Annotated in this window: 63 protein-coding genes (1 of these 63 running past the window's edge); 29 read left to right on the plus strand and 34 right to left on the minus strand. The window is 63.8% G+C overall.

The features are described 5' to 3' along the window. Positions 1-5: 5 nt before the first annotated feature. Positions 6-389: a GFA family protein gene (locus L0V05_RS04180; protein ID WP_234868827.1), complete on the minus strand. Its 384-nt coding sequence runs from the start codon at positions 387-389 to the stop codon at positions 6-8. A gap of 104 nt (positions 390-493) precedes the next feature. Next, a complete protein-coding gene (locus L0V05_RS20615; protein ID WP_319937729.1) occupies positions 494-1030 on the minus strand; it encodes a TetR/AcrR family transcriptional regulator in 537 nt (178 codons plus the stop codon). 70 nt (positions 1031-1100) lie between these two features. Between L0V05_RS20615 and L0V05_RS04190 the strand changes: the two genes are divergently transcribed. Next, positions 1101-2117: an NAD-dependent epimerase/dehydratase family protein gene (locus L0V05_RS04190; protein WP_234868828.1), complete on the plus strand. Its 1017-nt coding sequence runs from the start codon at positions 1101-1103 to the stop codon at positions 2115-2117. Positions 2118-2125: 8 nt separating this feature from the next. On the opposite strand, the gene L0V05_RS04195 is transcribed toward L0V05_RS04190, so the two are convergent. From L0V05_RS04195 to L0V05_RS04205, 3 genes are all read right to left on the minus strand, one after another. Further along, positions 2126-2770, minus strand: a complete 645-nt coding sequence (locus tag L0V05_RS04195) for a CatB-related O-acetyltransferase (RefSeq protein ID WP_234868829.1) — start codon at positions 2768-2770, stop codon at positions 2126-2128. Positions 2771-2931: 161 nt separating this feature from the next. Next, on the minus strand, positions 2932-4107 hold the full coding sequence (gene tuf, locus L0V05_RS04200; RefSeq protein ID WP_234868811.1) for an elongation factor Tu: 1176 nt from the start codon (positions 4105-4107) through the stop codon (positions 2932-2934). Between the two features lie 135 nt (positions 4108-4242). Next, entirely contained in the window at positions 4243-5028 is a 786-nt protein-coding gene (locus L0V05_RS04205; RefSeq protein ID WP_234868830.1) for a hypothetical protein, read from the minus strand. A gap of 230 nt (positions 5029-5258) precedes the next feature. Here L0V05_RS04205 and L0V05_RS04210 point away from each other — a divergent pair, with 230 nt between their 5' ends. After that, on the plus strand, positions 5259-6152 hold the full coding sequence (locus L0V05_RS04210; RefSeq protein ID WP_234868831.1) for a tellurite resistance TerB family protein: 894 nt from the start codon (positions 5259-5261) through the stop codon (positions 6150-6152). A gap of 6 nt (positions 6153-6158) precedes the next feature. On the opposite strand, the gene L0V05_RS04215 is transcribed toward L0V05_RS04210, so the two are convergent. Next, positions 6159-8480: a DNA topoisomerase IV subunit A gene (locus tag L0V05_RS04215; protein WP_234868832.1), complete on the minus strand. Its 2322-nt coding sequence runs from the start codon at positions 8478-8480 to the stop codon at positions 6159-6161. 127 nt (positions 8481-8607) lie between these two features. On the opposite strand from L0V05_RS04215, the gene L0V05_RS04220 reads away from it, so the two are divergent. From L0V05_RS04220 to L0V05_RS04245, 6 genes are all read left to right on the plus strand, one after another. Next, a complete protein-coding gene (locus L0V05_RS04220) occupies positions 8608-9237 on the plus strand; it encodes an SH3 domain-containing protein (RefSeq protein WP_234868833.1) in 630 nt (209 codons plus the stop codon). Between the two features lie 68 nt (positions 9238-9305). Then, positions 9306-10136 (plus strand): SDR family NAD(P)-dependent oxidoreductase, encoded by an 831-nt coding sequence (locus L0V05_RS04225; protein WP_234868834.1) that lies wholly within the window; start codon positions 9306-9308, stop codon positions 10134-10136. 87 nt (positions 10137-10223) lie between these two features. Further along, positions 10224-10433: a twin transmembrane helix small protein gene (locus L0V05_RS04230; RefSeq protein WP_234868835.1), complete on the plus strand. Its 210-nt coding sequence runs from the start codon at positions 10224-10226 to the stop codon at positions 10431-10433. A 4-nt stretch (positions 10434-10437) separates the two neighbouring features. Beyond that, entirely contained in the window at positions 10438-11016 is a 579-nt protein-coding gene (locus L0V05_RS04235; protein ID WP_234868836.1) for a cob(I)yrinic acid a,c-diamide adenosyltransferase, read from the plus strand. Between the two features lie 124 nt (positions 11017-11140). Continuing rightward, positions 11141-11902 carry an electron transfer flavoprotein subunit beta/FixA family protein gene (locus L0V05_RS04240; RefSeq protein WP_234868837.1) on the plus strand — a complete coding sequence of 254 codons (762 nt, stop codon included), beginning with the start codon at positions 11141-11143 and terminating at the stop codon, positions 11900-11902. Between the two features lies 1 nt (position 11903). Further along, positions 11904-12830, plus strand: a complete 927-nt coding sequence (locus L0V05_RS04245; RefSeq protein ID WP_234868838.1) for an electron transfer flavoprotein subunit alpha/FixB family protein — start codon at positions 11904-11906, stop codon at positions 12828-12830. Between the two features lie 21 nt (positions 12831-12851). On the opposite strand, the gene L0V05_RS04250 is transcribed toward L0V05_RS04245, so the two are convergent. After that, positions 12852-13670, minus strand: a complete 819-nt coding sequence (locus L0V05_RS04250) for a DUF6473 family protein (RefSeq protein WP_234868839.1) — start codon at positions 13668-13670, stop codon at positions 12852-12854. 160 nt (positions 13671-13830) lie between these two features. Here L0V05_RS04250 and L0V05_RS04255 point away from each other — a divergent pair, with 160 nt between their 5' ends. Next, positions 13831-14706 carry a 3-hydroxybutyryl-CoA dehydrogenase gene (locus tag L0V05_RS04255; RefSeq protein WP_234868840.1) on the plus strand — a complete coding sequence of 292 codons (876 nt, stop codon included), beginning with the start codon at positions 13831-13833 and terminating at the stop codon, positions 14704-14706. 6 nt (positions 14707-14712) lie between these two features. Here the strand turns inward: L0V05_RS04255 and L0V05_RS04260 are convergent, their stop codons facing one another. The 7 genes from L0V05_RS04260 to L0V05_RS04290 are packed head-to-tail and all read right to left on the minus strand — an operon-like array spanning position 14713 to position 20113. Then, positions 14713-15594 carry a lysophospholipid acyltransferase family protein gene (locus L0V05_RS04260; protein ID WP_234868841.1) on the minus strand — a complete coding sequence of 294 codons (882 nt, stop codon included), beginning with the start codon at positions 15592-15594 and terminating at the stop codon, positions 14713-14715. 37 nt (positions 15595-15631) lie between these two features. Further along, the gene (locus L0V05_RS04265) at positions 15632-15901 is read right to left on the minus strand and encodes an HPr family phosphocarrier protein (RefSeq protein ID WP_234868842.1); all 270 of its coding nucleotides are present in this window, start codon (positions 15899-15901) and stop codon (positions 15632-15634) included. Then, positions 15898-16302 carry a PTS sugar transporter subunit IIA gene (locus tag L0V05_RS04270; protein ID WP_234868843.1) on the minus strand — a complete coding sequence of 135 codons (405 nt, stop codon included), beginning with the start codon at positions 16300-16302 and terminating at the stop codon, positions 15898-15900. Before L0V05_RS04270 ends, L0V05_RS04265 begins: the two co-directional genes overlap by 4 nt. Before the next feature lie 18 nt (positions 16303-16320). Continuing rightward, positions 16321-17229: an RNase adapter RapZ gene (rapZ, locus tag L0V05_RS04275; RefSeq protein ID WP_234868844.1), complete on the minus strand. Its 909-nt coding sequence runs from the start codon at positions 17227-17229 to the stop codon at positions 16321-16323. A 24-nt stretch (positions 17230-17253) separates the two neighbouring features. Next, the gene (locus L0V05_RS04280) at positions 17254-17682 is read right to left on the minus strand and encodes an HPr kinase/phosphorylase (protein WP_406565950.1); all 429 of its coding nucleotides are present in this window, start codon (positions 17680-17682) and stop codon (positions 17254-17256) included. Further along, a complete protein-coding gene (locus L0V05_RS04285) occupies positions 17679-19415 on the minus strand; it encodes a sensor histidine kinase (protein WP_234868846.1) in 1737 nt (578 codons plus the stop codon). The genes L0V05_RS04280 and L0V05_RS04285 overlap by 4 nt, the downstream gene beginning before the upstream one ends. After that, positions 19412-20113: a response regulator transcription factor gene (locus L0V05_RS04290; protein WP_234868847.1), complete on the minus strand. Its 702-nt coding sequence runs from the start codon at positions 20111-20113 to the stop codon at positions 19412-19414. Before L0V05_RS04290 ends, L0V05_RS04285 begins: the two co-directional genes overlap by 4 nt. A gap of 347 nt (positions 20114-20460) precedes the next feature. Here L0V05_RS04290 and L0V05_RS04295 point away from each other — a divergent pair, with 347 nt between their 5' ends. Together L0V05_RS04295 and L0V05_RS04300 are read left to right on the plus strand one after the other, a co-directional pair. Continuing rightward, the gene (locus tag L0V05_RS04295) at positions 20461-22059 is read left to right on the plus strand and encodes a phosphoenolpyruvate carboxykinase (RefSeq protein ID WP_234868848.1); all 1599 of its coding nucleotides are present in this window, start codon (positions 20461-20463) and stop codon (positions 22057-22059) included. A 297-nt stretch (positions 22060-22356) separates the two neighbouring features. Continuing rightward, on the plus strand, positions 22357-24021 hold the full coding sequence (locus L0V05_RS04300; RefSeq protein ID WP_234868849.1) for an acyl-CoA dehydrogenase family protein: 1665 nt from the start codon (positions 22357-22359) through the stop codon (positions 24019-24021). 1 nt (position 24022) lies between these two features. Here the strand turns inward: L0V05_RS04300 and L0V05_RS04305 are convergent, their stop codons facing one another. The 12 genes from L0V05_RS04305 to folK form a co-directional block, all read right to left on the minus strand. After that, positions 24023-25273 (minus strand): MFS transporter, encoded by a 1251-nt coding sequence (locus L0V05_RS04305; protein WP_234868850.1) that lies wholly within the window; start codon positions 25271-25273, stop codon positions 24023-24025. A gap of 87 nt (positions 25274-25360) precedes the next feature. Beyond that, positions 25361-26071 carry a DNA repair protein RecO gene (recO, locus tag L0V05_RS04310; protein WP_234868851.1) on the minus strand — a complete coding sequence of 237 codons (711 nt, stop codon included), beginning with the start codon at positions 26069-26071 and terminating at the stop codon, positions 25361-25363. A gap of 39 nt (positions 26072-26110) precedes the next feature. Further along, positions 26111-26443: a DUF1491 family protein gene (locus L0V05_RS04315; RefSeq protein ID WP_234868852.1), complete on the minus strand. Its 333-nt coding sequence runs from the start codon at positions 26441-26443 to the stop codon at positions 26111-26113. Further along, entirely contained in the window at positions 26440-27360 is a 921-nt protein-coding gene (era, locus tag L0V05_RS04320) for a GTPase Era (protein ID WP_234868853.1), read from the minus strand. The genes L0V05_RS04315 and era overlap by 4 nt, the downstream gene beginning before the upstream one ends. Further along, positions 27357-28043, minus strand: a complete 687-nt coding sequence (rnc, locus tag L0V05_RS04325) for a ribonuclease III (RefSeq protein WP_234868854.1) — start codon at positions 28041-28043, stop codon at positions 27357-27359. The genes era and rnc overlap by 4 nt, the downstream gene beginning before the upstream one ends. Beyond that, positions 28040-28846, minus strand: a complete 807-nt coding sequence (lepB, locus tag L0V05_RS04330) for a signal peptidase I (protein WP_234868855.1) — start codon at positions 28844-28846, stop codon at positions 28040-28042. The genes rnc and lepB overlap by 4 nt, the downstream gene beginning before the upstream one ends. 71 nt (positions 28847-28917) lie before the next feature. Next, a complete protein-coding gene (acpS, locus tag L0V05_RS04335; protein WP_234868856.1) occupies positions 28918-29328 on the minus strand; it encodes a holo-ACP synthase in 411 nt (136 codons plus the stop codon). 115 nt (positions 29329-29443) lie between these two features. Next, positions 29444-30196 (minus strand): pyridoxine 5'-phosphate synthase, encoded by a 753-nt coding sequence (locus L0V05_RS04340; protein WP_234868857.1) that lies wholly within the window; start codon positions 30194-30196, stop codon positions 29444-29446. A gap of 81 nt (positions 30197-30277) precedes the next feature. Continuing rightward, positions 30278-30883 carry a DUF2062 domain-containing protein gene (locus L0V05_RS04345; protein WP_234868858.1) on the minus strand — a complete coding sequence of 202 codons (606 nt, stop codon included), beginning with the start codon at positions 30881-30883 and terminating at the stop codon, positions 30278-30280. Positions 30884-30949: 66 nt separating this feature from the next. After that, positions 30950-33067 carry a RelA/SpoT family protein gene (locus L0V05_RS04350; RefSeq protein WP_234868859.1) on the minus strand — a complete coding sequence of 706 codons (2118 nt, stop codon included), beginning with the start codon at positions 33065-33067 and terminating at the stop codon, positions 30950-30952. 32 nt (positions 33068-33099) lie between these two features. After that, positions 33100-33453, minus strand: a complete 354-nt coding sequence (gene rpoZ, locus L0V05_RS04355) for a DNA-directed RNA polymerase subunit omega (RefSeq protein WP_234868860.1) — start codon at positions 33451-33453, stop codon at positions 33100-33102. A gap of 83 nt (positions 33454-33536) precedes the next feature. Then, a complete protein-coding gene (gene folK, locus L0V05_RS04360; protein ID WP_234868861.1) occupies positions 33537-34121 on the minus strand; it encodes a 2-amino-4-hydroxy-6-hydroxymethyldihydropteridine diphosphokinase in 585 nt (194 codons plus the stop codon). A gap of 140 nt (positions 34122-34261) precedes the next feature. On the opposite strand from folK, the gene L0V05_RS04365 reads away from it, so the two are divergent. The 8 genes from L0V05_RS04365 (at position 34262) to L0V05_RS04400 (ending at position 39049) form a co-directional block, all read left to right on the plus strand. Further along, positions 34262-34840, plus strand: coding sequence for a LabA-like NYN domain-containing protein (locus L0V05_RS04365; RefSeq protein WP_234868862.1), 579 nt, complete (start codon positions 34262-34264; stop codon positions 34838-34840). A gap of 81 nt (positions 34841-34921) precedes the next feature. Continuing rightward, positions 34922-35455: a hypothetical protein gene (locus tag L0V05_RS04370; RefSeq protein WP_234868863.1), complete on the plus strand. Its 534-nt coding sequence runs from the start codon at positions 34922-34924 to the stop codon at positions 35453-35455. A 62-nt stretch (positions 35456-35517) separates the two neighbouring features. After that, the gene (gene ispH / locus L0V05_RS04375) at positions 35518-36468 is read left to right on the plus strand and encodes a 4-hydroxy-3-methylbut-2-enyl diphosphate reductase (protein ID WP_234868864.1); all 951 of its coding nucleotides are present in this window, start codon (positions 35518-35520) and stop codon (positions 36466-36468) included. A gap of 104 nt (positions 36469-36572) precedes the next feature. After that, the gene (locus tag L0V05_RS04380) at positions 36573-36716 is read left to right on the plus strand and encodes a hypothetical protein (RefSeq protein ID WP_234868865.1); all 144 of its coding nucleotides are present in this window, start codon (positions 36573-36575) and stop codon (positions 36714-36716) included. 16 nt (positions 36717-36732) lie between these two features. Further along, complete coding sequence (locus tag L0V05_RS04385) at positions 36733-37185, plus strand: DUF3429 domain-containing protein (RefSeq protein ID WP_234868866.1); 453 nt, start codon at positions 36733-36735, stop codon at positions 37183-37185. 99 nt (positions 37186-37284) lie between these two features. After that, a complete protein-coding gene (rnhA, locus tag L0V05_RS04390; protein ID WP_234868867.1) occupies positions 37285-37752 on the plus strand; it encodes a ribonuclease HI in 468 nt (155 codons plus the stop codon). A gap of 47 nt (positions 37753-37799) precedes the next feature. Then, positions 37800-38429, plus strand: a complete 630-nt coding sequence (locus L0V05_RS04395; RefSeq protein ID WP_234869196.1) for a trimeric intracellular cation channel family protein — start codon at positions 37800-37802, stop codon at positions 38427-38429. Between the two features lie 50 nt (positions 38430-38479). Then, the gene (locus L0V05_RS04400; RefSeq protein ID WP_234868868.1) at positions 38480-39049 is read left to right on the plus strand and encodes a TetR/AcrR family transcriptional regulator; all 570 of its coding nucleotides are present in this window, start codon (positions 38480-38482) and stop codon (positions 39047-39049) included. On the opposite strand, the gene L0V05_RS04405 is transcribed toward L0V05_RS04400, so the two are convergent. The 4 genes from L0V05_RS04405 to def (L0V05_RS04420) all read right to left on the minus strand — a co-directional run bounded on the left by L0V05_RS04405 (position 39046) and on the right by def (L0V05_RS04420) (position 41261). Then, positions 39046-39282 (minus strand): GlsB/YeaQ/YmgE family stress response membrane protein, encoded by a 237-nt coding sequence (locus L0V05_RS04405; RefSeq protein ID WP_234868869.1) that lies wholly within the window; start codon positions 39280-39282, stop codon positions 39046-39048. The genes L0V05_RS04400 and L0V05_RS04405 overlap by 4 nt on opposite strands. Before the next feature lie 64 nt (positions 39283-39346). Continuing rightward, a complete protein-coding gene (gene fmt / locus L0V05_RS04410) occupies positions 39347-40243 on the minus strand; it encodes a methionyl-tRNA formyltransferase (protein ID WP_234868870.1) in 897 nt (298 codons plus the stop codon). Then, entirely contained in the window at positions 40240-40743 is a 504-nt protein-coding gene (def, locus tag L0V05_RS04415) for a peptide deformylase (protein WP_234868871.1), read from the minus strand. The genes fmt and def (L0V05_RS04415) overlap by 4 nt, the downstream gene beginning before the upstream one ends. Continuing rightward, positions 40743-41261, minus strand: a complete 519-nt coding sequence (gene def / locus L0V05_RS04420; RefSeq protein ID WP_234868872.1) for a peptide deformylase — start codon at positions 41259-41261, stop codon at positions 40743-40745. Before def (L0V05_RS04420) ends, def (L0V05_RS04415) begins: the two co-directional genes overlap by 1 nt. A 269-nt stretch (positions 41262-41530) precedes the next feature. On the opposite strand from def (L0V05_RS04420), the gene L0V05_RS04425 reads away from it, so the two are divergent. Continuing rightward, complete coding sequence (locus L0V05_RS04425) at positions 41531-42703, plus strand: MalY/PatB family protein (RefSeq protein WP_234868873.1); 1173 nt, start codon at positions 41531-41533, stop codon at positions 42701-42703. A gap of 3 nt (positions 42704-42706) precedes the next feature. On the opposite strand, the gene L0V05_RS04430 is transcribed toward L0V05_RS04425, so the two are convergent. After that, positions 42707-43240: a hypothetical protein gene (locus L0V05_RS04430; RefSeq protein WP_234868874.1), complete on the minus strand. Its 534-nt coding sequence runs from the start codon at positions 43238-43240 to the stop codon at positions 42707-42709. A gap of 26 nt (positions 43241-43266) precedes the next feature. On the opposite strand from L0V05_RS04430, the gene L0V05_RS04435 reads away from it, so the two are divergent. The 5 genes from L0V05_RS04435 to L0V05_RS04455 are packed head-to-tail and all read left to right on the plus strand — an operon-like array spanning position 43267 to position 47633. Then, positions 43267-44238, plus strand: a complete 972-nt coding sequence (locus tag L0V05_RS04435) for a glutathione S-transferase family protein (protein ID WP_234868875.1) — start codon at positions 43267-43269, stop codon at positions 44236-44238. Positions 44239-44293: 55 nt separating this feature from the next. Next, positions 44294-45256 (plus strand): threonine-phosphate decarboxylase CobD, encoded by a 963-nt coding sequence (gene cobD / locus L0V05_RS04440; protein WP_234868876.1) that lies wholly within the window; start codon positions 44294-44296, stop codon positions 45254-45256. A gap of 5 nt (positions 45257-45261) precedes the next feature. Continuing rightward, a complete protein-coding gene (gene cbiB, locus L0V05_RS04445; RefSeq protein ID WP_234869197.1) occupies positions 45262-46161 on the plus strand; it encodes an adenosylcobinamide-phosphate synthase CbiB in 900 nt (299 codons plus the stop codon). 21 nt (positions 46162-46182) lie between these two features. Continuing rightward, positions 46183-47088, plus strand: a complete 906-nt coding sequence (locus L0V05_RS04450; protein ID WP_234868877.1) for a glycosyltransferase family protein — start codon at positions 46183-46185, stop codon at positions 47086-47088. Further along, complete coding sequence (locus L0V05_RS04455; protein WP_234868878.1) at positions 47085-47633, plus strand: MOSC domain-containing protein; 549 nt, start codon at positions 47085-47087, stop codon at positions 47631-47633. The genes L0V05_RS04450 and L0V05_RS04455 overlap by 4 nt, the downstream gene beginning before the upstream one ends. Positions 47634-47681: 48 nt before the next feature. On the opposite strand, the gene smc is transcribed toward L0V05_RS04455, so the two are convergent. Further along, a complete protein-coding gene (smc, locus tag L0V05_RS04460) occupies positions 47682-51137 on the minus strand; it encodes a chromosome segregation protein SMC (RefSeq protein ID WP_234868879.1) in 3456 nt (1151 codons plus the stop codon). 182 nt (positions 51138-51319) lie between these two features. Here smc and L0V05_RS04465 point away from each other — a divergent pair, with 182 nt between their 5' ends. From L0V05_RS04465 to L0V05_RS04475, 3 genes are all read left to right on the plus strand, one after another. Continuing rightward, the gene (locus L0V05_RS04465) at positions 51320-51706 is read left to right on the plus strand and encodes a GFA family protein (protein WP_234868880.1); all 387 of its coding nucleotides are present in this window, start codon (positions 51320-51322) and stop codon (positions 51704-51706) included. Then, a complete protein-coding gene (locus L0V05_RS04470) occupies positions 51703-52161 on the plus strand; it encodes a GNAT family N-acetyltransferase (protein WP_234868881.1) in 459 nt (152 codons plus the stop codon). The genes L0V05_RS04465 and L0V05_RS04470 overlap by 4 nt, the downstream gene beginning before the upstream one ends. A 101-nt stretch (positions 52162-52262) precedes the next feature. After that, positions 52263-52814: an NADPH-dependent FMN reductase gene (locus L0V05_RS04475; protein WP_234868882.1), complete on the plus strand. Its 552-nt coding sequence runs from the start codon at positions 52263-52265 to the stop codon at positions 52812-52814. Here L0V05_RS04475 and L0V05_RS04480 read toward each other — a convergent pair whose 3' ends face one another. Further along, a complete protein-coding gene (locus tag L0V05_RS04480) occupies positions 52815-53828 on the minus strand; it encodes a hypothetical protein (RefSeq protein ID WP_234868883.1) in 1014 nt (337 codons plus the stop codon). A gap of 39 nt (positions 53829-53867) precedes the next feature. Beyond that, positions 53868-54338 (minus strand): transcription elongation factor GreA, encoded by a 471-nt coding sequence (gene greA, locus L0V05_RS04485; protein WP_234868884.1) that lies wholly within the window; start codon positions 54336-54338, stop codon positions 53868-53870. A 266-nt stretch (positions 54339-54604) separates the two neighbouring features. Between greA and L0V05_RS04490 the strand changes: the two genes are divergently transcribed. Beyond that, a protein-coding gene (locus L0V05_RS04490; protein ID WP_234868885.1) for an electron transfer flavoprotein-ubiquinone oxidoreductase crosses the window boundary here: on the plus strand, positions 54605-54803 show its start. Its footprint extends 1454 nt past the window's final position; only the first 199 of its 1653 coding nucleotides appear in the window; the start codon lies at positions 54605-54607; its stop codon lies off the right edge, out of view.

The following is a 54803-nucleotide window of genomic DNA, read 5'->3' on the forward strand; positions in this document are numbered from 1 at the left end:
GCCAATCACGCCGTCTGATCGAAGAGGCAGGACCACCAGCGCGGCCGTGACCCGCGATAGCTGTGCGAAACCGGAGCCAGCACCTTGAGGTTCGGGCGGTCGAAGGATCCGGTCACCAGCCCGATTGTGGGTCCGTCGTCAACCGCGCCAAGGGTCGAACCGCATTGCGGGCAGAATGCGCGAGAACTCTTCTCGGACGACCGCCAGAGCGTCGGCTCACCACCTGCCCCGTTCCAGAGAACCGCTTCCTTCGGATAGGTCACCCAGACCATCGCCGGTGCGCCCGAATGGCGCTGGCACATGTGGCAGGAACAGCTATGCGGATGGCCCGGCGGACCGATCGCCGTGAAGCGAATGCTTCCGCACAGACAGCCGCCAGTCAGTTGCATCGACACCTCCGTACCCTGAACGCCCTGATCGTTCGTCAGACATGGGAGCATGGGAGAAAAAGAAAAGACCCGCCCAGAGCCGTGTCCCAGAGCCGTGACTTGGATCAACGCGCCAGCCGGTCCACAACGAAACGAGTCAGCCTCGCAACGTCGGCCGTCGAAGGAAACTCGACCTTAAGCCCATCGACGGCGGCCAGGATCACGCGCGCCCGTTCGGCGGCGTCCGGTACGCCTTCCGCCTGAAGAACTGCGGCGGTCTGCTCGTTGACCCAGGCCCTGAGGTCATCGAACACCGTGCGGTTCAGACGCATGTGCTCAGCCATCAGTTCGGGCCCATGCGGTGATTGCCCGAGCAACCGGTCAATCGAGTCGTACTTTGCGCCGATCGCTGCGATCAGCCGTTCGGCGGCGGAACCCGGACCAGCCAGGGCTTCGGCGAAGGCACGGCGGTAGTCGCCCATGATCGCGGTCCCGAGCGCGACGAACACGGCCTCCTTGTCGGGGAAGCGGGCGTAAAGCGTGGGCTTGGCGACGCCGGCCTTCCGCGCGATGGCCTCCATCGATGTCCCGCGCAGGCCGTTCTGAAGGAACAGGTCCTTCGCGGCCTCCAGAATGCGCAGCGACTTGTCGGTGGCGGTCACGCGCTCCCCCACTTGAATTTACTATTTGAACGATTATTGTTCATTTCGTTCATTACACAAGGGCGGCGCCATGACGGACACGGTACTTCTGACAGGCATCACGGGCTTCCTCGGCGGCCATCTTGCACTGGAATTGCTGAGGTCGGGCTATCATGTGCGCGGCAGCCTGCGCAATCCGGACCGGGCCCGAGCCACAAGAGCTGCACTTGCCGCTGCCGGCGCCGACGTGGATCGGCTGGATTTCGTGACGCTTGACCTGACACGCGACGAGGGCTGGTCGGCGGCGACCGAGGGCGCACGCTTCGTGATGCATTCGGCGTCGCCGTTCGTCACGACCATGCCGAAGGACCCACAGGTGCTGATCCGCCCCGCCGTGGATGGCACCGGCCGTGCCATGCGGGCGGGCCTGTCCGCCGGTGTCGAGCGGATCGTGCTCACCTCCTCAACCGTGGCAATCGCCTATGGACGCGGGCGGAACGGCCCTCCGCGGCTGGGTCCCGATGACTGGGCCGACCCAGCCTCACCGAAACTCAGCGCCTATGGGGTCAGCAAGACCCTCGCAGAACGTCATGCCTGGTCGCTGGTCGAGGGGCAGGAGGATCGCCTGGCCGTGATCAATCCCGGCCTGATCCTCGGGCCGCTGATCGACGATGACACAGGCACGTCGGGCGCGGTGATACAGCGCTTTCTGCGCGGGCAGATCCCCGTAGCCCCGGATCTCTACTTTCATGTCGTGGATGTCCGCGACCTCGCGCGGATCCATGTTGCGGCGCTTACCGCCCCCCGGGCTGCGGGTCACCGGCACATCGCGGCCTTCCACAGCTGCTCGGTCCATGACGTCGGTCAGATCCTTGCCCGGCACCGCCCGGACTATGCCCGGAAGATGCCGAAGCTCCGCGCCCCGGACTGGATCATCCGCCTCTATTCGCTGTTCGACGGTGACATGCGCTCGAACGTTCCGGAACTCGGCTATTGCCCGAAGCTGGACGCCTCGGGGTCGTTGCGCTTGCTCGGCCACCCGCCGCGGAGCCTTGAAGAGACTCTGGGCGCGATGGCCGACAGTCTGATCGAGAGGAAGCTGGTCTGACCGCCTGGTCAGCGCTCCAAGGCGTCGATGTCATCCGAGACCAGTGCAGGCACCTTTGACGCGATCCGTTCGACCGGCCAGTCCCACCAGGCGATGCGGTTGAGCCGCTCGATCACCTCCGGGTCGAACCGGTAACGGATCACGCGCGCCGGGTTGCCCGCCACGATCGCGTAGTCGGGAACGTCCCGCGCCACCACCGCACCAGCCCCGATGATCGCCCCGTTGCCGATCGTGACACCTGGCAGGATCAGCGCGCCGTGGCCGATCCAGACATCGTTGCCGATGACGGTATCTGGCCGGTCCCGAACACGATCCCGGAACGCGGCGAGTTGCGACGGGTCGAACACCGCGAAAGGATAGGTCGAAATGCCCTCCGTATCGTGGTTCGCGCTTGCGGTGACGAAGCGCACACCATGCGCGAACTGGCCGAACTTGCCGATCACAAGCCGCTCGGGCGCGCCCGGATAGAGATAGGGGGCAATCCGCGCGGCCCAGTCGGCTGGCGGATCGAAATCATTGGCATAGGTGAAGTCGCCGATCCGGATGTTCGGATGGTCGATCACCCGGTTCAAGTGAACCATGCAGGGGTGTTCGGTTCCGTCCGGAAAGACGAGCGGGTGACGCTTGCTTGCGTCAAGGAAGCTGACTGGCATGGGAATGTCCTCTGTCTTGCGTTTTGCAGGGTTCAGAGAGCGGACATCACCATTTCGGCCTCCATCGGTTCCGGTGCTTCTATACGCGGTCCCGGTCTGGCTGAAAAGGAAAAGGCGCGCAGGTTGCCCCGCGCGCCTCGATCTTCCAGCTGACCGGAAGATTACTCGATGATTTTGGAGACGACGCCGGCGCCGACGGTGCGGCCGCCTTCACGGATGGCGAAGCGCAGCTTCTCTTCCATGGCGATCGGCGCGATCAGCTCGACGTTGAACTTCAGGTTGTCGCCCGGCATCACCATTTCGGTGCCTTCCGGCAGCTGAACCGTCCCGGTCACGTCCGTCGTCCGGAAGTAGAACTGCGGACGGTAGTTCGCGAAGAACGGGGTGTGACGGCCGCCTTCTTCCTTCGTCAGGATGTAGGCTTCGGCCTCGAACTTCGTGTGCGGCTTCACCGAACCCGGCTTGCAGAGAACCTGGCCACGCTCGATGCCGTCACGGTCGACGCCACGCAGCAGCAGACCGACGTTGTCGCCCGCTTCGCCCTGGTCAAGCAGCTTGCGGAACATCTCGACACCGGTGCAGACCGTCTTCTTCGACGGACGGATGCCGACGATTTCCAGTTCCTCGCCCACCTTCACGACGCCGCGCTCGATCCGGCCGGTGGCAACGGTGCCGCGGCCCGAGATCGAGAACACGTCTTCGACCGGCATCAGGAACGGCTGGTCAACGGCGCGCGCCGGGGTCGGGATATAAGCATCGACCGCCGCGATCAGTTCGCGGATCGCGTCTTCGCCGATCGCCTTCTCCGTGCCGTTCATCGCGTGCAGGGCCGAACCCTTGATGATCGGGATATCGTCGCCGGGATAGTCGTAGGACGACAGGAGCTCACGGATCTCCATCTCGACGAGTTCCAGCAGTTCCGGGTCGTCGACCTGGTCCACCTTGTTCATGAACACGACCATGTAGGGGATGCCCACCTGGCGGCCGAGCAGGATGTGCTCGCGGGTCTGCGGCATCGGGCCGTCGGCGGCCGACACCACCAGGATCGCGCCGTCCATCTGCGCCGCACCGGTGATCATGTTCTTCACGTAGTCGGCGTGGCCGGGGCAGTCGACGTGGGCATAGTGGCGCGAGTCCGACTCGTATTCCACATGCGCGGTCGAGATCGTGATCCCGCGGGCCCGCTCTTCCGGCGCACCGTCGATCTGGTCATAGGCGCGGAACTCGCCGAAATACTTCGTGATCGCCGCCGTCAGCGTCGTCTTGCCGTGGTCAACGTGGCCAATCGTGCCGATGTTGACGTGCGGTTTCGTCCGTTCAAACTTTGCCTTTGCCATTCGGGGCATGCCTCGCGGAATTGGGGGGGCCCGGCGGGCCCCACGGATTTACACGGGGCGCCACTTATCCATTGGAAGGGGGAAAATCAAGCGCCCCCGCGCGCGCGGGCTGTCGACGCTGTGATCGTACGTCCGTCAGTTCCCGGTGGCGAGGTCGGCGGGGCGGGCCGGCGGGCGGACAGCCGTCGTACCAGCCGATGAGCCCGTCGATGTGCCAGCCTCCGGAAGGGGCGCAGTGGTCACAGCACCCACGGAAGCCTGTGCCGCCATGTCCGCAGCCGCGGGGGCTGCGGCCGCACGTTCTGTCCGCTGGCGGGCCAGCGTCTCTGCTGTGTCGGGCATGGCTTTTGATCCGTCGGGTCGCAGATCAGGCACGGGCGGATTGGCAAACCAGTTGGGATTCTCAAGGAACCATTTCTCCAGCGCCTTCGCGACATTGTAGGACAAGGCATCAAGCTGCTGGCGCTTGGTCTTTGTCAGTCCCGAGCCGATGACCATGTTCGGATCGACGTTCTCGAAAATGGTGAACTGCTTCGGTTCGCCATTGAGGCGTGTTTGCGTCGAGTCGTCCCAGATGTTCGCCGTCACGACGACGACCGACTTGGGCGCAGCGACAACCGGTATGCCGGGCGGGGCAAGCGCATATCCGTCAACGGCAATGCCGATATTGTAGAACCGGTTGCCCTGATACCGACCGAAGCGATCCTGAACGGCTTTCTTGATGCCGGTTTCCCATTCATCGACCGTCGCATCACGCGAGATCGGGACCTTCTGCATGTTGTCGGCGACGACGATGTTCAGGCCCAGCTTGAAATCGCCAAGCGCAACCGGCGGCTCATCGAGGTCATTGCGACCACAGGCCACGAGCACGGACAGGCCGGCAAGCAGCAGCATCGAACGGAGAAGTGTGGCCAGTGACATCACGCCGCGCCTTTGGGTTCAGGTTCTCCGAGATAGCGTGGCAGACGTGCCGGCGCAACGGGCGCTCCAACAAAGGGCGAAGCGCCGCCGAGACAGACATTTTGCGCGGGCCTTTCGTCAAACCGCGCTAATCTCGCCATCGGCGCGATTCCCGCCATGTCTCGTTGGACGACCACCACTCTTTTGGCCGGGCGACCAAACCGCCCTGAATTCAGCAACAGGAGATTGCGATGAGCCTCGTTTCCACTTTGGCCAAGGTTGCCGTTGGCGTCGTGATCGCCAAAGGCGTGGGCAGCCTGATCCAGAATGCGCAGGGCGGAACGCCGGGGCAGAGCACCCGGCGCGCGCCTGGAAGCGCTGACCCATTTGGCGGAGCGCATTCGCCTGACAATGGGGCAAGGCTGCCCGGCGGGCTTGAAAACATCATGACGGACGTGCTGGCCGGAACGCCGGCCCAGAAATCCGCGGGCACCTCCGGCACATCCGGAAGGGTGATGCCGGGCAGTGCGTCCTCAGGGGGGCTTGGCGGTTTGCTGGAAGAGCTGTCGAAAGGATCAGCGCCTGCAGGCCGGACCGCCCCTGCAGGAGGCGGTCTTGATGACATCATCGGACAGCTGTCACAGGGTGGGGGCTTGGGGGATCTGCTGGGCGGATTGGCCGGGGCCCTGGGCGGGGCAGCGGCGACACGCGGATCCGGCGGCGGGTTTGGCGACCTGCTCAATCAGGCACTGCGCAACGGCGGCGAGCCCGATCAGCAACCGAGCCGGGACCAGGAGGCTGTCGCAGGCCTGATGCTGCGGGCGATGATCCAGGCGGCAAAATCGGATGGCCGGATCGACGAGACCGAGAAGAAGAAGATCGTCGACAAGCTGGGCGATGCCAGCCCGTCGGACATCGAGTTTCTCAAGCAGGAACTTGCCGCGCCGATCGATGTGGCGGGACTGGCCCGGCAGGTACCCAAGGTACTGGCGCCCCAAGTCTATGCCGTCTCGCTCATGGCCATCACGCTCGACAACCAGAACGAGGCGCAATACCTGCACCAGCTTGCCCAGGGGCTTGGGCTCGACCCGCAATCGGTCAACGCAATTCACGCCAAGCTGAGTGTCCAGCCGCTTTACGGCTGAACCGTCTCAGGTGAAGCGGTTCTCGCGCGGGAAGCCGCGCGGTGCCATCCGCCCGGCGCTGGCGCGGGCACCGATCCATTCGCCCAATTCGGTCTCGGTGCGGGTCCGACCGGCGGGATCCTTCCAGGCAAGCCCTTGCGCAAGTATGAAGGTCGTCACGTCTGACAGACTGCCATCCTTGTATTTCTGCAGTCGGACACCCTTGCCACGTGCCATCTCGGGCAAATCGGCCAAGGGGAAGACCAGAACCTTGCGGTTCTCGCCAACGACGGCCACGTGATCGCCCTGCGCCGGCTTGCACACCAAAAGCCGCGCATCGCCCGAAAGATTCATCACAACCTTGCCGGCGCGGGTCTGGGCCAAGACCTCTTCCGAAGCGACGAGGAAACCATCCCCGGCACTGGAGGCTACAATCAGCTTCTCGCCGCCGCGCCAGACGAAGAGTGCGACAATCTCGGCCTCGTTCGGCAGGTCCACCATCAGGCGCACCGGTTCGCCCATGCCGCGCCCGCCGGGCAGGTTCGCCCCAAGAAGCGTGTAGAACCGGCCGTTCGACCCGGCGATGATGATCCGGTCGGTGGTTTCGGCATGGAGGATATGGCGCCCCTCGTCGCCATCCTTGAACTTCACTTCGGCATCGAGTGGCTGGTGCCCCTTCATCGCACGGATCCACCCCATCTTGGAGCAGATGACGGTGATCGGCTCGCGCTCGATCATCGCCTCGACCGGCACATCCTCGACCACCCCGGCCTCGGCGAAGGTGGATCGACGGGCACCAAGCGCCGTGGCCTTGCCGAATTGGGTCTGAATCGCGGTCAGCTCCTCACCGATCCGCTTCCACTGGCGGTTCGGCCGCTCGAGCAGGTCGGCGAGATCAGCGCGCTCCTTCAAAAGCTCGTCGTATTCGCGCCTCAGCTCGAATTCTTCGAGGCGGCGCAACGACCTCAGTCGCATGTTAAGAATTGCCTCGGCCTGCGGCTCGGTCAACTCCCCCTCGGCCGACAGGTCCGGCGGCACATAGTCCTTGTCCGAGACTGCCCGCTTGTGCGGTTTGCCCCAGGTCTCGGCCATCAGCGCGCGCTTGGGATCAACGTCGTAACGGATGATGTCGATGACGCGGTCGAGGTTCAGATAGGCGATCAGGAAGCCCTCGAGCAATTCGAGGCGAAGATCGATCTTGTCCAGCCTGTGCTGCGACCGGCGCTGCAGGACATCGCGACGATGGTCGAGGAAGGCGCGCAGCACTTCCTTGAGCGAGCAGACCTTCGGCACCTTGCCGTCGATCAGAACGTTCATGTTGAGCGGGAAGCGGATCTCGAGATCGGAGTTGCGAAACAGCATCCCCATCAGCATCTCGGCGTCCACCGTGCGGGCGCGGGGTTCCAGAACGATGCGGACATCCTCGGCGGATTCGTCGCGCACGTCGGCGAGCGCCGGCACTTTCTTCGTCTGGATGAGTTCCGCGAGCCGCTCGATCAGCCTGGACTTCTGCACCTGATAGGGGATCTGGGTGACCACGATCTGCCAAGTGCCGCGCCCCAGATCTTCGACCTCCCACTTCGCGCGCAGCCGGAAGGCTCCGCGGCCGGTGCGATAGGCCTCAAGAATCGTCTCGCGCGGCTCGACGATCACGCCACCCGTCGGGAAATCGGGCCCCGGCACCAGCGCGACGATCTCTTCGTCGCTGGTCTCGGGCGATCTCAGCAGAAGCTGGCAGGCGTCGATCAGCTCATGCAGGTTATGTGGCGGAATATTCGTCGCCATGCCCACGGCGATGCCGCTTGACCCGTTGGCAAGCAGGTTCGGAAAGGCCGCCGGCATAACCACCGGCTCTTCGAGCGTGCCGTCGTAGTTGGGCCGGAAATCGACCGCGTTCTCGGCCAGCCCCTCCATCAGCGCCTCGGCTGCAGCGGTCAGGCGGGCCTCGGTGTAGCGACTGGCGGCAGGGTTGTCGCCGTCGATGTTTCCGAAGTTTCCCTGCCCGTCGACCAACGGGTAGCGGACGTTGAAATCCTGCGCGAGGCGCGCCATCGCGTCATAAATCGCGGCGTCTCCGTGCGGGTGATAGTTCCCCATCACGTCGCCCGAGATCTTGGCCGACTTGCGGAAGCCACCGGTCGAAGACAGCCGCAACTCGCGCATGGCAAACAGGATGCGGCGATGCACGGGCTTCAGCCCATCACGCGCATCCGGGAGCGCCCGATGCATGATCGTGGACAGCGCATAGGTCAGGTAGCGCTCACCGATTGCACGGCTGAGCGGTTCGGACACCATCTCTCCGCCAGGCGTATCGGGCTCTATGTTGGGGTTGTCCGGTGTCTTGGCCATGGATGTTGATTAGACCGCCACGGGCCACGGGTCCAGACCGAAGCGCGCTGCAAATTGCCGCGAAATCGACATTTGCGGGACGCGCCGTCGTGCTAAACAACTGCAGAGGTTTGGAATCAGGTGTTTGATGCTGAAGCTAACCACAATTCTGTGTGGCGGTCTGTTTCTGACGATGCTGATCGGCGGCCGTGACGAAAGTCAGGTCCGCTACGGTCTGCAGGGCAGGATTCCCACTCTGAGCCAGGTGGTCGCCCAGCACATGGACGCCCCCAAGCCAGTGGTGGAAGTCGCCGCCGATCAGCCGTTGCCCGTCCAGCCCAAGGCCGAGCAGCCGGTCACACAGGACGCCGCGGTGGTACCGGCTTCACTTTCGACGCTCGCAGAAAGCCCGGCCGTCGAAACCGATACGACCACCTACACAGGCTACACCCAGGACGCGCTTGGCGGCGGGATGTCGTTGTCAATGCCGATGGTCCAACCTTCCTCCGAGACCGTCACGACTGATGATACCGAGGTCGAGCCTGTCGGTGGATATATCGCCTATGTCTCCGGAAGCTCTGTCAACGTCCGCTCCGGACCCTCGGCCGAAACCGAGCCTGTCGCGCGGCTGGCTCGTGGCGAGTCGGTGCTTGTGCTACCGTCGGATACGCCCGGCTGGTCGATGATCCGGATCGAGGGCGACGGGGTCGAGGGCTATATAGCATCACGGTTTCTCAGCCAGACCAGCAGCGAAGGAAGCGGGCCCGCGGGCGACTGACGGCCCTTGGCCTGCCGCGGGCAAGTCCCTATCAACGCCTCCGAGAACTTACGGGCAGGAGGCAGGTCATGGCGCAGAAGAGCGTCCTCATCACCGGTTGTTCCTCGGGCATCGGGCTTGACGCCGCGCGCGGCATGGCGGCGCGGGGATGGCGGGTCTTTGCGACCTGTCGGCAGGAGACCGATTGCGAAAAACTGCGCACAGAAGGGCTGGAGAGCGTCCGGCTCGACTATGGGGACGAGGACAGCATTGCCTCGGCCATCGATGAGTGCCTGTCCCGGACCGGCGGCACCCTGGATGCCCTGTTCAACAATGGCGCCTTTGCCTGTCCCGGTGCGGTCGAGGACCTGCCGCGTGCAGCCCTGCGGTCGATCTTCGAGGTCAACCTGTTCGGCTATCACGACCTGACACGACGGGTCATTCCGGTCATGCGCAGGCAGGGTCATGGGCGGATCGTGAACTGCTCCTCGGTCCTGGGACTGGTCGGCGCGCCCTGGCGCGGGGCCTACGTCGCCACAAAATTCGCGATGGAAGGGCTGACCGATGTTCTGCGCATCGAGATGCGGGGTACCCCCATCCAGATCATCCTGATCGAGCCGGGCCCCGTCACCTCCGACCTGCGGCGCAAGGCCATCCCCTATTTCGAGCGCTGGATCGACTGGCGCAACTCGCCGCGACGAGCACAGTACGAGGAAAGCCTTCTCAAGCGACTTTACGAGGATCGCGGGCCTGACAGGTTCGAGCTTCCCGCCTCGGCGGTGACGGCGAAACTCGCCCAGGCGCTCGAGGCGCGGCATCCCTCGGCCCGCTACTACGTCACGACGCCGACTTACATCGCCAATCTGCTGCGTCGGCTTTTGCCAACAGCTGCGCTGGACTGGGTTCTGACCCGGGGGTAAGCCACTCGAACCCGGGGGGCACGGCGTTTTTTCCTTCGCCTTTGCTCTGCCGCCCGCTACATCAGGCCGATCGGAGGGCCTGCCGCCATGTTGCATGATCCGCTGTTCTACGTCGTTGCCGCCTCGATGCTGCTGGTTGTGGTCATCCTGATGATCGGCATCGGCAGCTTCGCCAAGGGCGGCGATTTCAATCGCCGCAACGCCAACCGCCTGATGCGCTACCGCATCTACGCGCAAGCCGTCGCGGTGATGCTGATCCTGCTTTTCGTGGCGATGCGCCGCTATTTCGGGTCGTAACAAGATGGTCGTGCTTTCGAAGATCTATACCAAGACCGGCGATGCCGGAGAGACCGCACTTGGAAACGGTGCGCGGGTAGCCAAGCATTCACTGCGAGTGTCTGCTTACGGCACAGTCGATGAAACCAACGCCTTTGTCGGCGTCGCACGCCAGCATTCAGACGGCGAAATGGATGCCGCGCTTCAGCGCATCCAGAACGACCTGTTCGATCTTGGCGCCGATCTTTGCCGCCCGGACATGGAGCGCGATCATGAAGCCGGCTACGTTCCGCTGCGCATCCTGGCCCGCCAAGTCGAGCGGCTGGAATCCGAGATCGACGTGATGAACAGCCGTCTCCAGCCCTTGCGCAGCTTCATCCTGCCGGGTGGCAGCCCCTTGGCGGCCCAGCTTCACGTCTGCCGCACCGTCTGCCGCCGCGCAGAGCGCATGACTGTCGAACTGGCGACGATGGAAGAGGTCAATCCCGAGGCGGTCAAATACCTCAACCGCCTGTCGGACTGGTTCTTCGTTGTAGGCCGGATCGCCAATGACGATGGCCGCGCCGATGTCCTTTGGGTGCCTGGACTGACCCGCGAGTCCTGAAGACGCGACGTCCCGACGACACCGTGCGTCGATTTTGGCCTGTTCCCGATGCTGCGAAGCAGCTAGAACCTCCCGCGAGAGCTTGGGCGCCCGTTAGGGTGCGTTAATCTGGAGACTTCCGCCGATGAAGGTATTGGTGCCTGTCAAACGGGTGATCGACTACAACGTAAAGGTCCGCGTGAAGGCGGACGGGTCGGGTGTCGATCTGGCGAACGTGAAGATGTCGATGAACCCCTTCGACGAAATCGCAGTCGAAGAGGCGATCCGTCTGAAGGAGAAGGGCATCGCGACCGAGGTTGTCGTCGTGTCGATCGGCGTGAAGCAGGCGCAGGAGACGCTCCGCACTGCCCTCGCCATGGGTGCCGACCGCGCCATCCTGATCGAAGCTGCCGCCGACGTGCAAACCGACATCGAGCCGCTCGCCGTAGCCAAGCTGCTGGCCGGCGTCGTCAAGGAAGAGGCGCCGGGCCTCGTTCTGGCGGGCAAACAGGCGATCGACAACGACATGAACGCCACGGGCCAGATGCTGGCGGCGCTTGTGGGCTGGTCGCAGGGCACTTTTGCCAGCGAGCTTGCGGTCGAAGGCGACAGCGCCACAGTCACGCGCGAAGTTGATGGCGGCCTGCAGACGATCAAGGTCAAGATGCCGGCGATCATCACGGTCGACCTGCGCCTGAACGAGCCGCGCTATGCGTCGCTGCCGAACATCATGAAGGCGAAAGCCAAGCCGCTCGCTGTCAAGACGCCCGCCGATTACGGCGTGGACGTCGCGCCGCGCCTATCAGTCCTGAAGACTGTCGAGCCGGCGGGCCGCAAGGCGGGCGTGAAGGTCGCCTCGGTGGACGAACTGATCGCGAAACTCAAAGACGAAGCGGGGGTGATCTGAGATGGCCGTTCTTCTGCTTGCCGATGTGAACGAAGGCGCGCTGTCGACTGACGCCGTCGCCAAGACCGTCGCCGCCGTGAAAGGCCTGGGCGATGTCCATGTGCTGGTCGCGGGCCAGGGCGGCGATGCCGCCGCAGCCGAAGCGGCGAAGCTCGATGGCGTGTCGAAGGTGCTCTTCGCCAATGCCCATGTGTATTGCCACGGCATGGCCGAGCCGACAGCGGCGCTGATCGTGTCGCTGGCCGGTGGCTACAGCCACATCTGCGGAGCCGCGACAGCCTTCAACAAGAACGTGCTGCCCCGCGTTGCGGCCCTTCTGGACGTGATGGTGATCTCGGACGTGACCGCAGTGATCGACGCCGACACCTTCGAGCGGCCGATCTATGCAGGCAACGCTATTCAGACGGTGAAATCGTCAGACGGCAAGAAGGTCTTCACCGTCCGCACGGCGACCTTCAACGCGGTCGGCGCCGGTGGCGCAGCCCCTGTCGAGGCGCTGGCCACGGCTGAGGACGGCTCGCTGTCCTCGTGGGTCGAGGACAAGACCGCAACCTCGGATCGCCCCGAGCTTACTTCGGCGGGCATCGTGGTTTCGGGCGGACGCGGCGTCGGTTCGGAAGCGGACTTCGCGCTGATCGAGAAACTGGCAGACAAGCTCGGCGCCGCCGTTGGCGCGAGCCGCGCCGCGGTGGACAGTGGCTATGCACCGAACGACTGGCAGGTGGGCCAGACCGGCAAGGTCGTGGCGCCGAACCTCTATGTCGCGGTCGGCATCTCGGGCGCGATCCAGCACCTCGCAGGCATGAAGGACTCGAAGGTGATCGTCGCCATCAACAAGGACGAAGAGGCCCCGATCTTCCAGGTGGCCGATTACGGTCTCGTGGCCGACCTCTTTACCGCCGTCCCGGAGATGATCGAAAAGCTCTGATCGGGGCGCAGCACCAAGTCTTTACGGGCGCCTGCGGGCGCCCGTTTTGCTTTGGTCGTCCCCCTCCGCGAAGGGAACCAAGGCCTCGGCAATCTGCCGGTGCATGCCCCCCTGATCTGCCAGAGGTCCCTGATCGCCCGTCCCGCCCGGCAACGGATCGACCACTATCTCCAAGACTGGCCGGCCCTCGGCGACCGCCGCGACCATCGCACGATCGACCAAGGCCGGGGTCAGGCTGGAGCCGAAGATGCCCGTCTCGGCCAGCGGTGCCTCGGCCAGCCAGATCAGGACGGTGCGCCGCGGCAATCGCGCCAGAAGCTCGGACATACGCGCGATCCACATGCGGCGCAGTTCCTCGTGCAGCAGAGCAAAGCGATCCGCTTCGGCAGATCGAAGGCGCGAAACGAGGTGGTTGGTGAAATTGAATTCGATGAAGTCGATTTCCGGATACAGCCCGTGCAGATCTGGCGTGATCCGCAGGACGCGATCGTTGCGGCGGGGGTGAACGCAATAGAACCGGTTCGACAGGTTGACTGCCCCCGGCAATTGCAGGAAAGCCGAGTTGGCCTGGGATGCAACATCCTGGACGGCGGTGTCACGCAGATAGACGTCCGGGCCTGCGTTGGGCAGTCCGAGATTCACGACCATCCGCCCCAGACACCCTTCGAGCAACACCGGCCAAGGATCCTTCTGGGCGCGACCGAATGTCTCGGATCCACCGAGCGCGACGCTGTATCTTCCGACGAGCGGCCTGAAGGGCCCCCGAAACTGAAGGCGCGAGTCGCCATACTTCCATGGCGCATAATCGACCGGCGCTTCGCCGGGAAACGCGTAAGCCATTCCACCCACCTGTTTGATCTTCACCCGCGACTCAGGATGCAGCCTTGGGCTTTCCAAGCCACTAACCTTCAAATTTTCCGCGCATTCTAAGGTCCTTGGCAGCTTGCCTCGGGCCAGCCCCGAGGCATATGGTTTCTGCAATCGCAAAGGAGTGGGCAGAATGGGCATCCGCACAGTGGGCATCGTCGGCGCAGGCCAGATGGGCAATGGCATCGCTCACGTCTTTGCTGTGGCGGGTTATGACGTTCTGCTGAACGACATCAGCGAAGAGGGTCTGCAGAAGGCCGTTGCGACGATCGACCGGAACCTGGAACGGCAGGTGTCCCGCGGCAAGATTTCCGCCGAGGACAAGGCGGCGGCGATGGCCCGGATCAAGACGACGATGACTCTGACCGATCTTGGTCAGTCCGACCTCATCATCGAGGCGGCGACAGAGCGCGAGACGGTCAAGCAGGCGATCTTCGAAGATCTGCTTCCACACTTGAAGCCGACGACGATCCTGACCTCGAACACCTCGTCGATCTCGATCACTCGACTGGCCAGCCGAACGGACAGGCCAGAAAAGTTCATGGGCTTCCACTTCATGAATCCGGTGCCGGTGATGCAGCTGGTCGAACTGATCCGCGGCATCGCCACCGATCAGGAAACCTACCAGACGCTTCTGGCCGTCGTCGAAAAGCTGGGCAAGACCGCCGCAAGTGCCGAGGATTTCCCGGCCTTTATCGTCAACCGGATCCTGATCCCGATGATCAACGAGGCGGTCTATGTCCTCTACGAAGGCGTCGGCACGGTCAGGTCTATCGACGAGGCCCTGAAACTGGGCGCGAACCATCCGATGGGCCCGCTGGAGCTCGCCGATTTCATCGGGCTCGACACCTGCCTAGCGATCATGAACGTGCTTTATGATGGCCTGGCCGACACCAAGTATCGCCCCTGCCCGCTTCTGACGAAATACGTCGAGGCCGGCTGGCTGGGCCGCAAGACACAGCGCGGCTTCTACGACTATCGCGGAGAAGTGCCGGTTCCCACGCGCTGATTCGTATCAGGTTCGACCGAGGGCCAGCGTCGTCTCACGAAGGAACGCACAAAAGCCGCGCGGATTAGAGGCCCATTTGGCGCATTCTTCCGGCGGGATCGGCTGACCGATCACCGGTGCCTGCGGTTTGTTCAGCGCGTGCTTGATCTCGTGCAGCAAAAGACCCTGCCGGAAGGTCGGCGAGATCTTGTCGGCGATATGATAGATGCGCGAGTTCTGGCCTGGAAAGAAGATCGGCAGGACGGTAGCGCGGCTTTTCTGGACCATCTTCGCGGTGAAGACGTTCCACTCCGCCTCAACGGCATCATCCCACCAGCCGGTCGTGGTGGCTACCTTTCCCGCCGGGAACAGGATAACGACGCCGCCATTGGCCAGATGATCCATCGAGATGCGCCGCATCTCGAGCCCCTTTTCCTGGGCATCCGGTTCGTGCGGGAACGGGACCGGAACCATGTGATAGGCGATTTCCTCGATCCCGGTCAGAAGCGAGCGAGTGAGGATCTTGAAATCCCCCCGCACCTGCATGACCAGCCGCGCCATCACAAGACCGTCGACGAGTCCATGCGGATGGTTGGCCACCACCACGACGGGTCCGGTCCTTGGAATCAGCGCTACCTGGTTGGGTGGCGTCGTAACCTCGATTCCCATGATGTCGAGCGCACGCTGCCAGAATTCGAGCCCGGTCGCCGGGCCAAGCGCCTCGAAGCGACGGATCAGCCGCAGCAGGGTCAGCTTGCCGCTGAGCCACTCGATCGTGCGGATGATGCCAGCCTTGGTCGGGTCGTCGAACGTGCCCGCATATGACAGACGGCGCTTGTCATAGGGGCGGTAATCCGGATCACCGATCTGGCGGCCCGCCTGGTCGACATCTTCTGACAAGGGCTTCATGTCCTCCACCGTGGCGCACGCCCATCGGCGCCCAGGTTCAGAAGGATTCTCCGAAACGGTCGGCAACGAGCGCTTCCAGCGCTGCGGCGAGTTGCTCTGCCTCCGCCCCGCTGGTCCGGACCTCAATAGAGGTTCCGCGCGATGCTGCCAACATCAAAAGACCCATGATCGAATCGCCCGACACCGACATGCCGTCTTTGGTGACGGTTGCGCTTGCATCGTGGCTTTCGACCACCTCGACGAACTTTGCGGATGCACGGGCGTGAAGGCCCTTTTCGTTGATGATATGCAGCCGCCGTTCCGTCATTGAGCGTCGTATCCGTTGTTGAGGTCCATGCTGTTGATGTATTTGCGCCCGGCCTCGAGCGCTGCCTCTACTGCCACGGGTACGCTGAGATTGCGGGACTTGGCAAGTTTGATAAGTAGGGGAAGATTGGCGCCGTAGATGATCCGGCGATCTGTAGCGACGCAGGCCCTCAGGCTAAGGTTGGAGGGCGATCCACCGAACATGTCGGTAACCACCACGACACCGTCCCCCGTATCGACGTCGTCGGCCGCGCCGCAGATCTCTCGCTGCTTGGCAGCACGATCATGGTCATCTTCGATCGAGATCGCGCGGACGCCTTCCTGGCGGCCCACGACATGCTCGACGGCGGACAGGTATTCCCGCGCCAGACCACCATGTGCGACGATCACGATCCCGATCACGCGCGGACCATCTTCAGTTCACCCCAGATCCTTGCCAGGTGTTGCAACCGCCCGGCGTTCCAACTCGCGGTGGCGGATTGCCACCGGCCAGCCGGCTTCTGACAGCACTTTGCCGAGTTTTTCTGCAACTGCAACAGAGCGATGCTGTCCACCTGTGCATCCGAAAGCAATTGTCAGATGCGACTTGCCTTCTTCGACATGAGCAGGGAGCAGCAGTTTGATAAGGTCGATCAACTTGTCAAAATAGGGATCGAACTTGGGGTCGGCAGCGATATGCGCGGCCACAAGGCCGTTGCGTCCGTCAAGATCCCGCAGATCCGGCGCCCAGTAGGGATTTCGCAGGAACCGACAGTCGAAAATCATGTCAACGCCGCGCGGCAGCCCCCTCTTGTAGGAGAAGGACTGGACCGAAACCGCCATTCGCCCCTTTGGTGCTCGGCCAAACCACCGACCAATCTCGGCCTTCAGGTCGTGGGGTGACATCTCCGTCGTGTCGACAAGATGATCCGCTCGCACCCTAATCGGGGCCAGCAGATCGACCTCGCGTTCCACCCCCTGCGCTGCAGTTTCCGCCGGCGCCAGCGGGTGGCGGCGCTTGGTTTGGTTGAACCGACGGACCAGCTCATCGGCAGCGCAGTCGAGATAGAGAACCTCTGCCGTAACGCGCGCGTCGCGGCTCAGGCTGTCGATCAGTTCAATCAGAGCGGTCACGTTGAAATCGCGATTGCGGACATCAAGCCCAAGCGCCACGGGCCGGGCCAGCGGCGGGCCGTCGATTAGACGCGGAACCAGTGACAGCGGCAGGTTGTCGATGACCTCGTAGCCCATGTCCTCAAGAGCATGGATTGCGGTCGAGCGACCTGCCCCGGACGGACCCGTGACAAGAACGAGCCGCTGCCCGGTCCCTGTCTCTTGCTGGCCGTCCATCGGTTGTCCTCCGCCTCTCCAGTCCTAAGCCTTGCGCCCATGCCGCAGATAGAGCAGCAGAGACGCAGGAAAATGGGGCGCACGCGATGCTTTAACAAGATCGATGCGCTGACCGTGGAACACGATCGCGTGCCTTTCCGGCAACCGCTTGTCCTCTTCCTGCCCAAGATCGACTGCCAGCACGATACGGACCTCTGGCAGGGTCGGAACGGACAACAGACCGACTTGGCGCGCCTCGATCAGATTGGCGATCGCGGGCGGGCAGCGGGCGACGACAGAGTTCCCGGCAAGAACTATCTCGACGCCATCATCAGCAACAAGCTCTGCGCCAAGCCCCATCATCTGCAAGGCGAGAGAGGACTTGCCAGAACCCGAGGGACCAAGGATCAGCATTCCGCGCCCGCTCACCGCCACGCAGGACGCGTGCAGGAGGAGCAGCGCGGTTTCGGTCACACCGGCAGGCCCACCACGAAGCGGGCACCGAGAGGTTCTGAAGTAATATCGGCATTGGTCGGGCGGATGTTCTCGGCCCAGATCACACCGCCATGTGCCTCGACGATCTGCTTGGAGATCGCAAGGCCGAGGCCTGAGTGATTGCCGAAATCGCCTGAGGGACGTTCCGAGTAGAACCGCTTGAAGATCTTGGTCAGCGCCTGTTCAGGAATGCCGGGGCCGGTATCCTCGACGACGACCAGCACCCGATTCTCGCGTTGACGCGCCCATACCCGCACTGCGTCTCCGTCCTCGCAGAAAGAGATCGCGTTGGTGATGAGGTTGACGAAGACCTGCGCCAGCCGCGCCTCGAGCCCCTGAATCACGATCGGTTCCGGCGGCAGATCGGTAATGAAATCGACGCCCTTCTCGCCTGCCTGCTTAGACAGGTACTCGCTGAGGTTCGTTAGCGTCTTGAGCAGGTCGAAAGAGGTCTCCTCCTCTTTCACCAACTCGCTGTCCAGACGCGAGGCGTTCGAGATGTCGCTGACCAAGCGGTCAAGGCGGCGCACGTCGTGCTCGATGACATCGAGCAGCTTCTCGCGCTGGTCGTCGCGCTTGGCCACGCGCATCGTGCCAACGGCCGAACGCAGGCTGGCAAGCGGGTTCTTGATCTCGTGCGCGACATCGGCGGCGAACTGTTCGTTGGCGTCGATGCGGTCATAAAGCGCCGCCACCATGCCGCGCATCGCCACCGAGAGTCGGCCGATCTCGTCCGGGCGCGCAGCAAGGTCGGGGATACGCACGCGGCCAGGCGCCATCTTTCGCGCGTTGCGGTCGCGCCCGAGTTCAGCGGCCGCCGCAAGATCGGCCAGCGGATTGGCAATGGTCGATGCAAGCACGAGGCTGAGACCGATCGAGACGAGCAGGGCGATGATGAACATCTGCAGCACCTGCTCGCGCTCATAGCGCACAAGACGGTCGATCTCGCCCGCGGCACTGGTCAGCGCGACAACGCCGAGCACTTCGCCGTTCCGCTTGATCGGGGTCGCAACCGAGAAGATCGCCGCGCCGGTCTTTTGATCATGGCCGGTCACGGCTTTTGTCTCGCCCCCTTGCGCGTCGCTTTGCACGACGACAGCCTGAGCGAGCGCATCCACCGTTTCCGGCTCTGGCGCGCCTATCGTGAACAGGCCGGACACACCCTGCCAGACCAGGTTCAGGAAGTCGGTGATGATGGTCGACCGGTCCTTGTCGTTCAGCTCCGGCTCTGCGCGGGCCGCACCGACAGCCCGGCTGACGAGCTGCCCGGTGCGATCGAACACAAAGACCTCGACCCCGGGTGCGAGATGGATCGAGTCCAGCGTGGCGGGCACGTCGATCCCGTCGCCGGCAGCCATGTTCACGGCCCCGGTCCCGGGTATCTGCGCCTCGAACACGTTGGCGATCAGCTTCGACTCGGTCACCAGCCCTTCTTCCCGCTGCAGAACGAGGCTGTCGCGGAACGGGTTCATGAACAGAACGCCCGACACGAGGATGACGAGTGCGAGCAGGTTGAAGACGATGATCTTGCGCGCCAGAGGCGAGCGGTTGAGTGAGACAATACCGCGCCTATGCCGATCCGCCCGAAGCGCTTCGTCGGTCAGGGTCTCGGGAGAAACCCAGTCCTCACCCAGAAGCACATCGCCGTCCCGCGCCGTCGCGGGTTTGGCGGAGTTTTTCTGGCCGGAACCAAGGCGCGGCAGTGTTGTCATTCTTCGTTGTAGCGGTAACCGATGCCGTAAAGCGTCTCGATGGCCGAGAAGTCGTCATCAACTGTCCGCATCTTCTTGCGCAGACGCTTGATGTGGCTGTCGATCGTGCGGTCGTCGACATAGACCTGATCGTCATAGGCCACGTCCATCAACTGGTCACGGCTCTTAACGAAGCCTGGCCGCTGCGCCAGCGCCTGAAGCAGCAGGAATTCGGTCACCGTCAGCGCGACCTCCTTGCCCTTCCAGCTGACCGAGTGGCGCAGCGGGTCCATCCGCAGATGCCCCCGCTCCATGATCTTGGTCTCTTCGGTGACTGCAACCTCACCCGAGGCGATCGCTTCCTGACGCCGCAGGAGAGCGCGGATGCGCTCGACGAGCAGCCGCTGCGAGAAGGGCTTCTTGACGTAGTCGTCGGCGCCCATGCGCAGGCCAAGGACTTCGTCGATCTCGTCGTCCTTGGAGGTAAGGAAGATCACGGGCATTGAGGTCTTCTGACGAAGCCGCTGGAGCAGGTCCATCCCGTCCATACGCGGCATCTTTATGTCGAGAACGGCCATGTCCGGCATGCGCCGGTTGAAGGCGTCAAGCGCCGACTGGCCATCGTTGTACGTTTCAACTTCGAAGCCTTCGGCCTCGAGAGTCATGGCGACGGACGTCAGGATGTTCCTGTCGTCGTCCACTAGGGCGATCCGTGACATCTGCTCTTTCCTGTTTCTGCCGGTCATGCCGATTTTTTTGACATGATCGGCCATTCGCCCCCACTTAATCAACACATAACTGCGAATCACCCCATCCGACGACCCTCAGCAGACGCAAAAATTGCTCAGGAATGGCTAATTTGCCTCACTCGCGGAAGTTTGTTTCGGCGATCTGCGTTTGGTTGCGCTAACGTCTTGATTGTATGCTGTTCCACCCTGCAGCCCGTGTTATAAGAAAATTGCGCGACCGATCCTAGGTCGCGCCGGCGCCTTCTGGCCCAAGGTGTCGTCCCCCTATTTTCATTGAGGAACCTGCCGCGTGACCGGCAGCGGGAGAGCTTGCAGAAATGACCATCGGACGCGTGAATCCGGCGCACAAGCTGGAAGATCAAGGTATCACCGGACTTGGCAAGGTCCATTACAACCTGCTTGAACCGGCCCTGATCGAGGCCGCCCTGCAGCGGGGCGAAGGCCATCTTGGCCTTGGCGGTGCCTTCCTCTGCTCGACCGGCGCCCATACCGGGCGTTCGCCCAAGGACAAGCATATCGTTCGTACCCCTTCTGTCGAGAAGTCGATCTGGTGGGAAAACAATGCCGCGCAGTCGCCCGAGGCCTTTGATCGCCTCTATGCCGACATGCTCGAGCACATGAAGGGTCGCGACTATTTCGTGCAGGATCTTTATGCGGGGGCTGATCCTGCCCATCGCCTTGATGTGCGGGTGGTCACGGAACTGGCCTGGCATGGCCTGTTCATCCGCCACATGCTGCGTCGTCCCGACGCCTCGGAACTGGCCGGCTTCACTGCCGACTGGACCATCATCAATTGCCCGTCCTTCAAGGCGGACCCGGAGCGTCACGGCTGCCGTTCGGCGACGATCATCACGATGAACTTCGACAAGAAGCTGATCCTGATCGCCAACACCGCCTATGCCGGCGAGAACAAGAAGTCGGTCTTCACGCTTCTGAACTACCTGCTGCCCGAGAAGGGCGTGATGCCGATGCACTGCTCGGCCAACCACGCGCCGGGCAACCCGGTCGATACGGCGATCTTCTTCGGCCTGTCGGGCACAGGCAAGACCACGCTTTCGGCCGATCCTAGCCGTATCCTGATCGGTGACGACGAACATGGCTGGTCCGAGCGCGGCACCTTCAACTTCGAAGGCGGCTGCTACGCCAAGACCATCAGCCTGTCGGCCGAAGCCGAGCCGGAGATCTTTGCCACCACGTCCAAGTTCGGCACCGTCGTTGAGAACATGGTCTACGACCCTGACACGCTGGTTCTCGACTTCGAGGATTCGAGCATCACGCAGAACATGCGCTGCGCCTACCCGCTCGATTACATCTCGAACGCGTCGGAAAGCGGTCTTGGCGGTCATCCCCGCAATGTCATCATGCTGACCTGCGATGCCTATGGTGTTCTGCCGCCGATCGCGCGCCTGACACCAGCCCAGGCGATGTACCATTTCCTGTCGGGCTTCACCTCGAAGACGCCGGGCACCGAAGTGGGCGTGGTCGAGCCGATCCCGACCTTCTCGACCTGCTTTGGCGCGCCGTTCATGCCGCGTCGCCCAGAGGAATATGGCAAGCTCCTTCAGGCCAAGATCGCCAAGTTCGGCGCGTCCTGCTGGCTGGTGAACACCGGCTGGACCGGTGGTGCCTATGGCACCGGCAAGCGCATGCCGATCAAGGCTACCCGGGCCCTTCTCAAGGCGGCACTTGACGGTTCGCTGAACGGTGCAAGCTTCCGCAAGGATCCGAACTTCGGCTTCGAGGTTCCGGTTTCGGTGCCGGGCGTGGACTCGAGCCTGCTCGACCCGCGTTCGACCTGGGCGAACAGCGCGGCCTATGATGCGCAGGCAAAGAAACTGGTCGGCATGTTCGCCGACAACTTCGGCCAGTATTTGTCCCATATCGACGACGACGTGCGGGCTGCGGCGATCGGCTGATCGCCCGCCCTTTGCCGGGGGCGGGCAGTCTCCCCCGGCAGTATTGCGCAACTGGCGCGCCGATTTCATAAATTCCCCCCGCAGGACAGTCACCACTGGCGCAAGCTCCATCGGCTGTGATGGTGCGCCCTGCGGTAGTACCGTCGAAATGCGCGGATCGTCAGCATCCCGGGCGCCAAACGGGCGCGACATTTTTGTGCGCCGTGATTCAACGCGGCGAATTTTTGTTGCGCTGCAACTGCGAAAGAATTAGTCAATCCCGACACAGTGACTCACCCGCCTTTACGGAGGAAAGCCATGCCGCATGATGGTCAGCCCATGACCCGGAGCCCGGTTCTCGAAGGCCTGCTCGGCCTTGCCGGCGGTGCCCTTCCCGAAGCAGAGGCGCTGTTCGATGCGGCGCGCGAGTCCGTGCGGTCGCGCGTAACCGTTGGCGGCAAGATCTCGGCAACGGCGCTGGAGCAGGATCAGTTCGCGGCACATTCCCTGTCGTGGCTCGCGACCTATGTCGAGGCGCTGCGGCAGATGCTGGCCTGGGCACAGCGCCTGGAAGAGTCGGGCAATTTCGGCGAGATGGAGGCCCTGATCCTCCAGATCGCCTATGGCGAATATCTGGCCCAGATCACCGGCGGAATTCCGATGAGCCAGGGCGAGATCGCGCGTTTGTCGGATTTCGGGCTGGAGGTGACGCCGGGCACAGAATGGCAAAGGCTGGCGGCCGAGGGCAACACGGCGGCGGCGCGAGCGCGCCTTGTCGCGCTGATGCGCGACAACCACGGCCGTGCGACTTTCGGTGCCACGGGCCTGGAAGACGAACTTGAGATGATCCGCGAGCAGTTCCGTCGCTTTGCGGATGAGCAGGTGATCCCCAACGCCCACGAATGGCACCTGAAGGATGAACTGATCCCGATGGAGATCATCTCGGCGCTGGCCGAGATGGGCGTGTTCGGGCTGACCATCCCCGAGGAATTCGGCGGCTTCGGCCTGTCCAAGGCCTCGATGGTCGTCGTTTCGGAAGAACTGTCGCGTGGGTATATCGGCGTGGGCTCGCTCGGCACCAGGACCGAGATTGCTGCCGAACTGATCCTGTGCGGCGGCACGCCCGAGCAGAAGGCGCACTGGCTACCGAAGCTCGCAAGTGGTGAGATCCTGCCCACTGCCGTCTTCACCGAACCCAATACCGGGTCCGATCTCGGGTCGCTGCGCACCCGCGCGGTGAAGGTGGGGGCGGATTGGGAAGTGACCGGGAACAAAACCTGGATTACCCATGCCGCGCGCACCCATGTGATGACTCTGCTGGCCCGGACCGACCCCGATACGACTGACTACCGTGGTCTGTCGATGTTCCTGGCCGAAAAGATCCCCGGTACCGACGAAGCGCCCTTCCCCACCCCCGGCATGACCGGCGGCGAGATCGAGGTGCTCGGCTACCGGGGTATGAAGGAATACGAACTCGCCTTTGACGGCTTCAAGGTGAAGGGCGAGAACTTGCTCGGCGGGATCGAGGGGCAAGGCTTCAAGCAACTCATGCAGACCTTCGAAAGCGCCCGCATCCAGACCGCAGCCCGTGCCGTGGGCGTGGCGCAATCGGCGCTGGAGACGGGCATGCAGTACGCCGAAGACCGCAAGCAGTTCGGCAAGCCGCTGATCGAATTCCCCCGCGTGGCCGGCAAGCTGGCCATGATGGCGGTCGAGATCATGATCGCCCGGCAACTGACCTACTATTCCGCCTGGCAGAAGGATCACGACAAGCGGTGCGACCTCGAGGCGGGGATGGCCAAGCTTCTGGGCGCGCGTGTGGCTTGGGCGGCGGCGGACAACGCTCTGCAGATCCATGGCGGCAACGGCTTCGCACTGGAGTACCGGATCAGCCGGATCCTCTGCGACGCCCGCATCCTGAACATCTTCGAGGGCGCCGCCGAGATCCAGGCGCAGGTCATCGCGCGCCGGCTGCTCGACTGAGCTACTCTCCCGCCACCGGCGAGCCGTGCGACGGGCGAGGCGTGCCGAGTCGGGGATGCAAGCGGGCGGCGATCGTTGCCATGACAGCCATTCCGGCCCCGGCGGCGGCGAAGACACCCGCCACAGGCGCAACCAGCAGCACCAGCCAGGCGATGCCCGGCGTCACGATGCCCGACACGTCGCGGAAACTCGAATAGACTGCCGCCATCTCGGTCCGCTCCGACGGCTTGACCGCCATGAGGAAGGGCAAGCCGCCCGCGACATCAAGCATCACAAGCGAAACGGACCCGACGAAAATCAGGATAACCGCCGCCCAGGGCAGCGGCGAAGCGACGCCGGCCAGCAGGAAGAACGCGCCTCCCCAGGCGAAGGCGACAGTCACTGCGCGCCGCACTGTCAACCACCGCGCCAGCCGCAGGAGCAGCGGCGTCGTGAAAAGAAAGGCGTTCGTGACCGACAGGGCAAAGCCGCCCACCTTGTCGCCCAGTCCCGCCTGAACGCAGAAGATCGGCACATAGACGACATAGACCCACCAGCCACAGGAGCGCACGACAGCAAACAACCAGCCGGCAATGAGGCGAGGCTGCGCGAAGAAGCGCGCCAGATAGGACAGCGGGTTGAGCGCCGGCCCCCTTGCCTTCTGGATCTGCTTGCCGTTTCCCAGCCGCAGAATCCAGAACGTGGCAAGCAGCGCGACCGAAAAGAAGGCGGCGACGACAAACGGCGCCGGCTCCCAGAGGGTGCGCAACCAGACCCCGGTCATCGGACCGACGGCCCAGAAGATCGCGGCATAGAGCATCTGCGTCGAGGTCGACCGGCCAAGCTCTGCCCGCTGGATATAGTCAAGGACATAGGCATTCAGGCAGACGAAAAGCGTCACGGTCGCCAAAGCGTTGACCAGGATCGACAGAGCGACCGCCACTGTACCGCCGATCAGCGCCAGCCCCATGCCGAACAGATAAAGGAGTGTTCCCGCCGTGTAGACCCATCGCCTCGGCACGTGCCGCGTCGCCCAGGGCACCATCAGGCCCCAGATCAGCGAACACAGCCCGATGGCGAAATATATGCGCGACACAAGGCTAGCGTTTCCTTGGCCTGTCACCGGGTCGACCGTGGATTGGTACAAGACCAGCGGCATGACCGAGATGAGTATCCCGCGAACACCCGCCTCCAGCCCGGACAACAGCGCAAAGGATCGCACATTGGGCGTCGGCGAATGCCGCAGGAACAGCGGAATGTAGCGGGTGGCCATGAAATCTCCTCTCCGCCATAGGCGCATCGGGGAGAAGAGTTTTCTGATCCAGCCGCGACAGCCGGTCGCAGGTTTTCGCCGCTATACTCAGGGGCGCAGCAACAGCATGACCAGTCGCGCCCGCGCCTCGGGCAATGGCCGGTCGCCGCCATTGGTCAACTCCCTGTCAAGGAAGTGACCGGTCAGACGCAACCCCTGTCCAAGGCCCTCGACCTCTTCGGCCCCCCCGATCAGGCCCGCAGGCAGGATCAGCAGCCGGTCTGCCCAGTCACCCGCCGCGGCCTGGCCCACGGCGCGCCCGGTGCGCGGCGATACATAGGCCAACCCCTCGCGCGCACCGGTCAAAGCGCAGGCCTCCAGGTCGAGACCGAAGCCAAGCTCTTCAAGCAGGCGTAACTCCCACCGCAGATAGTCCCATTCCCATCCGCCCCGCTCCAGACGGTCGAGAAGCGGGATCGTCGCAGCGTAAAGCGCTGGGTGCGGCTCGCGTTCCGGCAAGGCCCGCGCTAGAAGTGCGCAGATCGCGTTCAGCCCTGCCAGCGCCAACCGATCGGAGAGGACCCCCGCCCGGCTTTGTAGCGGTTCGACGGTGAAGGCGCCCAGATGCTCGTCCAGCCGGGCGTGCCAGCTGACATCCAACTGTGCGCCGGGCTGCAGCAGCGGTGCGATCCTTCGCGAGGCGCCGCCGCGCACCACGCCTGCATGCCGGCCATGTGCCGCAGTAAACACTTCGATAATCGCCGCGCTTTCCCCGTGCCGCCGCACCGAGAGAAGCGCCCCCTGATCGCGCCATTCCATGCCGCCACTATCGGCATCGCGTGGCAGACGAGCAAGCGCTCAGGCCAGGCCTTCCTCATCAAGCAGGCTTCGCCCCTGCCGATCCTCGATTTCAATGACCCAGAGGTCGGGGTCGAACCCGCGCTGCCGCGCGATCGAGGCATCGACGGCCCCTTCCTCGCCCTCAGCCAGCACCACCCAGGCCCGTTCGCCGGTCATCAGATTGAAACTGCGCTGATATGCCGTTGCCCGGCCATCAAGCGTCGCCACCTTGACAAGAACCGCGCCGGCGGTCGGGTCGCCCCGCTTGGTTAGGTAGGCGGGGATATCGGCAAGCCGAAGCCGCGCAAGATAGGCCTGCACCCAGAACTCGGCGGTCAGGCGCGGGGTCATCTCGGCGAGTCGCCGTCCTTGAAATCAAGCCCCATCTCGTCGAAGCGCTCTTTCTCTTCAAGCCAGTTCGGGCGGACCTTGACCTGCAGGAACAGGTGCACGGGCCGGTCGAGGAACTCCATCAGTTCCTTGCGCGAGGCTTGGCCGATCGCCTTGATCGTCTCGCCCTTGTTGCCAAGCACGATGCCCTTGTGGCCGTCACGGGCGACGTAGATGATCTGGTCGATGCGGGCAGAGCCATCGTCCTTCTCCTCCCAGTTCTCGGTCTCGACCGTCATCTGGTAGGGCAGTTCCTCGTGCAGCCGAAGCGTCAGCTTCTCACGCGTGATCTCGGCGGCGATCATCCGCATCGGCAGGTCGGCAATCTGATCCTCGGGGTAAAGCCAGGGCCCCTCGGGCACCTCGCCTGCCAGCCATTCGCGCAAGTCGTTCACGCCATAGCCCTTCTCGGCCGAGATCATGAAAGTCTTCACGAAGGGGAAGGCCTCGTTCATCTTCTCGGTAAGCGCCAGCAGCACCTCGGCCTTCACGCGGTCGATCTTGTTGATGGCAAGTGCGATCGGCTGACCCTGCGGAATTCGGTCGCGCAGAGTCTCCAGGATGCGTTCCACCCCCTCGGTCAGGCCACGATGGGCCTCGATCAGAAGGACGATGATATCGGCATCCGCTGCGCCGCCCCAGGCCGCCGCGACCATAGCACGGTCAAGCCGACGACGCGGCTTGAAGAGGCCGGGCGTGTCGACAAAGACGATCTGGCTCTGGCCTTCCATGCAAACTCCGCGGATACGCGTCCGGGTCGTCTGCACCTTGTGGGTGACGATCGAAATCTTGGCACCGACCATCCGGTTCAGGAGGGTGGACTTGCCGGCATTCGGCTCTCCGATCAAGGCAACGAAGCCTGCGCGGGTATCGGTCATGATTGGTTCTCCATCCGGGCCAGCAGCGCCCGGGCCGCGGCCTGTTCGGCCTGGCGTTTCGTTCCGGCCGAGGCGGCTTCGCTCTCGCCATTGGCAAGGCAGACCTCGACAGTGAAGACAGGTTGGTGATCGGGCCCCTCGCGGCCACGTTCCAGATAGGTCGGCGGGGCCATGCCGCGCGCCTGCGCCCATTCCTGCAGCGCAGTCTTGGGGTCGCGGGCATCGGCTTCGACCGTGCCGATCCGATCCCCCCACAGTCGCAAGACGACCCGCCGCGCCGCCTCAAACCCGGCATCGGAATAGACGGCGGCAATCACCGCCTCCATCGCGTCGCCCAGAAGCGCCTCCTTGCGTCGTCCACCTGACATCATTTCTGACCGACCGAGCTTCAGGACCTCGCCCAGTCCCATTTCGCGCGCCACCTCTGCGCAGGTTTCCTTGCGCACCAGCGCATTGAAGCGGGGCGCAAGCTGACCTTCGCTCGCCGCCGTATCGGCCTTGAGCAACGCTTCGGCCATCACGAGGCCAAGCACCCGGTCGCCGAGAAACTCCAGGCGCTGATTGTCGGGGCGCGATGCGCTTGAGATCGAGGCGTGGGTCACCGCGCGGATCAGCAACTCGGGCTTCGAGAATTCGTGCCCGATCCGGGCCGCAAAGGCCTGGAGATCCGCAGCCAGCTTCACTCGATCGCCTTGAAGAACCGGTCGGGCCGCCAGGTCCAGAAGAACAGCATCGACCGGCCCGCAGACGAGAAGATCACCCGGTCGGCGCGACCGATGAGGTTTTCCTTGGGCACGAATCCCACGCCCCCCACCGATTGCGGAAAGCGGCTGTCCTGGCTGTTGTCCCGGTTGTCGCCCATGAAGAAGTAATGGTCCGGCGGCACGGTGAAGACGTCCGTGTTGTCGGCAAAACCGTTCTCGTCGATGTTCAGGATGTGGTGCTTGCGCCCGTCCGGATACGCTTCGGTCGGCGGCAGCGTTTCGATGAACCGTGACGCCTTGCAGGCGCCCCCTTCGCCGACGGGTCCATTTTCGCAGCGGGGGTACTGCCCCATCGGTCCCTGCGGCTCGAACACCTCCTCAAAGGTGCCGTCGGGCATCTGGGGTACTTCCTTGCCGTTCAGGAACAGGACGCCGTTCTTGACCTGCACGGTGTCGCCTGGCACGCCGATCAGCCGCTTGATGAAGTCCGACCCGTTCACCGGGTGGCGGAACACCACGACGTCGCCGCGCTGCGGCTCGCCGCCCAGGACGCGCCCCGAGATGGGGCAGATGCCCATCGGGCAGGAATAGCGGGAATAGCCGTAGGCCATCTTGTTGACGAACAGGAAATCGCCGACCAGGAGCGTATCCTTCATGCTTCCCGAGGGGATCCAGAACGGCTGGAAGAACAACGTCCGGAAAACCATCGCGATCAGAAGTGCGTAGACGATCGTCTTGACCGTTTCCATGATCCCGCCCTGGGATTTCGCGGTACTCGCCATGAAGTCCTGCCTTTTCTGGGTTTGCGGCTACATGCGCGCCGCTCATCGCAGAGTCAAGTTGAAGGGAAAAGTCACGTCTCCGACATGACCGGCCGCGCCTCGATCACGACAAAAGCCTGCGCCCAGGGATGATCGTCGGTCAGCGTGACATGGACGATTGCCTCATGGCCGGGCGGTGTCATCTGCGCCAGACGGTCGGCCGCCCAACCGGTCAGATGCATCACTGGCTGACCGGAGCGCAGGTTGGTCACTGCCATGTCCTTCCACGAGATGCCCATGCGAAGGCCGGTCCCAAGTGCCTTGGAACAGGCTTCCTTCGCGGCCCAGCGCTTTGCGTAGGTCCCGGCCACGTCCTTGCGCCGTTCGGCCTTGGCCTGCTCGACAGGGGTGAAGACCCGATTGCGAAAGCGGTCGCCGAAGCGGGCCAGAGTCGCCTCGATCCGTTCGATGTTGCACAGGTCGGTGCCGATTCCGAGGATCATCTCTCGCCGGGTTCCACTTTCGCGGAGGAGAAGCCGCCAAGACCTCTGGCCGCACCTCCTGAAGAGCGCAAAATCCTTTGAAGGATTTTGCCAAGACTTTTCGAAAAGTCTTGGCTCATGCCCGCCGGGCCTCGTCCATCCGGCGGCGCATCTCTTCGATTGCTGGGCCAAGCCCAAGGAAGATCGCCTCGGCGATCAGGAAATGGCCGATATTCAGTTCCATCATCTCGGGCATCGCGGCGATAGGACCGACCGTCTCATAGGTCAGACCATGGCCGGCATGAACCTCGAGCCCGAGCGAATACGCCAGCTTTGCCCCGCGGCGCAGGCCGTCGAGTTCGGCATCGCGCTCGGCATAGCGGCCTTCGTGGTGAAGGTCGCAGTAATAACCGGTGTGCAGTTCGACCACTGCCGCACCGATCCGGGCCGAGGCCTCGATCTGTTTGGGGTCGTGGCCGATGAACATCGAAACCCGGATGCCTGCCTCGCGAAGGGGTGTGATGAAATCCCTAAGCCGCGCCTCGTCCGCCGCAACGTCCAGACCGCCCTCGGTCGTACGCTCTTCCCGCTTCTCGGGGACAAGGCACATGGCATGGGGGCGATGGCGCAGGCCGATCGCCTGCATCTCGACTGTGGCGGCGCATTCGAAGTTGAGTGGCACGGATAGGCCCGCCGCCAAGGCGGCAATGTCTTCGTCGCGGATATGGCGGCGATCCTCGCGCAGGTGCGCGGTGATGCCGTCGGCGCCCGCCGCCTCGGCGAGCAGAGCGGCACGCAAGGGATCGGGATAGGCCGTGCCGCGTGCGTTCCGCACGGTCGCCACATGGTCGATGTTCACGCCCAGCCGAAGCCTGCCTGAAGGTTTCATCCGCCCTCTCCTTCCCGTCGCGCCGTGTCCGGCTCGCCGCAGGCTAAATCGGCGCTTCGGCGAAGGAAAGCCAAGTCAGCGTCAGCGGTGCTCGGTCGGCGTTGAGTCAGCCTCAGGCAGGCGCGGTTCGTTCCGTCTGGCATGGCGCTGACGCAGCCGATGAAGCCGAAGACGCTGATATGTGCGCACCAACGGGATCGTCAGCGCATAGAAGGCGAGCCCTACGCCGAGGCCCAGAATCACGCCGCCGACCATGTAGGGGCGGTAGATCGTCTCGTAGAACTTGGCGAGGCGGTACCACTCTGTCGGATCGCGGGTGAAGATGGCGACGATGTTCGCCCATAGCTCTTCGCTTGCCTCGGAGAAGGACACGACGAGGTAAAGCGCGCTCAGCGGCGCCTCGACCCCTGTCAGCCATTGGCCGAGGCCGACAGCCGCCGGAGCAATGAAGGGAAAGGTAAGCGGATTTCCTGCGAAGGTGCCGATCGCTGCAGCAATCAAGTTGCCGCGCATGAGCCAGGCGAGGGCAAGGCCAAGCCCAAGATGCCCACCGAAGAACGGTGTGAACGAGATGAAGACGCCGGAGAAGATGCCGCGCGCGACTCTGTGGGGCTGATCGGGCAGACGGCGCAGGCGGTGGACGATGTAGGTGCCTGCCCGGCGGAAACCGCGCTTCGGCCACAGCATCTCGCGCAGTTGAGCCAACATTGTCCGGGGCGTGCGCCGACGAAAGACCATCCCGCCCCCTTGCGGCTAAGGCTTAAGGCTCAGGTCGCGGTGGCGGGCGATCTGCGCAACGTCGGTCTCCGCCTCGAGGGCGGTCATGACCATGTGCAGATGTTCCACGTCGCGCAGGTCCACATCGATGATCAGCTTGTAGTAATCGGGCTTGCGGTCCGTAAAGCGAAGATCCGAGATATTGGCCTTCTGCTCGCCGATGATCGTGCAGATATGCCCAAGAACGCCCGCATCGTTCGATATCGTGAGCTCCAGGCTGACTGTATAGACGGCCTTGTGCCGCCCCGGCTGCCAGTTGAGATCAACCCAGCGGGCAGGCTGTTCCTCGAACTCGACCAGCGCAGGGCAGTCGATGGCATGGATCACCACGCCAGCGCCACGATAGGTGATGCCGACGATCCGCTCGCCCGGGACCGGCTGGCAGCAATGGGCGCGGCGGAACGTCTGGTCCGCCCCCAGCCCCACGACCGGGCGCTGCGCATCAACCTCTTCGGTCGTCGCCAGCGTCAATTCCGGATAGAGCGTTTCCACCACGCGCCGCGCTGTTAGTTCGGCGCTGCCAAGACGGGCCAGAAGATCCTGTTCGTCGGCAAGGCCAAGCTGCTTTGCGGCGGTGCGCAGTGCCTTGTCGGAGGCCTTCTTGCCGACATGGTCGAAGGCGGCGCGGGCCAGTTCCTGCCCCAGCTTAACGAAGCGGCCACGATCCTCTTCGCGCAGGCTCTTGCGGATCGCCGCCTTGGCGCGGCCGGTGGTTACGATGTCGATCCAGCTGGCCTGCGGCAACTGGCCCTCAGCGGTGATGATCTCGACCGATTGTCCGTTCTTTAGCCGGGTCCAGAGCGGAACGCGGATGCCGTCGACCTTGGCCGAAACGCAGGAATTGCCGATGCGCGTGTGGATGGCATAGGCGAAATCCAGCGGAGTTGCTCCGCGTGGCAACTGCACGACATCCCCTTTCGGCGTGAAACAGAAGACCTGATCCGAATACATCTCAAGTTTGACGTTCTCGAGAAACTCGTCGTGGTCGTCCTCGTCCATCCGTTCCGTCATCGAGGCGATCCATTTCGTCGGATCGACCGCGAAGGGGTTCTTCGTGCGCACGCCGTCGCGATAGGCCCAGTGGGCGGCAACCCCGGCTTCGGCCACTTCGTGCATCTGGCGGGTGCGGATCTGCACCTCGACCCGCTTGCCGTCGCGCCCCGACACCGAGGTATGGATCGAACGGTAGCCGTTCGATTTCGGCTGGCTGATGTAATCCTTGAACCGGCCGGGCACCGCCCGCCAGCGGCGGTGGATCACGCCGAGAATGCGATAGCAGTCAGCCTCGTCCTCGCAGATCACCCGGAAGCCGTAGATGTCGGACAGGCGGGAAAAGGCGAGGTCCTTTTCCTGCATCTTGCGCCAGATCGAATAGGGCTTCTTGGCGCGACCATAGACATCGGCCTCGATCCCCGCCTTGTCGAGTTCAAGCCGGATGTCGGCGGTGATCTGGTGAACCACGTCGCCGGTTTCCCGTTGCAGCGTGATGAAGCGGCGGATGATCGAATTGCGCGCTTCGGGGTTCAGGACGCGGAAGGCAAGGTCTTCCAGCTCCTCGCGCATCCATTGCATACCCATCCGCCCGGCAAGCGGCGCGAAGATCTCCATCGTCTCGCGTGCCTTCTGGGCCTGCTTCTCGGGCTTCATCGACTTCAGTGTCCGCATGTTGTGCAGACGGTCGGCCAGCTTGACCAGGATCACCCGCAGATCCTTGGACATCGCCATGAACAGCTTGCGGAAGTTCTCGGCCTGCTTTGCCTCGGCCGAGGACAGCTGAAGGTTGGTCAGCTTGGTGACACCATCGACCAGCTCTGCCACTTCGGAGCTGAACAGGCGCTCGATCTCGGCATAGGTCGACTTGGTATCCTCGATCGTGTCGTGCAAGAGCGCGGTGACGATCGAGGCGTCGTCCAGCCGCTGCTCGGTCAGGATGGCGGCAACCGCGACGGGATGGGTGAAATAGGGCTCGCCCGATTGGCGGAACTGCCCCTCGTGCATTTGCCGGCCATAGGCATAGGCCCGCCGGATCAGGTCGTCATTGGTGCGTGGGTTGTAATTGCGGACGAGGGCGATCAGGTCTTCGACGTCGATCATCCTCGTCCCATCCCGTCCCGGTCAGCCCGGGATCAGTTCTGCCCCTGCGCTTCCATCAGCGCTCGGAGAAGCCGCTCTTCCGACATGTCGTCCACCATCGGGCGATCCACTTCGCTGCCCATGAGCAGCGACATCGAGTCGTCCTCGGGTTCGTCGACTTCGATCTGGGTCTGATAGCTTTCGATCATGCGCTCGCGCAGGACCTCGGCCGACTGGGTTTCCTCGGCGATCTCGCGCAGCGCGACGACCGGGTTCTTGTCGTTGTCGCGGTCGATGGAAATCGGCGCACCCGACTGGATCTCGCGCGCCCGATGGGCGGCAAGCATCACGAGCTCGAAGCGGTTCGGCACCTTGTCAACGCAATCTTCGACCGTCACGCGGGCCATGGGGTACTCCAATTTGGATCGGAAACATCGAGCGGCCTATGTAAGCCCTCGCATTTCCCTTGACAAGCAGAGAATCCGGCCGCTCAGCCCAGCAAGACGCGCACGTCTTCGCGATCCTTCTCCGGCAGGTCCGTCAACATCTCGGCCACGGTCCGCCCGAGAATCGGATGACGCCAATCCGGAGCGACTTCTGCTAGGGGCACGAGGACGAAGGCTCGGTCCTGCAACCGCGGATGGGGCAGGACAAGCCTGTCAGGTGCCAGCCGCGCCTGATCGGTCGCTGGCAGGTCGCGCCAGTGCGTTTGCGTTTCGACATCGGGAGCAACGGCGTCACCCCAGGCGACGAGATCGATGTCGAGCGTCCGTCCTGCCCATCGGCTGATCCGCTGCCTTCCGTGCGCGGCCTCAATCTGATGCAGAACCGCAAGCAGGCCGGCGGGATCCATTTCCTTGGGAGGACGGACCACGGCGGCGGCATTGATGTAGTCTGGCCCCGCCCCGGCCGGGAAGCAGGGCGTCTCGTAGAAACGGCTAAGGCGTGTGATTCCAATACCAAGAGCGGTCAGTTCCGCAATGGCGGCGCGAAGCGTCTGCGCAGGCGCGATGCTTCCGTCCGGCAGATTCGCGCCGAGTGCGAGAAGAACTTTCGATGCCGTGACGTCAACCAATGGTAATCTTTCGTATAGACCCCATTGCCGGGGCGAATCTGATAGATGATATACTGAATATGTTCGCCTGTTCATTTCAGTAACAGACCCGTTCTGCTGACGAGAGTCCGATTGGCGAGTTCGATTTGTGAGGCAAAGATATGTTCTACAAGGATGATCGGCTGGCGCTGTTCATCGATGGATCGAACCTCTATGCGGCCGCCAAGGCGCTAGGATTCGATATCGACTATAAGCTTCTCCGCCAGGAGTTCATGCGCCGCGGCAAGCTTTTGCGCGCCTTCTACTACACTGCCCTTCTTGAAAACGACGACTACTCGCCGATTCGTCCTCTCGTTGACTGGCTACACTACAACGGCTTCACCATGGTGACGAAGCCCGCGAAGGAGTATACTGACAGTCAGGGTCGCCGGAAGGTCAAGGGCAACATGGACATCGAGTTGACCGTGGACGCGATGGAACTCGCGCCACGCGTCGACCATATCGTCCTGTTCTCGGGCGACGGCGATTTTCGCCCTCTAGTTGAAAGCCTGCAGCGTCAGGGTGTTCGGGTTTCGGTGGTGTCGACCATCCGCACTCAGCCGCCGATGATCGCTGACGAGCTGCGCCGTCAGGCCGACAACTTCATCGAACTCGATGAACTCCGCGACGTCATCGGGCGCCCGCCGCGCGAGCCGCGTGTGGTTGCCGAGCGCGAGGAAGTACAGATCGACGCGAAGTAATCGCCAGACTGCACGAAAAAGCAAAGGGCCGGTCCACGACCGGCCCTTTGCTTTTTCCAGGCCGGACGACAGGATGCGAGGGTGACTCGCGCGGCTCGCCCCCTGGATCTGACCCTGACCTACACCTTGACCTCGGCCGACGCACTTGCCTGGGAGACCCGCCGGCGCGAGGTCACGGGATGGGGACGGATCGTCTTTCTGCTGTGGTTGGGTCTTGCCGGCTTGATTCTGGCCTTTGTGCCAGAGGATTGGGTTGGGCCCGAGAATGGCTGGCGATTCTACTTGTGGCTGGTTGGCCTGATCGGTGTTCAATGGGGGCTGGCGGCCCTGCTGATGACCGCCATGGCCCAGGTCAAGGCGCGTCGGCGCGTGCCAGAGCCCGTGCTGATCAGGCTCGACATCTTCCCCGCGCGACTGGTGGAGCGCCGCGATCTGGCGGAACCGGTGGTCATTACGCCTGACGACATCGCAAACGTCCTGACGCGATCCGGCCACGTCATCGTCGCGACACGGCGCGACGTGGTGATTGTCCCGGCGCGGGCCTTTGCCGATGAGGCGGCCATGGCGGGCTTCGCAAAGCGATGGGATGCGCTTTCGCACGAAGCAACGCCCTGATCACACTGGACGCGGGCGCGCCTTCACCTTACCTCGAACCGGAACAGCCGCGCGAGGACCAGATGGCCAAGTCACCGCTCACGCTTTACCTAGCTGCGCCGCGCGGGTTCTGTGCCGGCGTGGACCGCGCGATCAAGATCGTCGAGATGGCGATCGAGAAATGGGGCGCACCGGTCTATGTCCGGCATGAGATCGTCCATAACAAATTCGTGGTCGACGGCCTGCGCGACCGCGGCGCGATCTTTGTCGCGGAACTGGATCAGGTCCCGAATGACCGGCCGGTCATCTTCTCGGCCCATGGTGTGCCGAAGGCGATCCCGGCCGAGGCGGCGCGGCGCGAGATGGTCTATGTCGATGCCACCTGCCCACTGGTCAGCAAGGTTCATATCGAGGCCGAGCGTCATTCCGAAGCCGGGCTGCAGATGGTCATGATCGGCCATGCTGGCCACCCCGAGACTATCGGCACGATGGGCCAGCTCCCGCAGGGCGAGGTGCTGCTTGTCGAGACCGTCGACGACGTGGCGACTCTTGCCGTGCGCGACCCCGAGCGGCTGGCCTTCGTCACCCAGACGACGCTGTCGGTCGATGATACAGCAGAGATCGTCGCAGCTCTTCGTGCGCGCTTCCCCGCAATCGTCGGTCCGCACAAGGAAGACATCTGCTATGCGACGACGAACCGACAGGCGGCGGTGAAGGAAGTCGCTCCGAAGATCGACGCGCTTCTTGTGATCGGCGCGCCGAACTCTTCGAACTCCAAGCGTCTGGTCGAGGTCGGCCGCAACGCGGGCTGCGCCTATGCGCAGCTGGTGCAGCGGGCCACAGACATCGACTGGCGCGCGCTGGACGGCATCCGTTCGGTTGGCGTCACAGCCGGGGCCAGCGCGCCGGAGTTGCTGGTCAAAGAGGTGATCGACGCGTTCCGTGCCCGGTTCGACACCACGGTCGAGATCGTCGAGACCGCGACGGAACGGGTCGAGTTCAAGGTGCCGCGCATCCTGCGCGAGCCGGCATGAGGGCCAGGGTTACCTACGATGGGCGGATTGAGACCGTTGCCTGGGGTCGGTCGACCAGCACGATCCTCCGCCTTCCACCCGAGACTTCCGAAGGCCTGACGGCCATGCCCGCCAAGAGGGTGGAAGGCGAGATCAACAAGCCTCCTGTGAACCTGAGCCGGACGCGGGCGCCTGCCGACTACGGCCTGCTCTACCAGATCGCATCCGCCCAGACCGACGCGACCGAACCAAGCGGATCAAGGCCATGATCGAGGGGATTGCAGAATGAACAGGATTCCCGCCGCAGCGCTGCTCCTTGGGCTGGCGGGGCTGATCCCTTTCCTGTGGGGTGCCGCCACGGAACTGGTTCCGGAGCTCGGCGATTGGGGGGCAGCCATGCTCGGGCCGCGCTTCGTCGGCCCCTATGTCTCGCTCGCCTATGGCACAGTGATCCTTGCCTTCATGTCGGGCGTCCTGTGGGGCTTCGCGACGAAAGCCGACGGGACTGAAGCAGCGCGGGGCTATGCGCTGTCGACTATTCCGGCGCTCTGGGCCTTCTTCCTTGTCGGAGGAGGGCCGGTCTCGGCCGCGATCTTTCTCGCTGCCGGATTTCTCGCCCTGCTCGCGCTCGATTATGCGTTCTGGGTGCAAGAGCTCGCCCCCCGCTGGTGGATGCGGCTGAGGGTGCTGTTGACCGCTGTGGTGCTCGCCTGCCTGGCCGTCCCGATCCTTGGCTGAAATGGACGCCGCCGCACGGGGCTGGGCGCGCCCGGGTTCTTGTGGAAGAGTGATGCCGCCCCCCGCGCGGTCGCAGACGAAACGGAAGAGACTGACCTGATGCCCGATCTTTACGCCTGGACCGATGGCGCCTGCTCCGGAAACCCCGGCCCGGGCGGCTGGGGGGTGCTGATGCGCGCCATTGACGGCGCGACCGTGGTCAAGGAGCGCGAGATGTCCGGCGGCGAAGCGTTGACCACGAACAACCGAATGGAGTTGATGGCCGCGATCGCCGCGCTCGAGACGCTGTCGCGGCCCTCTGCGATTACCATTGTGACCGACAGTGCCTATGTGAAGAACGGCGTGACCGAATGGATCGCGGCGTGGAAGCGCAAGGGTTGGCGCACTGCTGGCGGGCCACCGGTCAAGAACGTCGACCTGTGGCAGCGGCTGGACGCCGCGCGGGACCGGCATGACGTGACCTGGCGATGGATCAAGGGCCATGCCGGCCACGCAGAAAACGAACGGGCCGACGAACTGGCGCGGTCCGGAATGGCGCCTTACAAGGCGCAAAAGGCCGAGCCGTGACTGCGCATGTCGCGGAAATCGCCCAGGCCGCCGTCGACGGCGGGGCACTGGATCGGGCGCTCGACTACGCATCGGTTGCGGTCTTTGGCCTCACCGGAGCGCTGGTGGCCAGCCGGTCACAGCTCGATATCGTCGGTTTCATTTTCATCGCCTGCCTGACCGCGGTCGGCGGCGGCACGCTGCGCGACGTCATCCTTGATCGCGAGGTCTTCTGGATTGCCGATCCGATGATGCTACTTGTGGCCTCGGCCGCGGCGGTCGTGGTGTTCTTCGCCGCACATCGGCTGGAAAGCCGCTACCGCGTCCTTCTATGGCTTGATGCCTTTGCGTTGGCTGTTGCTGTTCCGGCAGGGGTGGCGGCGGCGATGGGGCTGGGCCAGTCGTGGCCGATCGTGCTAGTCGCAGGTATGGTGACAGGCTGCATGGGCGGCCTGATGCGTGACGTGGTCTGCAACGAGGTGCCGCTCGTTCTGAAGCAGGGTGAGCTCTACGTCTCGGCCGCCTTTGCAGGAGCGGTCGCCGCGGTGGTTGCTTCGGCGCTGGGCCTCGGTCTGCAGGTGGCTCTCACTCTATGCGCTGCCGCGACGCTGATCCTGCGTTCTGGAAGTCTGTATCTCGGTTGGCGACTTCCCGTTTACAAGGCACGGCCGCCACGGCCCGATGCGCCCAAGCGCTGATCCCGGCTACCGGCAACGGCGACACATCTGGTCCGGAAGAGTGGCGATGATTGCAGAATCGCTTCCTCGTTGACGAACGCTGGTTTTATAAAGTGTGCATGGGACGCCATAGAACCATTCCGGATGACGAAATCTATGCGGCTGTCAGGCGGCTGCTGGCCGAGGGCGGCGAAAAGGCCGTATCTTTTGCCACTGTCGCGCGCGTGACCGGCCTTGCAGCGCCGACGCTTGTGCAGCGCTACGGCTCTCGTGACGGCATGGTGCAGACCGCTTTGCTTGCGGCCTGGGACGAGCTTGAGACGCGAACAGCGGAGGCGGATGCGACGTCGTCCCTGAGCGCCAAGGGAGCGGTGCAGTTTCTGAAGTTGCTTGCCGGGGATGATCCGGCATCGGTCGATCTTTCCTTGCTGGCCTCGGACCTTCGTGACCCGACGCTGCGCAAACGGGCTTCGGCTTGGCGCGAAACCGTTGAAGCCGCCCTGGCGGTGCGGCTGGGCGGCGGCGCAAAAGGCCACGAAATCGCGGCAATCCTGTTCGCCGCTTGGCAAGGCCAGACCCTGTGGCAAACCGCCGGCGGGCGGGGCTTCAAGCTTAAGGAAGCTCTGAAGCGCCTTGACTAGCGCCTGACATAAGTCTGCCAGAGCCAGAGTAGCAGTACCGCTCCAAGCACCGCGCCGACCAGTCCCGCCATGGCCCCCGTCACCGTGACGAGAAAGCGCAGGACGAACCCGCCAATCAGCGCGCCAGCGATCCCGATCACGATGGTCGTCGGCACATCTGCCTGAACCTTCATGAATCGTGTGGCCAGAAATCCGGCGGCTGCACCGATAATCAGGAGCGAGATGATGGGCATGGGCGACTCCAATCCATATTGACGGAGTATCACGCGATCCGTTCGAAGGAGGAACCGCTAAACGTCAGTCGAGCTTGGCCGGAAGACGCAGTCCGCGCAGGAATTCCGCCGGTTCCATGGGGCGTTTGCCTTCGCGCTGCGCCAGTGTGATCTCGACCGCCCCGTCGCCGCAGGCAACGGTCATGTCGTGCAGCACCGCACCCGGCTTGCCCTGCCCGGTCGCCAGCCTTGATCGGAGCAGCTTGACCCTTTCGCCTGCCACCTCACACCAGGCGCCCGGAAAGGGTGACAGGCCGCGGATCTGCCGGTCAATCTCGGCGGCAGAGCGCGACCAGTCGATCCGCGCCTCCGCCTTGTCGATCTTGGCGGCGTAGGTGACGCCTTCCTTCGACTGTGGTTCGGGAACAAGGTCGGGCAAGCGTGCGAGGGCGGTCAGGATCAGCGCGGCCCCCATCGAAGACAAACGATCGTGCAAGTCAGCCGTAGTTTCCTCGGTCCCGATCGGCGTCGCCGCGCGCAGCAGCACCGGCCCGGTATCCAACCCTGCGTCCATCTGCATGATGCAGATTCCAGTCTCGGCATCCCCCGACAGGATTGCCCGATGAATCGGCGCAGCCCCGCGCCAGCGCGGCAAGAGCGAGGCGTGGATATTCAGACAGCCACGATGTGGCGCATCGAGGATCGGCTGTGGCAGGATCAGACCATAGGCCACTACGACCGCCACGTCTGGCTGCAGCGCAGCAAAGTCGTGCTGCGCCTCTTCGCTGCGCAGCGAAACCGGATAGCGGACGGGCAGGCCAAGGTCTTCGGCTGCGACCTGAACCGGGCTTGGACGATCTTTCTTGCCGCGCCCCGCGGGACGCGGCGGCTGGCAATACACGCAGAGAATCTCATGCTGCGCAGCAAGTGCCCGCAGCACCGGCACCGAAAAGTCCGGCGTGCCCATGAAGACGACCTTCATCCGCGCACTCGGAGTTTCTCTGCCTTGGTCAACAGCATCTTCCGTTTCAGAGGTGAGAGGTGGTCGAAGTACATCTTGCCGTTCAGGTGGTCGATCTGGTGCTGCACGCTTGTCGCCCAGAGGTTCACGAAGTCTCGCTCCTCGACCTCGCCCGTCTCGTTCAGGAACCGGACCGTCACCGCCCGAGGACGCGAGATCACAGCCGAAACACCCGGCAGGTTGGGACTGGCCTCATCATGCTCCCGCGGCTGAACCGATGCGTGCAGGATCTCGGGGTTCGCCAGCCGGATCGCCTGCCCGCGCGCATCGGAACAATCCACGACGGCCAGGCGCAGACCCACGCCGATCTGCGGCGCCGCAAGCCCGTAGCCCGGCATCGCATCCATCGTCTCGACCATGTCGTCCCAGATGGCACGGATCTCGTCTGACACCGCCCCGACCGGGGCCGCAGGCGAGCGCAGGATGCTGTGCGGCCAAGGCACGAAACGGCGGACCGCCATCAGCTGCGCGCCCGCTCGCGCTTCAGCTTTTCCATCTTGCGCGTGATCATCTGGCGCTTCAGCGGACCAAGATAATCGATGAACAGCTTGCCATCGAGATGGTCGATCTCGTGTTGAACGCAGGTGGCCCAGAGCCCGGCGAATTGCTCTTCCTGCTCGCTGCCGTCCAAAGCCGTCCAGCGCACCCGCACCTCGGCCGGGCGCTCGACCTCGGCATATTGCTCGGGGATCGACAGACAGCCTTCCTCATAGGTGCTCAGGTCTTCCGACGACCAGATGATCTGCGGGTTAAACAGGACCAGCGGCCGCGGCGCCGCCTCGGGGTCCTTGACACAATCCATCACGATCAGGCGCTTCGTGACACCGACTTGCGGCGCCGCCAGGCCCACGCCCGGCGCGTCATACATGGTCTCGAGCATATCCTCGGCCAGCTTGCCAAGCTCCGGCGTTATCTCAGCGACGGGCTCGCAGACCTTCTTGAGGCGAGGATCGGGATGGATCAGGATAGGGCGTATCATGCGCCCGATTTAAGGGATGGCCGGTTTTCAGGCAATGGGCCAGGCATGCGGGGGACTGGCGCTTTCTATCGATCTGGGACAGGGTTCCGGCAGTGGCCAGACGCAGCCGGGACAAGAGTGGAAGGCAGGTTTGATTTCCCCGATCATTCCGGGATTTTTTCCCGATTTTTGCCGATCATTTGGATCAATCTTCCGGAATCGGCTCACCTCGTGGTAGGACGGCCCGAATTGACCTCACCAGCACCGAACCGACCCCTCCGGAGCCTGCAATGAACTTTGACGAACTGATTAACCGCCGTGGAACCCATTGCAGCAAGTGGGACCAGATGGAACCGACCTTTGGCGTTCCCGCGGACAAGGGTTTGGCGATGTGGGTTGCCGACATGGATTTCCGTCCGCCGCAATCGGTTCAGCGCGCGGTCGAGGCGATGGCCGCTCATGGCGTCTACGGCTATTTCGGCGACGATCGCGCGTATCTGGACGCGATCCAGTGGTGGATGCAGACCCGCCACGGCTGGACGGTGGAGCGCGGGGCGATCTTCACCACCCATGGCCTGGTCAACGGCTTCGGCATGTGCATCGAGGCCTATTCTGCGCCCGGCGACGGCATTGTGCTGATGACGCCGGTATACCACGCCTTCGCCCGCATCATACGCGCCTCGGGCCGTCAGGTGGTCGAATGCCCGCTCAAGGTGGTCGAAGGTCGGCACGAGATGGACTTCGAAGCCTGGGATGCACAGATGACCGGGCGCGAAAGGATTCTGGTCCTCTGCTCGCCCCACAACCCCGGGGGGCGTGTGTGGACGGCAGCCGAACTGAAGGCCACGGCCGACTTCTGCCGTCGCCACGACCTGATCCTTATCTCGGACGAGATCCATCATGACCTCGTCTATCCCGGCAACAAGCACGTCGCGATGCCCCTTGCCGCGCCAGAGATTGCGGACCGTCTGGTGATGATGACGGCGACGACCAAGACCTTCAACATCGCCGGCGCTCACACGGGCAACGTGATCATTGCGGACCCAGCGCTGCGGGCGAAGTTTGCGGCGCGCGTCATGGCACTCGGCATCTCGCCCAATGCCTTCGGCATGCACATGGCTACCGCCGCCTACAGCCCCGACGGGGCGGGCTGGGTCGATGCGTTGATGGCCTACCTCGATGGCAACCGGGCTGTATTCGACGCCGGCGTCAACGCTATTCCCGGCGTGCGGTCAATGCGGCTCGAAGCGACTTACCTCGCGTGGGTCGATTTCTCTCGAACCGGCATGACTGCCGACGAATTTACGGCACGGGTCGAGAAGGCTGCTCTGATCGCCGCGAACCATGGCGCAACCTTCGGCAAGGGGGGCGAGACTTTTCTGCGCTTCAATATCGCCACGCCGCGGGCACGGGTGACCGAGGCGGTCGGGCGACTCCAGGAGGCGTTCGCCGACCTGCAGTAGACCTCAGTTCTTGGGCAGGTAGCCGACAGGCGCATTCTCGTCCCGCCAGAAATCAAGGGCGGGGCCGGAACTGACCGGCGTCGCACGCTTGAACTCGCAGACAAGCTCGCCGTTGTCTTCGACCGAGGCGACGATCAGGCACTGGAAGATGTGGTTGGCGCCGTCATAGACATCGACAAGACCGCGCAGCCGAGGCGAGCGAGCGGCATCAAGCGAGAACCCTGAGTCCCAAAACCGAAGGATGGGAAAGACCGCCTCACCGAGTTGAACGCGCAGACGGCTCTTGCGGCTGCGGTCGCGTCGCTGCGCCGCTTCAAGGCCTTCGAGAACTTCCCTTGAAAAGAAACCAAGCATTTTCAATTCCTCGATCCATTTAATTCTCGATCTGCAACGTGAAGTTTTCAAGTCATTCCCGGATCTTTCGAAAGGATTGCTCCAAACTGAAGAAAAAGCAGCACGGTATTTTTGAAACAATCTGTGCGCCGATGCAGTTATCCTGCGCGCCCATCGGCCTGTTGCACGGAACATCCGAAGCATAATTGATCCCCTGAAAGGGGACTGTGATGGGACAGCTCGTAAGCGGCCGGTGGGATCCGGCGTGGTATGACACGAAATCAAGCGGCGGCGCGTTTCAGCGCTCGGTCGCGAGTTTTCGCAATTGGATCACCGCAGACGGCAGCGCCGGACCAACCGGCGAAGCCGGGTTCCGTGTGGAGTCGGGGCGCTATCACCTCTACGTCTCCTATGCTTGCCCCTGGGCGCATCGCACGCTGATCTTCCGCGAAATGAAGGGGCTTTCGCCGCATATCGACGTATCCGTCGTGCATCCGGATATGCTTGCGGACGGCTGGACCTTCAGCACCGATTTTCCAGGCACGACCGGCGACGGGCTGTTCGGCCTGCCCTTCCTGAGGGATCTTTACATCAAGGCAGTCCCGGGGATTTCGGGCCGGGTGACCGTACCGGTCTTGTGGGACAAGGAACGGAACACGATTGTCTCGAACGAAAGTTCGGAAATCATCCGGATGTTCAACTCGGCCTTCAACGGGATAACAGGCAACGCCAGCGACGACTGCCCTGCGGATTTGCTCGACCGGATCGACCGCATGAATGCCGTTGTCTATGACAGGGTCAACAACGGTGTCTACAAGGCCGGCTTTGCCACGACGCAGGCCGCCTATGACGCTGCGGTCCATCCGTTGTTTGAAACGCTCGACAATCTGGAAGAAATCCTGTCGCGGCAAAAGTGGTTGCTGGGCGACCGCCGGACAGAGGCGGACTGGCGGTTGTTCACCACGCTGGTGCGGTTCGACTCGGTCTATCACCTGCACTTTAAGTGCAATCGCAAGCGTCTGATCGACTACCCGAACCTCTGGGCCTACACCCGCTCGCTCTATCAGGTGCAGGGCGTGGCCGCGACCGTGAAGCTCGACCATATCGTGCGACACTACCACTACAGCCACGACACGATTAACCCAAACCGGATCATCCCGATCAATCCGGTTCTCGACTTCGCGGCCCCGCACGGCCGCTGAGCCTGGCCTTGCGCCTCTGTCGGATTTCCGCTTTGTCGGGGGCCGGAGAGTGGGAATGAACAGGCTGATGGCGGAACAAGTCGATCACGGCGGCGGCATAGACGCGGCGCGCGCGCGCTTCGGCGGTGCGCGCGAGGATTGGATCGACCTGTCGACCGGCATCAACCCGCTACCCTATCCGCTGCCCGATCTTCCCGGCACCGCATGGACAACGCTGCCTGATGACGATGCGCACTCCGCGCTCATGGAAGCGGCGCGGACATTCTGGAACGTTCCGGATCAAGCTGCAATCCTTGCCGCGCCCGGCACCTCGGCCCTGATTGCTCGGATTCCATCGCTTTTGCCCGCAGAGCGGGTCTTCATCCCCGGGCCGACCTACAACGAACATGCCCGCGCCTTCCGCGCAGCGGGCTGGGTGGTCTCGGAGGACGACGACGCCGAGGCGCTGGTCGCCGTCCATCCGAACAATCCCGATGGGCGGCTTTGGCGCAATGTGGACGCCCGCCCGCTGACCGTGATAGACGAAAGCTTTGCCGACACCGCGCCGGATCAGTCGTTGATCGGGCTGACAACGCGCCCCGGTACGCTGATCCTCAAGGGGTTGGGCAAGTTCTGGGGTCTTGCCGGACTACGACTTGGCTTTGTCATCGGCGATCCGAGCATGATCGCGCATCTTTCCACGATGCTCGGGCCCTGGCCCGTCTCCGGCCCCGCCCTGGCCATCGGCGCCGCCGCGCTGACTGACGCCGCCTGGGCCAGCGCCACGCGCACGCGCCTCGCCCGGGACTGCGCCCGCCTTGATGCAATGATGACCGGCGCGGGGGCGACTCTCGTCGGCGGCACGGCCCTGTTCCGACTGTTCGACACTCCCGACGCTACACGTTGGCAGGAGTCGCTGGCACGACATCGCATTTGGACCCGCGTCTTTCCCTACAGTCACCGCTGGATGCGTCTTGGCCTGCCGGACAGAGCGGATCATTGGCAGCGGCTGACCATTGCGCTGGAGGACATGAAATGAGCGCGATGCTCCTCTTGCCCGCGATGCTGCTCGATGGCGCCTTGGGAGAACCGAGGGCAATCTGGTCGCGCCTTCCCCATCCCGCGGTTCTGATGGGAAGGGCAGTCGGTTGGGCCGACAAAGCCTTCAACGAAGGCGAGAACCGCCGGCGCAACGGAATCCTGACGATGGCCGGGCTGGCGGTTGGTGCCTGGGCGTTAGGTAAGGTCATCGCCGAGCTGCCTCTTGGTCCGCTGTGGCAGGTCCTGATCGCAGCGATCCTTCTGGCGCAACGCAGCCTTGTCGAGCATGTGCAGGCGGTGGCCGACGCGCTTCGTCTGTCGCTCAACGACGGAAGGCGGGCCGTGGCCAGGATCGTTGGGCGCGATACGGCGAACATGGACGAACCCGCCGTCGCCCGTGCCGCGATCGAAAGCGCGGCCGAGAACCTCTCTGACGGAGTGATTGCACCGGCCTTCTGGTTCCTGATTGCCGGCCTGCCGGGCCTTCTGGTCTACAAGATCACCAATACCGCCGATAGCATGATCGGCCATCGCACCCCAAGGCACGAGGAGTTCGGCTGGGCAGCGGCGCGGTTCGACGACTTGCTGAACTGGATCCCGGCGCGTCTGACAGCGGTGCTGATCGCCGTCAGTCACGGCTGGTTCAACCCCGATCCGATCCGTCGCGATGCAGGCCTGCACCGTTCGCCCAATGCCGGCTGGCCCGAGGCGGCCATGGCTGTCGTCCTTGATGTGGCTCTGTCGGGACCGCGCAGCTATCACGGCGAAAAGCGCGATTTTCCCTGGGTCTGGCCCGAGGGCCGACGCGAGATCGGCCCCACCGAGATCGACGCCGCCTGCGCCGCGCTCTGGCGCAGTTGGGCGGCCTTCCTCATCATCGTTCTTCTGCTTATGGCGGTCTGATGGTCTGCCGCCTTCCCCTCCATGGCTGACTGGGGCGTCTGCTGCACCCTCAAGTCGCCAGTTGACCAGATGCTGGCATTCGTAGCTCATCACCATGCGCTTGGGGCTGCGCATCTTTGGCTTCATTTCGACGATCCCGATGACCCTGCCCATGCCGTCGCGCAACGTTTGCCCGACGTCACCGCGATCCGCTGCGACCGTGACTGGTGGCAGCAAATCTCGGGCGGCCGCCCCGGCAAGCACCAAGTCCGCCAAAGCTCGAACATTGCAGCGCTTTATGCCAAAGCGCCCTTGCCGTGGTTGCTGCATGCGGATGTGGACGAGTTCCTGCTTGCCGACAGCCCCATGCCTACGCTTCTCGATGCGGTTTCGCCGTCTGCCCCTTTCATCCGGGCGCGCCCGTGGGAAGCGCTGCATGAACCAGACCTTCCCGACGACATCCAGACTGCCAGCCATTTCCGCGCCGCTTTGCCCGGCGCGCGCAATGCAGGCAACCGAGAGTTGGTATTCGGTCAGTTCGCAGCGCTCCTGCCCAATGGTGCGCTAAGTCATGCTGCTGGAAAGTGCCTCTTCCGCACCGGCATCGACGGGCTGATCCCGCGCATCCATGGCGCTTTCCGGGATGGTCAGCGGGTGGAGGCGGGGGATTTCCATCCCGCGCTGGCGCTCCTTCATTTCCATGCCCAGGACCGCACCGCCTGGTTTGCGCGCCTGGCCTTCCGGCTGCGGCGCGGCGCCTATCAGTTCAATCCACCCATGGCAGATTTCCTTGCTTCCGCCACACAGGACCAACTCGACGAGTTCTATGTTGCGGTCCAGTCAGCCCGGCCCGAAACTCTGGCGAAACTGGCGCAGATTGGTGCACTACGTGCCGAACGGCTTGATCTGCGCGCGAAAGTGGCAGCCCTGACCAGAGGAAACCGATGACCGATCATGTGACGGCTGAAGACTGTGAAGCGGCGCAGCCGATGGTGATGGCCGCCCCGAGGACCGGCGGACGGGTGACGGGGCTTTGCCTGCGACCCGCTCCGAACCACCGCAGCTTCCCCGACAGGCTGCAGATGACTCGGGCCGAAGGCATTCCAGGCGATCGCTGGCTGACGATGCCGTGGCTGCGGCTGCCGGACGGGCGGCCCGATCCGCAGATCCAGGTCTCGATCCTGCAGTCGCGCGTCCTCGATCTGGTCTGGCGCGACCGCGAGGGGGTCGTGCATCCGGGCGATCCGATCATCGCCGACATGGACTTGAGCGAGGCGAACCTGCCCGCCGGTACCCTTCTGCGCGCAGGCACGGCAGTGCTCAAGGTCTCGCAAGAGCCAAACCTTGGCTGCGCGAAATGGAAAGTGCGCTACGGCAGCGGATCGCTCAACTGGATCAAGGCACATCCGGAGCTGCGGTTGCGCGGAGTGCTTTGTTCGGTCGAAGAGGATGGCGAGGTCGGTCTGGGCGACCGCATTGAGGTCTTGCGCTAGGCAATCTGCAGCAGAGTCACGGCCAAGCGAACCTTGCGTGTCAGCGCGTCAGGCGACCAGCGCCTCGGCCTTCTTAAGGTCGACGCTGACCAGTTGGCTCACGCCCTGCTCGACCATCGTGACACCGAACAGCCGGTCCATCCGCGCCATCGTCACCGCGTGGTGCGTTATGACGAGAAAGCGCGTCTCGGTCCGCCGGGTCATCTCATCCATCAGATCGCAGAAACGCGTGACGTTCGCGTCGTCCAGAGGCGCGTCGACCTCATCGAGCACGCAGATCGGCGCGGGGTTGGCCAGGAACACCCCGAAGATCAGCGCCAGCGCCGTCAGGGTCTGCTCGCCTCCGGACAGGAGTGACAACGTCGAGAGCTTCTTGCCCGGCGGCTGGCACATGATCTCCAGCCCCGCCTCGAGCGGGTCGTCGGATTCGACCAGAACCAGCCGCGCTTCGCCGCCACCGAACAGATGGGTAAAGAGCGTCGCGAAGTTGGCGTTCACCTGCTCGAAGGCAGTCAGCAACCGCTCCCGCCCTTCACGGTTGAGACCCGAAATGCCCGAGCGAAGGCGCTTGATCGCCTCTTCCAGATCGTCCTTCTCGCCCTTGAGGGTATCGTGTTCCTCCTGCACCGCCTTAGCGTCTTCCTCGGCGCGCAGGTTTACCGCACCCAATGCCTCGCGCTGGCGTTTCAGGCGGTTCACCTCGGCATCAAGCGTCGCTGCGTCGGGCATAGTGTCAGGCGCGGCCTTCAGGCCCTCGAGCAGCTGATCGGGCGATTGCTCCGTTTCCTCACGAATGCGCTCTGCTGCGTAATCCACTGCCGTCCTTGCAGCTTCGGCACGGGCCTCCGCCCTCGCCCGGGCTTCACGCGCTTCACCGCCCAGCCGCTCGGCCTCGCGCTCGGCGATCTGGGCTTCGCGCAGGGCGGTCTCGGCCGCAGCAAGGGCATCGGCGGCAGCGTTGCGGCGGGTCTCGGCGGCGGCGATCGCATCCGACAGTTCTTCACGCTTGATCGCAATTTCCTCGGGAGCCGCACCCGCCTCTTCCAGCTGCTCCTCGGTCTCGGCCCGCCGTTCCGCAAGCTCAGCGCTACGCTTCTCGGCAGTGTCCAGACGGTGGCGCCAGCCAGAGACCTCCTTGGTGATCTCCTGCCGCCGCCGCACGCGGGCCTCGCCTTCGCGGCGGAGCTCGTCATGGGCGGAGCGCCGCGACATCATCGCGATACGCGCGGCCTCGACGGCTGTCTTGACCTGCTCGACCCCGGCGCGAGCGGCGTCGAGATCGGGCAGCGCCTCGACAGCAGACTCAGCCTCGCGCAGGGCGGCACGGGCCGACATAGCCTCGTCCTCGAACCGCGACACAGCCAGACGTGCGGCTTCAAGCTTGCCTCCGGCGATGGAACGATCGGCCTCAGCCCGCGCCAGCGCCCGGTTAGCCTCAGTCAGACGCATGTCGGCCGAGCGGCGGGCGTCACGCGCCATCTGGTCGGCGCGTGCAAGGTCGGCCAGCCGCTTTTGCAGCGACTCATGCGCTTGGCGGGCCCCTTCGGCGCGGGCCGAGACCTCTTCCAGATCGCGCTTCAGCGCAACCAGCCGATTGAGCTGTTGCAGGCGCAAAGCGGCCGCGGAGGGCGCATCTTCGGCTGCCGCGCGAAAACCGTCCCACCGCCAGAGATCACCCTCCAGGCTGACAAGCCGCTGCCCTGGCCGAAGCGCCGGTTGCAGGCGCGCGCCATCGTCGCGCGCAACCAGACCGATCTGTCCGATGCGGCGACGGAGGACGGCAGGCACCTCGACATGATCAGATAGCGGGTCCGCACCAGCGGGCAGCGCCTGCGGGGCATCGTAGTCCGGGAGGCCAGCCCATCCCGAACGGGCTGCCGCATCGACTTCGGGCGCACGCAGATCGTCGGCCAGGGCGGCGCCAAGCGCCTTTTCATAGCCCGGGGTCACCTGCACCCTGTCAAGCACCTGAGATCCGGCCTTGGCCTCGCGTTCCATCAGCTTGGCCAGCGCGGCTACCTCGGCCCTCAGCGCATTTGCCTCACCCTCTGCCTCAGAGCGGGCGGCTCGGGCCTCGGCCTCGCGGCCCTGGGTGGCGGCGCGGGCTTCTTCGGCCTCGGAAAGCGCGGCCTCGGTTTCCTCGGCCAGACGCTGTGCCTCTTCCTGCGCCTCCTCGGCGGTGACAAAGGCCTCAGCCGAGCGCTCCAGCGCCTCGGTTGCCGCTTCGACCGCCTCACGGGCACGGCCAGCCTCTCCTTCTGCCTTCTGGACGGTCGCGCGGGTATCGGTCAGCAAGCGCTGCGCCGACTGATGACGGGCCGCCAAGCGCGCAACATCCTCGGTCACCTCGGACAGGGATCCTTCACGCTCCGACAGGATCGCAGCCGCTTCGCGCGCAGTCTCTGCCGCCTCGGCCACGCGCTCATCATGGCCTTCATGCGCCTTGGCGATCTGGGTCTGCTCCCAATCCAGCCGGGCGATCGTCTCGCCTGCGTCGCGGTTCAGCCCCGCTTCGCGCTCGATGTCGCGACCGAGCTGTTCGATCCGGCTGCGCAGCGTCTCGATCCGGCTGAGGGCCTGTGCTTCCTGGTCGTTCAGCTGATCGCGCTGCACGATCAACCGCTGCAGGATCGCGGCCGCGATTGCCTCTTCCTCGCGCCGGGGAGGAAGGATGTCCTCGGCTTCGGACCGGCGCTTTGACGCAGCCCGAGCTGCTGCCTCCGCCTGAGAGGCAGAGAGCATGCGCTCGCGAAGAGCGGTTTCCGCCTCGGCCCGGGCCTGATCAGCCTCACGCCAACGCCGAAACAGCAGCATTCCCTCGGCGCGGCGCAATTCCTCGCCGATCTCGCGATACCGGGCCGCTTGCCGGGCTTGCCGGGCCAGAGTGGCAAGCTGCGACGACAGTTGCTCGAGGACATCGTCCACACGTGCAAGGTTCTGTTCGGTCGCCTGCAGCTTCAGCTCTGCCTCGTGCCGCCGCTGGTAAAGGCCCGAGATGCCTGCTGCCTCTTCCAGAATGCGGCGGCGGTTCTTGGGCTTGGCGTTGATGAGTTCGGAGATCTGACCCTGCCGGACCAGCGCGGGTGACTGGGCCCCGGTCGAGGCATCGGCGAACAGCATTTGTACATCGCGAGCGCGCACATCCTTGCCGTTGGCCTTGTAGGCAGATCCGGCATCGCGCGTGATCCGGCGAACGATCTCGATCGCATCCTGATCATTGAACCCCGAGGGCGCCAGCCGCTCGGCATTGTCGATGATGAGCGACACTTCGGCAAAGTTGCGGGCCGGGCGGGTGGCCGCCCCGGCAAAGATCACGTCCTCCATCCCGCCGCCGCGCATCGCAGTCGGCCGGTTCTCGCCCATCACCCAACGGAGTGCTTCAAGCAGGTTCGACTTGCCGCAGCCATTCGGGCCCACGACACCTGTCAGGCCGTCATGGATGATGAGATCCGTCGGATCGACGAAGCTCTTGAACCCGTTCAGCCTGAGGCGCGTGAAGCGCAATCGCGCATCCTTCCGATGATTCCTTCCGAACCTGCATGCTCGACGGCGAGGGAAGCCGAGTCAATCCGATCCTCACCACCATATGTGGCGGGGACGCTGCTTTTCCCCAACATATTGCGGCCCCGGACTGCCGCTTGACCTTTGTCAGGCCGATGCCTTTCCTGTTCGGACAGGAGAGCGCCATGACCCCGCCCATCACCGGCCATTGTCTTTGCGGTGCCATCCGCTATCGCGCCGATGCCGCGCCTCTGTGGCAGGCACATTGTCATTGCGAAAGCTGCCGACGCGCGACTGCTTCGGGTTTCACATCGTTCTTCGGTATCGCCGATGGGCATTGGGAATGGATAGGCCAGACGCCAAGACGCTTTGTCTCATCACCCGGTGTCGAGCGGTTCTTCTGCCCGACCTGCGGCAGCCAGATGGCCTATTGCGCCGAGGGGTTTCCGGGCGAGATGCACTTCTACGCGGCGACCCTGGACGAGCCGCAAGCGTACGAGCCGGAAGTCCATGTTCACTGGTCTGAACATGTGCCTTGGATCATCCTCGCCGATGGCCTGCCGCGCAAATGAAGCCCGTCCAGGTTAAGGCTCCCTACGACTGGAGTGGCTTGCGCGACCTGATTTCCACCGCCTTTGCCGGCATGGACGGGCGCGTCGATCCGCCGTCCTCGATCCACAGGCTGACTTCGAAAGATATAGAGCGGCAGGCGCAGGCCGGTGAGATCTGGGTGATCGGTGATCCGCCAGTCGCTTCAGTGTTCCTGACGCGGAAGGGTGACGCGATTTACATCGGAAAGCTCGCGGTCGCCGAAAGCGCGCGCCAGCAGGGGCTGGCGCGGCTCTTGCTGGAAACGGCAGCCATCCGGGCGCGTGAGCAGGGTCTCACCTGGCTGGAACTGCAGACCCGCATTGAACTGACCGAAAACCACGCCGCTTTCCGCGCCATGGGCTTTACCCAAACCGGGACCACGGCGCATCCCGGCTTCGACCGGCCGACATCTCTCACCTTCCGCAAGGCCGTCTGACAGAAGCGGTGGCCGGCCGACCTTCAGCTTATCCGCCGCGGGTGACCCTTGCCCTTGGGCCAAAGCAGCGTAGGTATTGGCGGCATCGAACGGGGAAACGAATGACCGATCTGACCATTCTAGGCATTGCCGGCGCCCTGCGCAGCGGCTCTACCAACCGCAAGCTGCTGGCAGAAGCGCGGCGCCTGTTCGGGCCGGCGAATCACATCGAAGGCGACCTGCGCCTGCCGCTCTATGACGGCGACCTAGAGGATGCTCAGGGAATCCCTGCCGAAGCCCAACGCCTGGCCGACCAGATCAAGGCGGCCGATGCCGTCATTATCGCGACGCCCGAATACAACCGCTCCATTCCCGGCGTGCTGAAGAATGCGCTGGACTGGGTCAGCCGGACAAAGGGTGGCGTTTGGCGCGACAAACCTGTGGCGATCATGTCGGCGGCCGACGGGCGGACGGGCGGCGCCAGATCGCAATTCGCGCTGCGCCTGTCCATGGCGACATCGCGCGCGATGATCCTGCCCTTGCCAGAGGTGATCGTGGCCGATTCCTCGAATGCCTTCGACGCGCAGGGGCATCTGTCCGACCCCTACTATGTCAAGCAATTGAGCGATCTTATGGCGATCCTGAAAGCAGAAGCCGAAAAGCGCCGGGCGTAATCAGTCGAATATCCCCGTCACCCGGCCAAGCAGCATGAAGGCACGGGCCGTCCGGGTTTCGGACAGTTCGATGATCTCGGCGTCCGTGGCGTTCTTTTCGAAGTCCTGAAAGGTCTTGTCGAACTGGCGCAGGAAATGGTGCGCGGCATCGCGAAAGATCGTGTCCTCGCGCATCCGCCCCGCCGAAAGGGCAAGACTCGACCGGTCGCGTACGCCGCCAAGCGCGCCGATGTTGCGGCCACGCTCACCCTGTGCGAATCGCCGCCAGACCTCGGGCTTTGCCCGGTCGGGCTTGAGGTCGTCCATGTAGATTCCATCCTGGCTGAGCAGCGTCAGCACGTCCTGCGCGGCACGGATGAGCTTCGACGTATTGCGATCTTCCAGCGCCAGCCGAAGCGCCCGGAACCCCGCCTTGTCCTCGGCGGTCTCGGGGAAGTTCAATGCCTTGATGAAATCCGAGATCGACAGTGGAGGCCGAAGATCCTCGGCCGGTGTGCCGAGCGCAAGCGTGGGCTGTTCATCCTGTGCCGCAGGGCGGGACGGTGTAACCAGAGCCGCCTTCTGGTCGGCCGAAGGCTGCGACTGCGCCGGATCCCGGCGCGAGGTAAAGGTCGCGAGCGCCGTTTCGGTCTGCCGGGCGATCTCGTCCAGTTTCTTTTCGACTGATGGCCTGGCACCAGCCGCGGCAGACTGACTTTGCTGCACGTAGGCATGGCGCATCGCATCAACCGCAGCCTGCAGTCGCGCCGCTTCGTCGCGAAGAACCCGGATCGAGCGGGAGGTGGTCACGACCACCCAGATCAGCGCTATCGGCAGAAGCACGACCAGAAGCGCAAGGACGATGCCAAGCGCGCCGCCTTCGGACGGCTTCAGGACGAAATAGATGGCGACCGATACCGCCCAGATAAGGCACAGCCCCGCGGCCGCCATTTCGGGAGCAGACAAAGGTACCCGCGCGTCGGACTTGCCATACAGCCCAAGGTCCAGGGGCTTGTCCTGATTCTCTTCGGTCATCGTGCCGTCCCGTTCCCCGGTCCGCCGCCTGCAATCGCCTCAGACGTAGCGGATACTCACCACCTCGTAGCTGCGCTCGCCGCCGGGGGTCCGCACCTCGACGGAATCGCCTTCGTCCTTGCCGATCAGCGCGCGGGCGAGCGGCGAGCGGATGTTCAGCAGGCCCCGCTCGATATCCGCTTCGGCTTCGCCGACGATCTGATAGGTCTTCTCTTCCTCGCTGTCCTCGTCAAGCAGAGTTACGGTCGCGCCGAACTTGATCGGCCCGGACAGCTTGGTCGGATCAATGACATCGGCCAGCGAGAGGATGCCTTCGAGTTCCTTGATCCGGCCCTCGATGAAGCTCTGACGCTCCCGTGCGGCATGGTACTCGGCGTTTTCCGACAGGTCGCCATGTTCCCGCGCCTCGGCAATGGCGCGGATGACAGAGGGGCGCTCGACCGTCTTCAGCGTCTTCAACTCTTCATCGAGCGCGGCAAAGCCGCCGCGGGTCATCGGGATCTTTTCCATCGGCCTCAACTTGAAATGAAGAACGCCCCGGTCCGGGTGGACCACGGCGTTGTGGCAGCGTCAGAGCACACCTGACCCCAGCCCCGCGGCAAATGCAAGAGGTTGAGGCCAAAGCCGTAAACGCCGCCATTGCGCAGTCTTCGGTCGCGATTGGGGGAGCAGCGCGCAATGATGTTGCGTCACGGTTGACCCCGCCCCGGCATTCGGGCAAAGCCGATGCCGGGAAAATCCAGCTTGAACGCGCGACAGGCCAGAGGGGAAGAGACATGAGCGACGGGATCGTCCGCGAAGGAATGGACTACGATGTTGTCATCGTGGGCGCGGGGCCTTCCGGCCTCTCTGCGGCGATCCGCCTGAAGCAGCTAGATCCTGATCTTTCGGTCGTGCTGCTGGAAAAGGGGTCGGAGGTCGGCGCGCATATCCTGTCGGGTGCCGTGCTCGATCCATCGGGTCTTGATGCGCTGA

This window comes from Alitabrizicola rongguiensis (genome assembly GCF_021491355.1).
GTDB classification, from domain to species: domain Bacteria; phylum Pseudomonadota; class Alphaproteobacteria; order Rhodobacterales; family Rhodobacteraceae; genus Aliitabrizicola; species Aliitabrizicola rongguiensis.

Bases quoted from the DNA above. Each gene is read 5' to 3' on its own strand.
- L0V05_RS04180 (WP_234868827.1), bottom strand. From the start codon at position 389: ATGCAACTGACTGGCGGCTGTCTGTGCGGAAGCATTCGCTTCACGGCG.
- L0V05_RS04190 (WP_234868828.1), top strand. From the start codon at position 1,101: ATGACGGACACGGTACTTCTGACAGGCATCACGGGCTTCCTCGGCGGC.
- L0V05_RS04195 (WP_234868829.1), bottom strand. From the start codon at position 2,770: ATGCCAGTCAGCTTCCTTGACGCAAGCAAGCGTCACCCGCTCGTCTTT.
- tuf (WP_234868811.1), bottom strand. From the start codon at position 4,107: ATGGCAAAGGCAAAGTTTGAACGGACGAAACCGCACGTCAACATCGGC.
- L0V05_RS04205 (WP_234868830.1), bottom strand. From the start codon at position 5,028: ATGTCACTGGCCACACTTCTCCGTTCGATGCTGCTGCTTGCCGGCCTG.
- L0V05_RS04210 (WP_234868831.1), top strand. From the start codon at position 5,259: ATGAGCCTCGTTTCCACTTTGGCCAAGGTTGCCGTTGGCGTCGTGATC.
- L0V05_RS04215 (WP_234868832.1), bottom strand. From the start codon at position 8,480: ATGGCCAAGACACCGGACAACCCCAACATAGAGCCCGATACGCCTGGC.
- L0V05_RS04220 (WP_234868833.1), top strand. From the start codon at position 8,608: ATGCTGAAGCTAACCACAATTCTGTGTGGCGGTCTGTTTCTGACGATG.
- L0V05_RS04225 (WP_234868834.1), top strand. From the start codon at position 9,306: ATGGCGCAGAAGAGCGTCCTCATCACCGGTTGTTCCTCGGGCATCGGG.
- L0V05_RS04230 (WP_234868835.1), top strand. From the start codon at position 10,224: ATGTTGCATGATCCGCTGTTCTACGTCGTTGCCGCCTCGATGCTGCTG.
- L0V05_RS04235 (WP_234868836.1), top strand. From the start codon at position 10,438: ATGGTCGTGCTTTCGAAGATCTATACCAAGACCGGCGATGCCGGAGAG.
- L0V05_RS04240 (WP_234868837.1), top strand. From the start codon at position 11,141: ATGAAGGTATTGGTGCCTGTCAAACGGGTGATCGACTACAACGTAAAG.
- L0V05_RS04245 (WP_234868838.1), top strand. From the start codon at position 11,904: ATGGCCGTTCTTCTGCTTGCCGATGTGAACGAAGGCGCGCTGTCGACT.
- L0V05_RS04250 (WP_234868839.1), bottom strand. From the start codon at position 13,670: ATGGCTTACGCGTTTCCCGGCGAAGCGCCGGTCGATTATGCGCCATGG.
- L0V05_RS04255 (WP_234868840.1), top strand. From the start codon at position 13,831: ATGGGCATCCGCACAGTGGGCATCGTCGGCGCAGGCCAGATGGGCAAT.
- L0V05_RS04260 (WP_234868841.1), bottom strand. From the start codon at position 15,594: ATGAAGCCCTTGTCAGAAGATGTCGACCAGGCGGGCCGCCAGATCGGT.
- L0V05_RS04265 (WP_234868842.1), bottom strand. From the start codon at position 15,901: ATGACGGAACGGCGGCTGCATATCATCAACGAAAAGGGCCTTCACGCC.
- rapZ (WP_234868844.1), bottom strand. From the start codon at position 17,229: ATGGACGGCCAGCAAGAGACAGGGACCGGGCAGCGGCTCGTTCTTGTC.
- L0V05_RS04285 (WP_234868846.1), bottom strand. From the start codon at position 19,415: ATGACAACACTGCCGCGCCTTGGTTCCGGCCAGAAAAACTCCGCCAAA.
- L0V05_RS04290 (WP_234868847.1), bottom strand. From the start codon at position 20,113: ATGTCACGGATCGCCCTAGTGGACGACGACAGGAACATCCTGACGTCC.
- L0V05_RS04295 (WP_234868848.1), top strand. From the start codon at position 20,461: ATGACCATCGGACGCGTGAATCCGGCGCACAAGCTGGAAGATCAAGGT.
- L0V05_RS04300 (WP_234868849.1), top strand. From the start codon at position 22,357: ATGCCGCATGATGGTCAGCCCATGACCCGGAGCCCGGTTCTCGAAGGC.
- L0V05_RS04305 (WP_234868850.1), bottom strand. From the start codon at position 25,273: ATGGCCACCCGCTACATTCCGCTGTTCCTGCGGCATTCGCCGACGCCC.
- recO (WP_234868851.1), bottom strand. From the start codon at position 26,071: ATGGAATGGCGCGATCAGGGGGCGCTTCTCTCGGTGCGGCGGCACGGG.
- L0V05_RS04315 (WP_234868852.1), bottom strand. From the start codon at position 26,443: ATGACCCCGCGCCTGACCGCCGAGTTCTGGGTGCAGGCCTATCTTGCG.
- era (WP_234868853.1), bottom strand. From the start codon at position 27,360: ATGACCGATACCCGCGCAGGCTTCGTTGCCTTGATCGGAGAGCCGAAT.
- lepB (WP_234868855.1), bottom strand. From the start codon at position 28,846: ATGGCGAGTACCGCGAAATCCCAGGGCGGGATCATGGAAACGGTCAAG.
- acpS (WP_234868856.1), bottom strand. From the start codon at position 29,328: ATGATCCTCGGAATCGGCACCGACCTGTGCAACATCGAACGGATCGAG.
- L0V05_RS04340 (WP_234868857.1), bottom strand. From the start codon at position 30,196: ATGAAACCTTCAGGCAGGCTTCGGCTGGGCGTGAACATCGACCATGTG.
- L0V05_RS04345 (WP_234868858.1), bottom strand. From the start codon at position 30,883: ATGCTGTGGCCGAAGCGCGGTTTCCGCCGGGCAGGCACCTACATCGTC.
- L0V05_RS04350 (WP_234868859.1), bottom strand. From the start codon at position 33,067: ATGATCGACGTCGAAGACCTGATCGCCCTCGTCCGCAATTACAACCCA.
- rpoZ (WP_234868860.1), bottom strand. From the start codon at position 33,453: ATGGCCCGCGTGACGGTCGAAGATTGCGTTGACAAGGTGCCGAACCGC.
- L0V05_RS04365 (WP_234868862.1), top strand. From the start codon at position 34,262: ATGTTCTACAAGGATGATCGGCTGGCGCTGTTCATCGATGGATCGAAC.
- ispH (WP_234868864.1), top strand. From the start codon at position 35,518: ATGGCCAAGTCACCGCTCACGCTTTACCTAGCTGCGCCGCGCGGGTTC.
- L0V05_RS04380 (WP_234868865.1), top strand. From the start codon at position 36,573: ATGCCCGCCAAGAGGGTGGAAGGCGAGATCAACAAGCCTCCTGTGAAC.
- L0V05_RS04385 (WP_234868866.1), top strand. From the start codon at position 36,733: ATGAACAGGATTCCCGCCGCAGCGCTGCTCCTTGGGCTGGCGGGGCTG.
- rnhA (WP_234868867.1), top strand. From the start codon at position 37,285: ATGCCCGATCTTTACGCCTGGACCGATGGCGCCTGCTCCGGAAACCCC.
- L0V05_RS04405 (WP_234868869.1), bottom strand. From the start codon at position 39,282: ATGCCCATCATCTCGCTCCTGATTATCGGTGCAGCCGCCGGATTTCTG.
- fmt (WP_234868870.1), bottom strand. From the start codon at position 40,243: ATGAAGGTCGTCTTCATGGGCACGCCGGACTTTTCGGTGCCGGTGCTG.
- def (WP_234868871.1), bottom strand. From the start codon at position 40,743: ATGGCGGTCCGCCGTTTCGTGCCTTGGCCGCACAGCATCCTGCGCTCG.
- def (WP_234868872.1), bottom strand. From the start codon at position 41,261: ATGATACGCCCTATCCTGATCCATCCCGATCCTCGCCTCAAGAAGGTC.
- L0V05_RS04425 (WP_234868873.1), top strand. From the start codon at position 41,531: ATGAACTTTGACGAACTGATTAACCGCCGTGGAACCCATTGCAGCAAG.
- L0V05_RS04430 (WP_234868874.1), bottom strand. From the start codon at position 43,240: ATGCTTCGGATGTTCCGTGCAACAGGCCGATGGGCGCGCAGGATAACT.
- L0V05_RS04435 (WP_234868875.1), top strand. From the start codon at position 43,267: ATGGGACAGCTCGTAAGCGGCCGGTGGGATCCGGCGTGGTATGACACG.
- cobD (WP_234868876.1), top strand. From the start codon at position 44,294: ATGAACAGGCTGATGGCGGAACAAGTCGATCACGGCGGCGGCATAGAC.
- cbiB (WP_234869197.1), top strand. From the start codon at position 45,262: ATGCTCCTCTTGCCCGCGATGCTGCTCGATGGCGCCTTGGGAGAACCG.
- L0V05_RS04450 (WP_234868877.1), top strand. From the start codon at position 46,183: ATGGCTGACTGGGGCGTCTGCTGCACCCTCAAGTCGCCAGTTGACCAG.
- L0V05_RS04455 (WP_234868878.1), top strand. From the start codon at position 47,085: ATGACCGATCATGTGACGGCTGAAGACTGTGAAGCGGCGCAGCCGATG.
- L0V05_RS04465 (WP_234868880.1), top strand. From the start codon at position 51,320: ATGACCCCGCCCATCACCGGCCATTGTCTTTGCGGTGCCATCCGCTAT.
- L0V05_RS04470 (WP_234868881.1), top strand. From the start codon at position 51,703: ATGAAGCCCGTCCAGGTTAAGGCTCCCTACGACTGGAGTGGCTTGCGC.
- L0V05_RS04475 (WP_234868882.1), top strand. From the start codon at position 52,263: ATGACCGATCTGACCATTCTAGGCATTGCCGGCGCCCTGCGCAGCGGC.
- L0V05_RS04480 (WP_234868883.1), bottom strand. From the start codon at position 53,828: ATGACCGAAGAGAATCAGGACAAGCCCCTGGACCTTGGGCTGTATGGC.
- greA (WP_234868884.1), bottom strand. From the start codon at position 54,338: ATGGAAAAGATCCCGATGACCCGCGGCGGCTTTGCCGCGCTCGATGAA.